Consider the following 56067-nt stretch of genomic DNA (forward strand, 5'->3'; position numbering starts at 1 on the left):
CGCGAGCGGGCCCGGCGCACCATCAGCTGGCTGTTCTGGCGCTTCGTGCAGTTCATGCGCGCCATGGGTGTGCTGACCTACGAAATTGACGGGGCCGAGCGCCTGGGCCGGCCGGGCCAGATGATCATCGCCAATCACCCGTCCCTGATCGATGTGGTGTTCCTGATCGGCCTGGTACGCCAAGCCAATTGCGTCGTGAAGCAGAGCCTGTTCGACAACCCGTTCACGCGCGGGCCGGTCAGCGAGGCGCAGTACATCGGCAACGATGGCAGCATGGACATGCTCGACACCGCCGTCGCCTCGCTGCAACAGGGCCAGACCCTGGTGATTTTCCCGGAAGGCACGCGTACCTCGCCCGGTCAGCCGCCGGCCTTTCACCGCGGCGCGGCTGCGATTGCCCTGCGCGGTGCAAGCGTCATCACCCCTGTCACCATCAAGGTCAGCCCGACCACGCTGACCAAGAACGAACCCTGGTACCGCATACCCGGCAGGCGGGTGCACTTCACCCTTTCGGTGGGCCCGGACGTGCATCCCGGCGCCTACACGGCCCTGGGCCCTGCGCCCAAAGCTTCCCGTCTGCTCAACGATTATCTGCACAACTACTACATCAAGGAGCTCGCCGCCGATGAGCGCGTCACAGCAAGACCTCAACCGTGATCTCAAGCAACTGATCATCGACGCCCTGGGCCTGGAGGACATCAGCGTCCAGGACATCGACGACGAACAGACCCTGTTCGGCGAAGGCCTGGGCCTGGATTCGGTTGATGCGCTTGAGCTCGGCCTGGCCATCCAGAAGCGCTATGGCATCAAGATCGACGCCGATGCCAAGGACACCCGCAACCATTTCAGCAGTGTCGCCGCCCTGGCGGCGTTCGTCACCGCCCGTCAGGCCGCCTGAGACCGCATCATGCAAACCCGTGAAGACATCTTCAACATTCTGCGCGACGCCCTGGTCGAATTATTCGAGCTCGAGCCTGAGCGCATTAGCCTGGACGCCAACCTCTACCAGGATCTGGAGATCGACAGCATTGACGCCGTCGACCTGATCGATCACATCAAGCGCCAGACAGGCAAGAAGATCGCCGCTGACGAGTTCAAGTCGGTGCGTACCGTCAACGACGTGGTCGAGGCTGTGTTCCGCCTGGTGAACCCGGCGGCATGAAGCGACTGATCGGCGCCGGCCTGCTGATCGCCGGGCTGCTGTATCCGTTCGCCGTGCATTTCGGCATGGCGCACTACGCCCCCTGGCAATTTGGCCTGCTGCTCGGCGGCCTCTGGCTGGCACGTGCGCTGAGCGCGCCTCGCCGGCCCGGCAGCCTGTGGATGGCAATCGCCGCCCTGGCGTTCTGTGGGCTGCTGGGGCTATCGGACAGCCAGGCACTGCTGCGTTGGTATCCGGTGCTCATCAGTACCTTCATGCTGGGGCTGTTCGGTAGCAGCCTGGTGCACGGCATGCCGGTGGCCGAACGCCTGGCACGCTTGAGCGACCCGGCGCTGCCGCCGCGCGCTGTGCGTTATACCCGGCAGGTCACCCAGGCCTGGTGCCTGTTCTTCCTGATCAACGGCCTGATCGCGGCCGCCCTTACGCTGTGGGCGCCGTTGGGCTGGTGGACGCTCTACAACGGCGTGATCGCCTATGCCGCGATGGGCGTGCTGTTCGCCCTCGAATGGCTGATTAGACAACGTGTGCGAGGACGCTCATGAACTGGATCAACCTCGAACACCTGCTGCTGCCGCTGGATGCGCCGCGCCAGGTGACCCAAGCCCCCGCCCTGGACCACGCCGAACTGAGCCAGCAGGCGCTGCGCCTGGCCGGTGGCCTGCATGCGCGGAGTGTTCGCCGACTGGCGGTGCACCTGGAGGACGCCGCGCAACTGGCCGCCGTCCTGCTCGGTGCATGGCGGGCCGAGGTCGAGGTCTTGCTGCCGGCCGACCTGCAACCGGCCACCCGCGAGCGCTGGAATGCCCACGTAGACCTGTGGCTCACGGATCTGGCTGAGGACACATCGCCCAACAGCTTGCTGGACACGCCCTTGCCACCTGCCATTCTGGACCTGGCCCGGTGCCGCATCAGCCTGTGTACCTCCGGGTCAAGCGGCGAGCCCAAGCGCATCGACAAGCAGGTCACGCAACTGGCCAGCGAGGTGAATGCGCTGGAGCACCTGTGGGGCAAGGCTCTAGGCCCTGCCTGGATCATCGGCAGCGTCGCTACCCAGCACATCTACGGCCTTCTGTTCCGCGTGCTGTGGCCCTTGTGCGCCGGGCGCGGGTTCGAGCGCCGCCAATTGCCGTTCCCCGAGGACCTGCAACGGGCCAGCCGCGCCCACCCGGCCTTTGCCTGGGTCGCCAGCCCGGCGCTGCTCAAGCGCATGGGCGAAAACCTCGACTGGCCAGCCCTGCAACCGGTGCGCAAGGTGTTCTCGTCGGGCGGTGAGTTGCCCGCCGATGCAGCCGAGCGCCTGCACCAGCGGCTGGGCCAATGGCCAGCAGAGATCCTCGGCAGCTCGGAGACCGGCGGGATCGCCTGGCGCCAGGGGCAGTCGTTGTGGCAGCCGTTTGCCGGTGTACAGCTTAGCCAAAATGACCAGGGGGCGCTGTGCATCGCCTCGCCCTACCTCCCAGCGGGGCATGTGGAACACAGCGCTGACGCCGTCGAATTCTCGTCCGACGGGCGCTTTCGCTTGCTGGGGCGACTGGATCGGATCGTCAAGCTCGAAGAAAAACGAATTTCGCTCCCCATGCTCGAACAGGCCTTGTGCACGCATCCATGGGTGTCTGAAGCACGTCTTGGCATGATCGAAAACGGCCGGGCCAGCCTAGGCGCCGTGCTGGTGCCGACCCCCGCAGGCCTGCACGCCCTGCGCAACCAGGGGCGGCGGGCCTTGGTCGAGGCCCTGCGCAGCCACCTGGCAGGCCACTGCGAGGCGCTGGCACTGCCACGCCGTTGGCGCTTGGTGCAGCACTTGCCGCTCAACAACCAGGGCAAGCTGACCCAGGCTGCGCTGCAGGCATTGCTGCTGGCGCCTCGCAGCATGGCCCCGCATGTGCTGGAGCAGCACCGCGAAGGTGACGAGCTCCAGCTCAAGCTCGGCGTGCCCCTGGACCTTGCCTGTTTCCCAGGGCATTTTCCCCGCACGCCGGTGTTGCCCGGTGTGGTCCAGATCGACTGGGCCGTCGCGCTGGCCGCTGAGCTGACCGAGTCGCCGCTGCGCTTTGCTGGCATGGAGGTGCTCAAGTTCCAGCAGTTGGTGCGGCCCGGCGATGAGCTGGCGCTGAGCCTTCGCCTGGACACGTCACGCGGCAAGCTTTACTTCGCCTTCACCTGTGCCGGTCAACCGTGTTCGAGCGGCCGGGTTCTGTTGGAGAACGCCTGTGCATAAGCCCTGCGCGGTGATCCCGGTCTACAACCACGAACAGGCCGTCCCGGCGGTCGTGGACGATTTGCTGCGCGCGGGCCTGCCCTGCGTGCTGGTCGACGATGCCAGCGATGCAGGCTGCGCGCAGGTACTCGCCCGGCTGGCCGAACAGAGGGATGTGTTCCTGGTCACCCTGCCTGTCAATCAGGGCAAGGGCGGTGCAGTCATGGCCGGCCTGCGCGAGGCGGCGCGACTGGGCTTCAGCCATGCGTTGCAGGTCGATGCCGATGGCCAGCACGACCTGGGCGATGTGCAGACGTTTCTGGAGCATTCCCGCCATGCCCCCCAGGCACTGGTGTGTGGGTATCCACAGTACGACGCCAGTGTGCCCAAAGGGCGGCTGTACGCGCGTTACCTGACCCACGTCTGGGTGTGGATCAACAGCCTGTCGCTGCAGATTCCCGATTCCATGTGCGGGTTTCGGGTCTATCCGCTGCCAGCCACGCTGGCCCTGATCGACAACGTGCGCCTTGGCAAGCGCATGGACTTCGACCCTGAAATCCTCGTGCGCCTGGCCTGGCGCAACCAACCGATGCGCTGGTTGCCGACGCGGGTACATTATCCACAGGATGGCCTGTCGCATTTTCGCCTGGTCCACGACAACGCACTGATCTCCAAGATGCACGCCAAGCTGTTCTTCGGCATGCTGGTGCGAGCACCTGCAATCCTCTGGCGTCGGTGGCAGTCATGAGCACACCGTCGCAGCACTGGGCCGACCACCAGGAGCGGGGTAGCTTCTGGCTGATGAAGTTGACTGCCACCCTGGTACGGTTGCTTGGCCGCCGTGTGCTCAGCCCATTGATCCACCTGATCGTTGCCTACTTCTTCCTGTTCGGTCGCCGCGCCCGCCGCAGCGCGTGGCAGTACCAGCAACGCTTGCACCAATGGAACGCCGGGCAGACGCCTGCCCCAAGCTCATGGCAGGTCTTTCGTCAGTTCATGGCCTTTGCCGAGGCCCTGCTGGACAAGCTTGACGTGTGGAACGGCAAGCTGCGCATCGAGGATATCGAAATCCACGACCCGGCCGGCTTGCGTCAGCAACTGCGCGGCGCTCGCGGGCAGATGCTGGTGGGTGCCCACCTGGGCAACCTGGAAGTCTGCCGGGCCCTGGCCGAAATCGGCGAGCAGGTGACCATGAACGTGCTGGTGCACACCCGCCATGCCGAGCGCTTCAACCGCCTGCTGGGCGAGGCGGGAGCCACCAATCTGCGACTGATCCAGGTCAGCGAGCTGGACCCTGCGGTGATGCTGCAACTGTCCGAACGCCTGGAGCGTGGTGAATGGCTGGCCATCGCTGGGGATCGCGTGCCGCTGCATGGCGGGCGCACTGTCGAGGTGGACTTTCTAGGCCATCGCGCCGCCTTCCCCCAGGGCCCATGGTTACTGGCGGGCATGCTCGAATGCCCGCTCAACCTGCTGTTCTGTCTCAAGCACGACGGCCGCTATCACGTCACCCTCGAACCTTTTGCCGAACGCCTGCAATGGCGACGTGGCCAGCGCGATCAAGTCATCGCCCAATGGGCCGCCCGCTACGCCGATCGCCTGGGCCATTACTGCACGCGCGCACCCCTGCAGTGGTTCAATTTCTACCCTTTCTGGAAGACCGATGACGATGCAAGCGCATGAACCTGTCACGTTCGGCGAATCGCCGCTGGCTATCGAAGACGTCGTGGCGCTGGCCGAGGGCCGTGCCATGGCACACCTGCAGGACGATGCTGCCTACCGCGAGCGCATTGCCCGCGGGGCGCGCTTTCTCGACACCCTGCTCGACAAGGAAGGGGTGATCTACGGCGTGACCACCGGCTACGGTGACTCCTGTGTCGTGGCCGTGCCGCTTGAACACGTCGAGGCGCTGCCACGCCACCTCTACACCTTCCACGGTTGCGGCCTCGGCAAGCTGCTGGACGCCTCGGCCACTCGCGCAGTGCTGGCTGCACGCCTGCGTTCACTCAGCCACGGCGTATCGGGTGTTCGCCTGGAACTGCTCGAGCGCCTGCGCGACTTCATTGCCCACGACATCCTGCCGCTGATCCCCGAAGAAGGTTCGGTAGGCGCCAGTGGCGACCTTACCCCGCTGTCCTACGTAGCCGCGACGCTCTCGGGCGAGCGCGAGGTGATGTTCCAGGGTCAACGCCGCCGCAGCGCCGACGTGCACCGCGAACTGGGCTGGCAGCCCTTGGTGCTCAGGCCCAAGGAAGCCCTGGCCCTGATGAACGGCACGGCAGTGATGACCGGCCTTGCGTGCCTGGCATTTGCCCGCGCCGATTATCTTCTGCACCTGGCAACCCGGATCACTGCATTGAACGTGGTTGCCTTGCAAGGCAACCCCGAGCACTTCGACGAGCGCCTGTTCGCCGCCAAGCCGCACCCTGGCCAGGCGCAGGTCGCCGCCTGGCTGCGCCAGGACCTGGCGATCGACGCCCCCCTGCCGCCCTTGCACCGTCTGCAGGATCGCTATTCGCTACGCTGCGCGCCCCATGTCCTGGGGGTGCTGGCCGACAGCCTGGGCTGGTTGCGCGGTTTCATCGAGACCGAGCTCAACAGCGCCAACGACAACCCGATCATCGACGGTGATGCCGAGCGCGTGCTGCACGGTGGGCATTTCTACGGCGGGCACATCGCCTTTGCCATGGACAGCCTGAAAACCCTCGTCGCCAACGTGGCCGACCTGCTCGACCGACAGCTCGCGCTGGCGGTGGATGTGCGTTACAACCACGGCCTGCCGAGCAACCTGTCGGGCGCACCGGCCGAGCGCGCCATGATCAACCATGGGTTCAAGGCTGTGCAGATCGGGGCCAGCGCGTGGACCGCCGAAGCGCTCAAGCAGACCATGCCCGCCAGCGTGTTTTCGCGCTCAACCGAATGCCACAACCAGGACAAGGTGAGCATGGGCACCATCGCCGCCCGCGATGCCCTGCGGGTCCTGGAGCTGACCGAGCAAGTCGCCGCCGCGGCACTGCTGGCCGCCAATCAGGGCGTCTGGTTGCGCAGCCAGCAGGCTCAGGCACACGCGTTGCCCCCTGCGCTGGCGCAGATGCATGAGGCGTTGCTGCAGGAGTTCGCGCCGGTCATCGAAGACCGCGCACTTGAAGGCGACCTGCGCCACTGCCTGGTGCGCATCGGTCAACGTCACTGGAGGCTGCATGCGTAACCCTGGCGTTTTCCACGTCGACACCGAGGTCATCGTGCCGTTTTTCGATGTCGACAGCATGCATGTGGTCTGGCATGGCCATTATGTGAAGTACCTGGAAGTGGCACGATGCGCCCTGCTCGACCGCCTGGCGCACAACTATGTGCAGATGCAGGCCAGCGGCTATGCATGGCCGGTGATCGACCTGCAGCTGCGCTACATGCGCGGCGCGACGTTCGGCCAGCGCCTGAATGTGAGGGCCAGCCTGGTGGAATGGGAAAACCGCCTGAAGCTGCATTACCTGATCAGCGATGCCGTGACCGGGGAGCGCATGACCCGTGCCAGTACGGTTCAGGTGGCCGTGCACATCGACAGTGGCGAGATGCAGCTGGCCTCGCCGCAGGCCATGCTCGATGCCGTGCAGCAGGTGTTGCCATGACCCCTGCGCTAAAACGGCTGGCCCGCGTGCTGGCAACGCTGGCGGTGCTGATCGTCAGCCCCTTGAGCGCAGCCTTCGACTTGGACGACCTGCAACGCCAGCTCAGCGCACCTGCGGTGGTCAAGGGCTTATTCATTCAGGAAAAACACCTGCGTGCCCTGCCCCAGCCCTTGCTGAGCGAGGGTGAGTTCGTGCTTGCCCGTGATCATGGCCTGCTCTGGATGCTGCATACCCCCCTGCGTCAGAACTACCGGATCGACGCCCAGGGCATTGCCCGGCGCGACCCGAGCGGCTGGCAAGTGCTGCCAAGCCGCAGCGCCGGTGCGCAGCAAAACCAGCTGTTCTTTGCCGTGCTGCAAGGTGACAGCACCGGGCTGCAGCGTGATTTCGAACTGGCGTTGAGCGGCGATGCAACCCAGTGGCAGCTGCGTCTGACCCCACGCTCGTTGCTGCTCAAGCAAATCTTCAGCCGCATCGACATCAGCGGTGGGCGTTTCGTGCAGCGCATCGAGCTGAGCGAGACCCAAGGCGACAGCACGGTATTGCGCCTGCCTGAAAGCACCGGCGCGGCCGAGCTGAGCGACATGGAGCGCAGTGACTTTGCCGACTGAACGCCAGTTGCCACGCCTGTTCGTCTTCGTGCTGCTGATCATGCTGGCCGTGGCCGGCTGGCAGTGGCACCGCGGCGCGCCCTTGTCTGCCGACTTGATGGCGCTGGTGCCCGGCGCGACCCAGGATCCTCTGGTGCAACAGGCCGAGCAGCGGATGCAGGAGCCACTGAACCGCGAGTTGCTGCTTCTGGTCGGCCACGCTCAGCGACCACAGGCAGTGGCGCTGGCACAACGGTTGGCGAATCAGTGGCAGGCCAGTGGCCTGTTCGAAAAGGTGCAGTGGAGCCTGGACACCGACCTGCAGGCGGTGCGAGACCAGTTGCTCAAAGGTCGCCTGGCCATGCTGCCGGCATCTGACCGGCAACAATTGCAGCAGCAGCCGGACGCCTTCGTGGCGCAGCGCGTCCAGAGCCTGGTCGACCCTTTTGCGGGGTTCAGCCTGGTGCCGGGCCAGGACGACTGGTTAGGGCTGACCGGGCGCATCCAGAATGCCCAGCCCAAGCCCGCGAACGTGGAACTGGACACCGCCAGCGGTGCCTTGATTGCCCAGGCCGAAGGGTATTACTGGGTGCTGGTGCGCGCGCGCACCCTGGGCAATGCCTTCGACATGCATCTGCCCCTACAGGTGGCGGATTTGCTGGCCCAGGGGCGTGTGCAGGCAAGCGCCGTCGATGCGCGGTTGCTGGCCGCCAGCGGCCTGCTGCACGCCGCCGCCGGCCAGCAGCAAGCCAGCCGGGAGATCACCTGGGTAGGCGGCGGGGCAACACTGGGTATCTTGCTGTTGCTATTGCTGGCCCTACGCAGCGTGCGCGCGCTGCTGGCGTTCGTGCCCGTGCTGGTCGGCATGCTGTTTGGCTCAGTGGTGTGCGTGGCAGTGTTCGGCCAGATGCATGTCATGACCCTGGTCCTGGGCTCCAGCCTGATCGGCGTCGCGATTGACTATCCGCTGCATTATCTGACCAAGAGCTGGAGCCTCAAGCCCTGGCAAAGCTGGACGGCCGTGCGCCTGACCCTGCCAGGCATGAGCCTGAGCCTGGCCACCAGTTGCATCGGCTATCTGGCATTGGCCTTCACCCCTTTCCCGGCGCTGACCCAGATTGCCGTTTTCTCCGCCGCTGGTCTGATGGGTGCCTACCTTAGTGCGGTGTGCCTGGTTCCGGCCCTACTGACCAAGGCTCAACTGCAACCCGCGGATTGGCCGATGCGTATCGCCCAGGCGCTCACCCGCTGGCGTAAGGCATTGCTGCGCAAAGTGCCGAGCGCAGCGTTGCTGGCCCTGCTACTGCTGTTCTGCGCCAGCGGCCTCTGGCACCTGCAGACCCACAACGATATCCGCCAATGGGTGGGCACGCCGCCGCAGCTGTTGCAGCAAGCCCAGGCAGTAGCACGCATCACCGGTTACCAGCCCACCAGCCAGTTCTACCTGGTGCGGGCTGCCGACCAGCAGCAATTGCTCGAACGCACCCAGCAGCTGGGGGCCAAGCTGGACGAGTTGGTGGCGCTGGACAAGCTCAAGGGCTACATGAGCCTCGGCCAACTGGTCGCTACCCCTGCCGAGCAAGCACAGGTGCGCGAGGCCTTGGCTGCGCTACCGGAGCATTGGCAGCCTCTGCTGGCGCTCGGCGTTCCCCAAGCGGCCCTTGACGCTGAAGTCGCGCAACTGCGCGCACTGCCACTGCAGCGCATCGACGACGTGCTGGCAGGCCCATTGGGCGAGGCATGGCGACCCTTGTGGCTGGGCAGCGCAGGTGACGGCGTTGCTGCCATCGTCAGCCTGCAAGGCTTGTCTGACGCCGCCCTGTTGCGGTTGCAGACGCAGGACCTGCCCGGTGTACAGCTGGTTGATCGTCTCGGCGAGCTGAACCAGTTGTTCGCCGCCACTCAGGTCAGCGCAGCGGAGCTCAAACTGCTTTCGTGCGCGTTGATTTTGATGCTGCTGGCCGTGCCTTTCGGGTTGCGGGGCTCTTTGCGCATCGTGGCCTTGCCGCTGCTGGCTGCACTGTGCAGCCTGGCGAGCCTCGGCTGGCTGGGCGAGCCGTTGACACTGTTCAGCCTGTTCGGGCTACTGCTGGTGACAGCCATCAGCGTCGACTACGCCATCCTCATGCATGAGCGCATCGGCGGCGCCGCGGTGAGCCTGCTCGGAACCCTGCTGGCTGCGTTGACCACATGGCTGTCGTTCGGCCTGCTGGCACTGTCCAGCACGCCGGCCGTCAGCAACTTTGGCGTGGCGGTGAGCCTGGGGCTGGTGTTCAGCTTCCTGCTGGCGCCTTGGGCAGCGCCCCGCGAGGGAGCGCACGACCGCTCATGATGATCGTTATCTTCTGGGCGCTGGCGCTGGCGCTCTTCACCCTGGCCAGCAGGCTGGGCAAGCGCCTCGGGTTGATCCCGATCGTCAGCCATCTGTTGCTGGCAACACTGGTGCTCCCTGCCTCGATGGGCCTGTGGGTGACGCCGCATTGGCGCTTGGAGGGCACTGCGCTGATCGCACCGGCATGGGTAAAAACGCTCTACGGCGGTAGTTTCGCCCTGTTGCTCGGCCACATTCTGATCGACGTGCTGGCGCTGCGCCCGGACCGCCAGGCGCTGAAACTTGCCGTGCCCAGTTTCCTGCTGCCGTTCGCCTGCGGTATCGCCTGTGCCTTCTGGGTGATAGGGCTGAGCGGTGTCGGTGCACTGGCACTGGGGCTGGTGTTCGCGATCACCGCCATACCGGTGCTCTACCTGTATCTCCAGGCAATCGGTTATCCCCCGGCGGCCAGCCGGCGGTTGTTGCAGGCTGCCATCCTGATCGACCTGGCATGCTGGCTGTTGCTAGGGGTAGGCCAGGGCAGCCTAGACCCCGGCACACTGGCCTTGCCGCTACTGGCGGCACTGCTGCCGTGGCCGTTGCACGCACTGGGTTTGCGTGCGCCTTCGCTGTATGGCGCGTTGTTCCTGGTGCTGTTGTTCATTGCCGAACACTACAAGCTCAACGCACTGGTGCTGGGGGTTGGCTATCTGGCGTGCCTGGCCTGGCTCAAGGTCGCGGCGGCATTGCCGCTGCCAGAGCGGTACAACCGCCGCGTGCAGCAGGGTTTGGCGGTACCCATGATCCTGACCTACGGCGTGGTGCAGATCGATGCCCATCAAGCCTTGGGGCAGTTGGACGCGTGGCAGCTAGTTGCCTTGCTGGTGCTTCCGATCGTCAGCAAGTTGCTGGGCAACTGGCTGGGCCTGTGCTGGGCTGCTCCGTCGCCCGGCGCTGCCGGCAAATGGCGCGAGAGCCTGCTGCTGAACATTCGCGGCCTCAGTGAAATCGTTTTCCTCAACCTGCTGCTTTCCCAGCAGTTGATCACCCCAGCGGTGTACTTCGCGCTCATGCTGATGAGCCTGGTCGCCACCCTGATGCCGGCGCTGGCTGGCCTTCATCGCCTTCCACTCAACACAGAACCCATGGCAAGGAGCCCGCATGCCAAACCTTGAAACCCAACAACGCGAGGTCCTGGTCATCGGTGCCGGGCCTTCCGGCGCCATCGCGGCGGCCTTGCTCAAGCGCAGCGGGCACGACGTACTGGTGATCGAGCGTCAGCGTTTCCCGCGTTTTTCCATCGGCGAAAGCCTGCTGACGCACTGTCTGGACTTCGTCGAAGAGGCGGGCATGCTGGACGCCGTGCAGGCGGCAGGTTTCCAGTACAAGAATGGCGCTGCATTCGCCTGGGGCGACGAATACACCGCCTTCGACTTCGGGCAGACCTTCACGCCAGGCAAGACCAGCACCTTCCAGGTGCAGCGTGCCCGCTTCGACCAGATACTGGCCGACCAGGCCCAGGCTCAGGGCGTGGAAATCCGCTACGAGCATGAAGTTGTCAGCGCCGACATGGGCGGGCCACAGCCGCAGGTGGTGGTGCGCCGGCCCGATGGCAGCGAGTACCTGCTCCGGGCCCAGTTCGTCCTGGATGCCAGCGGCTACGGCCGCGTGCTGCCGCGCCTGCTGGACCTTGAAGCCCCGTCCGCTTTCCCAGTGCGCAAAGCGGTCTTCACGCATATCGAAGACCGCATCGACCACCCCGGCTTCGATCGCGACAAGATCCTCATCACCACCCACCCCGAGCACCGTGACGTCTGGTTCTGGACCATTCCCTTCAGTGATGGCCGCACCTCGTTGGGGGTAGTGGCTGCCGCTGAGCGCTTTGCCGCTGCCCCTGACGACCTCGATGCGTGCCTGAAGCACTTCGTGGCGCAAGCGCCTGGCCTGGCCAAGGTGCTGGCCAATGCAGTCTGGGACACCCCGGCTCGCACCATCGGCGGCTATTCGGCCAACGTGAAGGCGCTGCATGGGCCGGGCTACGCCCTGCTGGGCAATGCAGCGGAATTCCTTGACCCGGTGTTCTCCTCCGGTGTCACCATCGCCATGCGCTCTGCCAGCATGGCTGCCGGCCTGCTGCACCGCCAGCTGCAAGGGGAGGCAGTGGACTGGCAGAGCGCGTTTGCCGAGCCGCTGCAGCGTGGCGTCGATACCTTCCGTGTGTACGTGGAAGGCTGGTACGACGGCAGTTTCCAGGATGTGATCTATCACCCCGGCAGCTCACCGGAGATTCGCGCCATGATCAGCTCCATACTGGCCGGGTATGCCTGGGATACACGTAACCCGTTCGTCGCCGAGCCGCGGCGCCGGCTGCGTACCCTGGCCGAACTGTGCGCAAGGGACACCCCATGACCCAGCGCCCGTTCCTGAGCGAGACTTACGTGAAAGAAACCCGCATCGGGTTTCGCTTCCTGAGCAGCCACACCTGGCAGCATCACGTGCTGCGGGTGGCAATCGATGACCTCGCCCGGCTCTTCGCAGGCGCCCTTCCCCAGGCGCCGGTTCTGCTCGATGCCGGCTGCGGGCAGGGCAAGTCATTCAAGCACCTGCAGCGGGTATTCGCTCCCTCCAGGCTGCTGGGCACCGACGCCGATCCGCACAGCCTCGACCTCAGCGCAGCCGAGGCCAAGCGCCTTGGCATCGAGGTGGAGTTGTCAGGCGGTGACTGCGCCAGCCTGCCCTACCCCGATGCCACCATCGATGTACTGTTCTGCCACCAGACCTTCCATCACCTGGTCGAGCAGGAAAAGGCCCTGGCCGAGTTCTACCGCGTACTTAAACCGGGCGGCTACCTGCTGTTCGCCGAGTCCACGCAAGCCTATATCGATACCTGGGTCATTCGCTGGTTCTTCCGTCACCCCATGCACGTGCAGAAAAGCGCCGAGGGCTATCTGCACATGCTGCGCGTGCAGGGGTTCGCGTTTGGGCCCGACAACGTGTCCTATCCCTACCTGTGGTGGAGCCGGGCCAAGGACTTCGGCCTGCTGGAGCGCCTGGGCCTGCGCAAGCCTCCACCGGTCGGCGAACGCGATGAAACGCTGGTCAATGTAGTGGCTCGCAAGCCCCTGGAGCACGCATGAAACCCTGGATGGCGCTTGCCCTTTGCCTGATGCTCGGTTCCTGTGCCGCCAGGGCACCACTGCCCGCATCCCTTCCGGCGCTTGCCCTGCCGCAGCAACTGCATGTTGAGCGCACCCAGGCCGGGCAGCGCCAGGACTGGCTACTGGTGATCCAGGACGAGGGCGGCCGTCTGCGCTGGTCGCTGCTCGACCTGCTGGGTATTCCCCAGGCGCGGCAAGTGCTGGACGGCCAGCAATGGCAGGCCGACGGCTTGCTGCCACCTAACCCGGCGGCCCGCGAGTTGTTCGCCGCCGTGCTGTTCGCCCTTACGCCACAGGACCAGCTGGCCCGGTTGTATCCCCAGGCCCGGGAGCAGCAGGGGCAGCGTTGGCTGGGCGCGCGCTGGCGGGTAACCTACCGCACGGCCCACGCGTTTGACTTGCACCTGGACCAAGGCCTGCGCTATGTAATCGACCCCCTGCCCCGTGAGCACACACCATGACCGCCTACCTCAATGCCCTGGGCCTGATCTGCACCCTGGGCCATGGCCAGGCCGACGTCGCCGCACGTCTGTTTGCCGGCGACTGTTCAGGGATGCGGCCCGCCCCAGGCTGGATTCCCGAGCGCCAGCCTCCGGTGGGCGCCGTGACGCAGCCGCTGCCAGCCGTCCCCTTGCCGGAGCAGCACAGCCGCAACAATCAGCTGTTGTACGCCGCCGCGCTGCAGATCGAGCCCGCCCTGCGCCAGGCGATCACGCAATACGGTGCCCACCGTGTCGGGGTGGTCCTGGGTACCAGCACCTCGGGCATCGCCGAAGGCAGTGCCGCCATTGGCCACTTCCTGGCGAGCGATCACTTCCCGGCCGATTATCACTATGCCCAGCAAGTGTTGAGCGCGCCGGCTGACTTTCTCGCCGACTGGCTGCAACTCGGCGGGCCGGCCTATGTGATTTCAACCGCGTGCACCTCCAGCGGCCGCGCGCTGCTGAGCGCTCGGCGTCTGCTGGACCTGGGCGTATGCGATGCGGTGTTGTGCGGTGGGGTGGACAGCCTCTGTCACCTCACGCTCAACGGGTTCAGCGCCCTGGAGGCGATCAGCGACCGCCGCTGCAATCCGTTCTCGGCCAACCGCGATGGCATCAATATCGGCGAGGCTGCCGCCTTGTTCTTGATGACCCGCGCGCCTGAAGCGCACGGCGAGCGCATCGCCCTGCTCGGCGCAGGCGCCAGTTCCGACGCCCACCACATCTCCGCGCCCGACCCAACTGGCGCCGGTGCCTTGCAGTGCATGGGCAAAGCGCTGGACAATGCCGGGCTTGAGCCCGCGCACATCCATTACCTGAACCTGCACGGCACCGCCACGCCCCATAACGACGCCATGGAAAGCCTGGCCGTCGATACCCTGTTCGGCGCCGGCCTACCGTGCTCATCCAGCAAGCCGATGACGGGCCATACCCTGGGCGCTGCCGGTGCGCTCGAGGCGGCGTTCTGCTGGCTGAGCCTGAGCAGGCACAACCCGTTGGGCTTGCTGCCGCCGCACCTGTGGGACGGCCAGCCCGACCCTGCCCTGCCTGAACTGACCCTGGTCGACGGCAGCCAGCGCCTGGCAGCCCATGGCCCACGCCGACTGATGAGCAACTCGTTCGCCTTCGGCGGCAACAACGTCAGCCTGATTCTTGGAGACATCGCATGATCACCTGGCCCCTGGCCGAGCTGCTGCCCCATGCTGGCGACATGATCCTGATCGATCACATCGAGCACTGTGACGAGGAGCAGATCAGCACCCGTACCACCGTACGGCCCGGCGCACTGTTCAATCGCGCCGATGGCAGCCTGCCGGCCTGGTTCGGCATCGAGCTGATGGCCCAGAGCGTCGCCGCCTACGCCGGTTGCCGGGCGCGACGCAATGGCCAGGCCGTCGAGCTGGGGTTTTTGCTCGGTGCCCGCAAGTACACGTGCGATGTCGAGTCTTTCCCGGCCGGCGCCCAATTGCATGTCCACGCCCAACGCTCGCTCGAAGACGAGAACGGCATGGGCGTTTTCGAATGTCACCTGCGCGGCCCCGGCATCCACGCCACCGCCCGCCTGAATGTGTACCGCCCGCCGCAAGCGGCCAGCTACCTGGCCGAAGCGGGCCCTGAGGAGCCCCTTTCATGACTGATACCATCCTGGTGACCGGTTCGAGCCGTGGAATCGGCCGTGCCATCGCCCTGCGCCTGGCACGTTCGGGTTACGACCTGGTACTGCATTGCCGCAGCGGCCGGTCCGAAGCCGACGTGGTGGCCGATCAAGTGCGTGCTCTGGGGCAGCAGGCGCGCGTATTGCAGTTCGACATCGGCGAACGCGCCGCCTGCCGCTTGGCGCTCGAAGCCGACGTGGAGGCGCACGGTGCTTACTACGGCGTGGTGTGCAATGCCGGCCTGACCCGCGATGGCGCTTTCCCCGCGCTGACCGACGAGGATTGGGACCAGGTGCTGCGGACCAACCTGGACGGTTTCTACAATGTGCTGCAGCCACTGACCATGCCCATGATCCGCCGCCGCGCGCCGGGCCGCATCGTCTGCATCACCTCGGTTTCAGGGCTCATCGGCAACCGCGGGCAGGTCAACTACAGCGCTTCGAAGGCGGGCCTGATCGGGGCGGCCAAGGCCTTGGCAATCGAACTGGGCAAGCGGCGCATCACCGTCAACTGCGTAGCGCCCGGGCTGATCGACACGGCCATGCTCGACGAACATGTGCCGGTGGACGAACTGATGAAGATGATCCCTGCCGGGCGCATGGGCACCGCTGAAGAGGTAGCAGGCGCCGTCAACTTCCTCATGTCGCCGGAGGCCAGCTACATCACCCGCCAAGTGCTGGCGGTCAACGGGGGGCTGTGCTGATGCGCCGCGTGGTCGTCACCGGCATGGCCGGCATCACCTCGCTGGGCAACGACTGGGCAACCATTGCCGGTCATTTCGCCAGCCAACGCAGTGGTATCCGCCGCATGGACGAGTGGGACCGCTTCGAGGAAATGAACACGCGCCTGGCCGGGCCCATCGATGATTTCAAGGTCCCGGCGCACTGGACGCGCAAGCAGCTTCGCAGCATGGGCCGGGTGTCGCGCCTGGCCGTTGGCGCTGCCGAACAGGCCCTCGCCGATGCAGGCTTGCTCGGCGACCCGAGCATTCGCGATGGCCGCATGGGCGTTGCCTGCGGCTCATCCACCGGCAGTACCGACGAGATCAAGGCGTTCGGCAACATGCTGCTCAACTCGGTGGCCGACGGGCTCAACGCCAATTCCTATGTGCGCATGATGCCGCACACGACCGCCGCCAACATCAGCATTTTCTTCGGCCTGACCGGGCGCCTGATCCCCACGTCCAGTGCCTGCACCAGCGGCAGCCAAGGCATTGGTTATGCCTATGAAGCCATCAAGTACGGGCGCTTGCCGATGATGCTGGCCGGCGGTGCCGAAGAACTGTGCCCCACCGAGGCCATGGTCTTCGACGCGCTCTATGCCACCAGCCTCAAGAACGACACGCCGCACCTCAGCCCGCGCCCCTACGACTGCGGCAGGGATGGCCTGGTGATCGGCGAAGGCGCCGGCATGCTGGTGCTCGAAGAGCTTGAGCATGCACGGGCGCGAGGCGCGAAGATTCATGCCGAAATCATCGGTTTCGGCAGCAACGCCGACGGCCAGCACACGACCCGACCCGAACAGTCGACCATGCGCCGGGCCATGGAACTGGCGCTCGAAGACGCAGGCCTGGCACCGGAGGCGATTGGCTATGTGAACGGCCATGGCACCGCGACCGAGCAAGGCGACATCGCCGAAACCCTGGCCACCAGCAGCCTGTTTGGCCCACGCATGCCCCTCAGTTCGCAGAAGAGCTTCCTGGGCCATACCCTGGGAGCGTGCGGTGCGCTGGAGTCCTGGTTCAGCATCGAAATGATGAACAGCGACCGCTATGTGCACACGCTGAACCTGGACGCGGTAGACCCTCGCTGCGGCGAACTGGACTACCTGCGTGGTGAGTTCCGCCACATGAGCCACGGGTTCGTGATGAACAACAATTTTGCCTTCGGCGGGGTCAACACGTCGCTGATCTTCCGCCGCTGGCCCTAACCCTCGATAGGAGCGCAAGGAATGTCCTCACTGCTACGCGCCGCTGCACTAGGGCTGGTACTGGCCGGCCTTGCCGGTTGTACCTCCAAGCCGGTGCTCAACCCCTCGGAACAACTGGCTGCTGCCACCCCTTACACCCAGCAGCAGGTCCAGCAGGCGATCCTCAAGGCCATCGTCGAGCGTGGCTGGACGGCCCGTTCGGTGGGCGCCTCGGTCATTCAGGCCGACATCACCGTGCGCAATACCTTCTACGCCGCCGTGGATATTCACTACAGCGCCAGCCAGTTCCGCATCGATTACCGCGATAGCCGCGAACTGGGCTATGACGACGGCAAGATCCACCGCAACTACAACCGCTGGGTCTACAACCTGGACCGCAGCATCGTGCGCCAGCTCAACGCACTGTCCGCCGATCAGCTTCTGCAACGCAGCAACGCCTCATCCAACCACTGACCAAGGAAGACCCCGATGCGCTTGAAAACCCTGACCGCCGCCACCGCCCTGCTGCTCGCTGCCCTACCCGGCATGAGCCAGGCTCGCGACACAGCGCTGTACCTGCCGTTCGAAAAGGTGGTGCAGCAGATGCTCGCCGAGAAGAAGCTCGATGGCTCGGTCAAATTCTACCTGGCCGGCGTAAAGCCGCGCGGCAAGGTCACCGTGATCAGCCCCAACTCGGTCACCAACAAGAAAACCAACGCCTTCAACAAGAGTGACGAGGCTGCCTGTGAGTGGGCCCTGCAATCCGCGTTGCTGACCTTGCAGGACGCTGCTCGCAAGGCAAACGCCAATGCCGTGACGAACATCGCCAGCTACTACAAGCGCAACGAGCGCAAGGACGCTTCCACCTACGAATGCCACGCCGGTGCAGTGATTGCCGGTGTTGCGCTCAAGGGTGACCTGGCCCGCGTCAACTGATGACTCTCCGCGCTCACCGGGCAGGTTTCATCCCTGAACCTGCCCGGTGAGCAGCTCGGCAAATGCCTCGGCCATCGCCGACCTGCGGCACTGGCGCTGTACCAGCCAGACCGCCGAGGTGGCCTGCTCGTCCAGCAAGGTGCGGTACACCACGCCCTCGATGCGCATGCGCTGATAGGACGCCGGCAGCACCGACACCCCAAGCCCCGCCGACACCAGGCCGATGATGGTCATGGCCTCCCCTGCTTCCTGCGCGAAATGGGGACTGAAACCCGCCTGGCGCGCCAGATCCAGTAACTGCGCGTACAAACCACTGCCGTAGCTGCGTGGAAAGAAAACGAAAGGCTCGTGGGCCAGCGCTGCTAGGTGCACACCCTGCTCGGCGCCGTTGGCCAGCGCATGGGAGGCGTTGATCACTGCCACCAAGGGCTCACGAAACAGCTCGGTCGCAACCAGGCCGTCGGCCAGCGGCATGGGTCGCATCAGCCCCACTTCGATGGACTCGTCGAACACGCCCTGCGCCACTTCGCGGCTGCTCATTTCCATGAGGTTCAGGTGCACGGCAGGGAAGCGCTGCCGGAACGCATGAATCGCCTTGGGAATTTTCGATGTGAACGGGGCCGAGGATGTGAAGCCGATCTTCATTTCACCCAGTTCGCCCAACTGTGCGCGGCGGGCGACATCGGCGGCCTTTTCGACCTGCGCCAACACCTGACGAGCCTCTTCCAGAAACAGTCGCCCGGCCTCGCTGAGCTCGACACGGCGGTTGGTCCGTTCGAACAGCCGCGCACCGAGTTCCTGCTCGAGCGCGAGGATCTGTTGGCTAAGTGGAGGCTGCGAGATGCCCAGTTGCTGGGCTGCCCGGCCGAAGTGCAACTCTTCGGCAACCGCGACGAAATAGCGTAAGTGGCGCAGCTCCATCACCCACCTCATAGGTCGTGAAACGTCTCAATTAGGTCGAACAATATATTGGACCTAATTATTAGCCAGCTATATGATTTTTTCACTGCCTCTGAGGTACTTGCCCGTGAAAACCGCTGTAGCCCTCGTATCGACCCAACCCGAACCCGAGCCTGTGACCTCGCACGACGCCTGGATCGAAAAGGGCACCCCGGCGTTCATGAGAACGGTCCTGGCGCTGTTCAGCGGCGGCTTCGCCACCTTTGCCCTGCTCTACTGTGTACAACCGATGATGCCCTTGCTGTCGAAGGAATTCGGCATCAACGCTGCACAGAGCAGCCTGGTGCTTTCGGTCTCGACTGGCATGCTGGCGCTTGGGCTGCTGGTCACGGGCCCGATCTCTGACCGCATCGGCCGCAAGCCAGTGATGGTGGCGGCCCTGGGCTGCGCGGCCTTGTCCACGATAGCCAGCGCGCTGATGCCGACCTGGGAACTGGTCCTGGCAACTCGGGCCTTGGTCGGGTTGTCGTTGAGCGGGCTGGCGGCCGTGGCCATGACCTACCTTAGTGAAGAGATCCACCCACAGCACATTGGCCTGGCCATGGGCCTGTACATCGGCGGCAATGCCATCGGCGGCATGTGCGGGCGCCTGATCACGGGCGTGCTGATCGATTTCGTCAGCTGGCACGCGGCATTGCTCACCTTGGGAAGCCTGGCACTGCTGGCGGCCATCGTGTTCTGGAAGGCATTGCCCGAGTCGCGCAACTTCCAGCCTCAGACCCTGAACCCACGCACGTTGGTCAACGGGTTCCTCATGCACTTCAAGGACGCCGGCCTGCCCTGGCTGTTTCTCGAAGCCTTCCTGCTCATGGGCGCCTTCGTCACGCTGTTCAACTACATCGGCTACCGCTTGCTGGCCGAGCCTTATCACATGAATCAAGCCCTGGTGGGTTTGCTGTCGGTCGTCTACCTGTCTGGCATCTACAGTTCGGCCCAGGTGGGCGCTCTGGCTGACAGGCTGGGACGGCGCAAGGTGTTCTGGGCCAGCATCGTGGTCATGGGCGGCGGCTTGCTCATGACCCTGACCCAGCCGCTGTCGCTGATCATCCTGGGCATGCTTGTCTTCACCTTCGGCTTCTTCGGGGCCCACTCGGTGGCCAGCAGCTGGATCGGGCGACGAGCGCTCACAGCCAAGGGGCAGGCCTCCTCGCTGTACCTGTTCTGTTACTACGCCGGTTCAAGCGTGGCGGGCACGGCTGGCGGGGTGTTCTGGCACCATTGGGGCTGGAACGGCATCGGCCTGTTCATTGGATGCTTGCTGGCGGTGGCCCTGATGGTGGCGTTGCGCCTGAGCACCTTGGCGCCGAAGGCCGCCTGAAGGCAGGGGAACGCGGCAACACAGGCAGGCTCGCAGTGGATCCGCCGCGAGCCTGCCTGCGACAGGATCACTGGATCAGTTGATGATCTCGACCCGGTCCACGTCCACCTCGCGGCTCATCAAGTGTTTTTCGACTTCACCGATGAGCTTGACCTTGGTCTTGTCATTGAAGGGTGTGGGCGGCAGGTCCTCGTCGTCGATCTCGACCGTAATGGTGCCGGTGCTGTCCTTGAATTCGTATTTATCATCGTTGTCGAGCTTGCGGGTCACGTAGCCCTGCAAGACCACCGGCGTATCGTCCGCGGCCTCGCTGGCAGCGGCCACGGTGGCAATCGACTGCGCACCAGGGCCGGTGTAGCCGCCTGACGCCAGTGCAGCGGTGCTGAACAAGGGGGCAAGGATCAGGGCAAGGTAGCGTGCTTTCATGGGAGCGGGTCCTATCTCTGTTGGAGTAGGACCAGCCTAGCGAGCACCGCTGAATTGAAACTTAATGCGACAATCTCGCTGCACTCAGCCCCGGCCGGGCTACGCAGCGTCATGCGCTGTCACAAGCGGCTCACAGGTGATACTGCGCCGACAGCTCGTGCACGGCGTTGATGAAAGCGCCCGCGTGTTCAGGATCGACCTCCGGCGTGATGCCGTGGCCCAAGTTGAACACATGGCCGCTGCCGTGGCCGTAGCTGGCCAGGATGCGTGCCACTTCCGCACGAATGGCCTGCGGCCGGGCATACAGGACGGTCGGGTCCATGTTGCCCTGCAAGGCGACCTTGTCACCCACCCGGCGACGGGCATCGCCGATGTCGCAGGTCCAGTCCAGCCCCAATGCATCGGCCCCGGCATCGGCAATGCTTTCCAGCCACAGGCCGCCGTTCTTGGTGAACAGGATCACCGGCACCTTGCGCCCGTCGTGTTCGCGAATCAGGCCGCTGACGATCTTGCGCATATAGGCCAGGGAGAACTCCTGATAGGCCGCCGACGACAGGTTACCGCCCCAGGTATCGAAGATCTGCACGGCCTGGGCACCGGCCAGGATCTGCCCATTGAGGTAGGTGGTCACCGACTGCGCCAGTTTGTCCAGCAACAGGTGCAGTGCCTGCGGATTGTCATAGGCCATGGCCTTGGTCTTGCGAAAATCCTTGGAGGAGCCGCCTTCGACCATGTAGGTGGCCAGGGTCCAGGGGCTGCCGGAGAAGCCGATCAGCGGCACGCGGCCGTTGAGTTCGCGGCGGATGGTACTGACCGCGTCCATCACATAGCCCAGGTCTTTCTGCGCGTCGGGAACAGGCAGCGCCTCGATGTCGGCCGGGGTGCTGACCACCTTCCTGAAACGCGGGCCTTCACCGGTTTCGAAATACAGGCCAAGGCCCATGGCGTCCGGGATGGTGAGGATGTCCGAGAACAGGATCGCCGCATCCAGCGGGTAACGGTCCAGCGGCTGCAGGGTCACTTCGCAGGCGAACTGCGGGTTCTTGCACAGGCTCATGAAGTCGCCGGCCTTGGCGCGGCTGGCGCGGTACTCCGGAAGGTAGCGGCCGGCCTGGCGCATCATCCAGACCGGGGTCACGTCAACGGGTTGCTTGAGCAGAGCACGCAGGAAACGGTCGTTCTTCAGGGCAGTCATGTCGGCATCCGGAAAAATAGTGGGGGCATTTTCTCAGACACCGACACAAAAGGCACGGTCGGGGCCATGCGTTTTGTTTTTTGCGTGCTTCAGGTCAAGCATTCCCGGGCAGGTCTGGGCGCTTGTCCCTGGCAAATGAGGCCGCCCAGCGACCCCACGTGACCTGCCAGGGCGCGCTTAGACTTCCAGGTAGTCCAGGATGCCTTCGGCTGCGGTGCGCCCTTCGAAGATCGCGGTCACGACCAGGTCCGACCCGCGCACCATGTCGCCACCGGCGAACACTTTCGGGTTGCTGGTCTGATGCTTGAACCTGCTCTTCTCCGGCGCCACCACACGGCCCTGGCTGTCGAGCTGGATATCGTGCTGCTCGAACCAGGAGGCAGGGCTGGGGCGGAAGCCGAACGCGATCACCACCGCATCGGCCGGCAGGATCTCTTCGGAGCCCGGGATCGGCTCCGGGCTGCGGCGCCCACGCGCATCAGGCTCGCCCAGACGCGTCTCGACCACCTTCACCCCCTCGACCTTGTCCTCACCGACAATGGCGATGGGCTGGCGGTTGTAGAGGAACTTGACCCCCTCTTCCTTGGCGTTCTTCACTTCCTTGCGCGAACCCGGCATGTTGGCTTCGTCGCGGCGGTAGGCACAGGTCACGGACTGGGCACCCTGGCGGATCGAGGTGCGGTTGCAGTCCATGGCCGTGTCACCACCACCCAGGACCACGACTTTCTTACCCTTCATGTCGACGAAATCTTCAGGCGACTTCTCGAAACCCAGGTTGCGGTTGACGTTGGCGATCAGGAAATCCAGAGCATCGTGCACCCCTGGCAGGTCCTCGCCAGGGAAGCCGCCTTTCATGTAGGTATAGGTGCCCATGCCCATGAAGACTGCGTCGTACTCAGCCAGCAACTGCTCCATGGTCACGTCCGTGCCCACGTTGGTGTTGAGGCGGAACTCGATACCCATGCCGGTGAAGACTTCGCGGCGATTGCTGAGCACGCTTTTCTCGAGCTTGAACTCAGGAATGCCGAAGGTCAGCAAGCCGCCGATTTCCGGGTTCTTGTCGAACACCACGGGCGTCACGCCGGCGCGCACCAGTACGTCTGCGCAGCCCAGGCCAGCCGGGCCGGCACCGATGATGGCCACGCGCTTGCCGGTTGGCTTGACCTTGGACATGTCCGGGCGCCAGCCCATGGCGAAGGCCGTGTCAGTGATGTACTTTTCCACCGAGCCGATGGTCACGGCGCCGAAACCGTCGTTCAGGGTGCAGGCACCTTCGCACAGACGGTCTTGTGGGCATACGCGCCCACAGACTTCGGGCAAGGTGTTGGTCTGGTGCGACAGCTCGGCGGCCGCCAGGATGTTGCCCTCGGACACCAGCTTCAACCAGTTGGGAATGAAGTTGTGCACGGGGCACTTCCACTCGCAATACGGGTTACCGCAGCCCAGGCAACGGTGCGCCTGTTCCACGGACTGCTGCGGCTTGAAGGGTTCGTAGATTTCCACGAACTCTTTCTTGCGCTGGCGCAGCAATTTTTTCTTCGGGTCCTTGCGGCCCACTTCGATGAACTGGAAGTCGTTGTTCAGACGTTCAGCCATTTTTCAAAACCTCTTAACAGCAGCCGCACGCTACACGCTGCAAGCCGCAAGACGATCACTTGAGCCGGGCAAACCCTGGGCTGCTCGGTTCGAGCGCCCAGGGTTGGTCACGTGCAGCTGTTTACTGCGGGTTGGCGCGGGTGCTGGACAGCAGTTGCTTGAGGTTGGCGGCCTTGGGCTTGACCAACCAGAAACGTCGTACGTAGTCGTCCAGGTTTTCGGAGAGCTCACGCCCCCACTCACTGCCGGTTTCATCCACATACTCGGCAAGAACCCGCGCCAGGTGACTGCGGTAAGCCTCCATCGCTTCACCACTGATGCGCTGGATTTCCACCAGTTCGTGGTTGAGCTTGTCGACGAAGCTGTTGTCCATGTCGAGCACGTAGGCGAAACCGCCCGTCATGCCAGAGCCGAAGTTGTAACCGGTCTTGCCCAGAACACAGACGAAGCCGCCGGTCATGTACTCACAGCAGTGATCACCAGTGCCCTCTACCACGGCGTGGGCACCAGAGTTGCGTACAGCGAAGCGCTCGCCCGCCGTACCGGCAGCGAACAACCTGCCACCGGTGGCGCCGTACAGGCAGGTGTTGCCGACGATTGCGCTGTGCTGGGTTTCGAACGGGCTGCCGGCCGGCGGCACGATGGTGACCTTGCCACCGGTCATGCCCTTGCCGACGTAGTCGTTGGCGTCACCCTCAAGGTACAGGTTCAGGCCGCCGGCGTTCCAGACGCCGAAGCTCTGGCCTGCAGTGCCTTTGAAACGGAACGTGATCGGCGCACCGGCCATGCCCTGGTTGCCGTACAACCGGGCGATCTCACCGGAGACACGCGCACCGATGGAGCGGTCGCAGTTGCAGATGTCGAGCGCGAACTCGCCACCGGCCTGGTCACGCACAGCCGGCATGGCCATTTCGACCATCTTCTCGGCAAGCTCGCCCTTGTCGAAGGGTGGGTTGCTGTCCACTTCACAGAACTGCGGCTTGTCGGCCGCAATGTGCGAGCTGCCCAACAGCGGGGTCAGGTCCAGGTGGTGCTGGCGCTCGGTGTCGCCCGGCAGCACCTCGAGCAGGTCGGTGCGCCCGATCAGCTCGCCAAGGCTGCGCACGCCAAGCCTTGCCAGCCACTCTCGGGTTTCCTCAGCCACGAAGGTAAAGAAGTTGACGACCATGTCGACCGTGCCGATGTAGTGATCCTTGCGCAGCTTGTCGTTCTGGGTCGCCACGCCGGTCGCGCAGTTGTTCAGGTGGCAGATACGCAGGTACTTGCAGCCCAGCGCGATCATTGGGGCGGTGCCGAAGCCGAAGCTCTCGGCACCCAGGATGGCAGCCTTGATGACGTCCAGGCCGGTCTTGAGGCCGCCGTCAGTCTGTACCCGGACCTTGCCGCGCAAATCGTTGCCGCGCAGGGTCTGGTGAGTCTCGGCCAGGCCCAGTTCCCACGGCGCGCCCGCATACTTGATCGAGGTCAGTGGCGATGCGCCCGTACCGCCGTCGTAGCCCGAGATGGTGATGAGGTCGGCATAGGCCTTGGCCACGCCAGCGGCGATGGTACCGACACCTGCCTCGGCCACCAGCTTGACCGAAACCAGCGCCTGCGGGTTGACCTGCTTGAGGTCATAGATCAGCTGCGCCAGGTCTTCGATCGAGTAGATGTCGTGGTGCGGTGGGGGCGAGATCAGCGTCACGCCCGGTACGGCATAGCGCAGCTTGGCGATCAGGCCGTTGACCTTGCCGCCGGGCAGCTGGCCGCCCTCGCCGGGCTTGGCGCCCTGGGCCACCTTGATCTGCAACACTTCGGCATTGACCAGGTATTCAGGGGTCACGCCAAAGCGGCCGGTCGCCACCTGCTTGATCTTGGAACTTTTGAGAGTGCCGTAGCGGGCTGGGTCTTCGCCGCCTTCGCCGGAGTTGGAGCGCGCGCCCAGGCGGTTCATCGCCTCGGCCAAGGCTTCGTGAGCCTCTGGAGACAGCGCACCCAGCGAGATACCGGCAGAATCGAAGCGCTTGAGGATGGCGTCGAGCGGCTCGACCTGCTCCAGCGGCAATGGCTGATCGGCCACCTTGACCTTCAACAGATCGCGAATCATCGACACCGGACGCTGGTCGACCAGCGTGGTGTACTCCTTGAACTTGGCGAAGTCGCCCTGCTGCACGGCGGCTTGCAGGGTGTTGACCACGTCGGGGTTATAGGCGTGGTATTCGCCACCGTGGACGAACTTCAGCAAGCCACCCTGCTGAATCGGCTTGCGCACGCTCCAGGCCTCGGCAGCCAACAGCTTCTGGTCACTTTCCAGATCGACGAAGCGCGCACCCTTGATACGGCTCGACACACCCTTGAAGCTCAGCCCGACCACTTCTTCGGCAAGGCCGATGGCTTCGAACAACTGGGCGCCCCGGTAGGAGGCGACTGTGGAGATGCCCATTTTCGACAGGATCTTGAGCAGGCCTTTGGAGATGCCCTTGCGGTAGTACTTGAAGACCTCGTCCAGATCGCCCAGCACTTCGCCCGTGCGGATCAGGTCGGCCAGCACTTCATAGGCCAGGTACGGGTACACAGCCGAGGCCCCGAAGCCCAGCAGCACGGCGAAGTGGTGCGGGTCGCGGGCGGTGGCGGTTTCCACCAGGATGTTGCTGTCGCAACGCAGGCCTTGCTCGGTCAAGCGGTGATGCACTGCACCTACGGCCAGCGAAGCATGCACCGGCAGCTTGCCGGGTGCGATGTGCCGGTCGCTGAGCACCAGTTGCGTCTTGCCCGCGCGCACGGCCTCTTCGGCCTGGTCGGCGATGTTGCGGATAGCCGCTTCCAGCCCGACGGCCTCTTCGTAGTTCAGATCGATCAACTGACGCTCGAAGCCGTCACGCTCCAGATTCATCAGCGAGCGCCACTTGGCCGGCGAAATGACGGGCGAGCTCAGGATGACGCGTGAGGCATGCTCCGGCGACTCCTGGAAAATGTTGCGCTCGGCGCCTAGGCAGATCTCCAGCGACATCACGATCGCTTCACGCAGTGGGTCGATCGGGGGGTTGGTGACCTGGGCGAACTGCTGGCGGAAGAAATCGTACGGCGAGCGCACGCGCTGCGACAGCACGGCCATCGGCGTGTCGTCACCCATCGAGCCGACCGCCTCCTGGCCCTGTTCACCCAAGGGGCGCAGCACCTGGTCACGTTCCTCGAAGGTAACCTGGAACATCTTCATGTACTGCTTGAGCTGGTCAGCGTCGTAGCTGGCCACACCCTGGTCGTCGGTCAGGGTCGCCTGGATCCGCGTGGCGTGCTGACGCAGCCAGCGCTTGTACGGGTGACGAGACTTGAGACGGTCATCGATGGCATCGGTGTCGAGGATCTGCCCGGTCTCGGTGTCCACTGCCAGGATCTGCCCAGGCCCGACGCGGCCCTTGGCCAGTACTTCATCAGGCTGATAGCCCCACACCCCGATTTCCGAGGCAATGGTGATGTAGCCGTTGGTGGTGGTGACCCAGCGCGCCGGGCGCAGCCCATTGCGATCGAGCAGGCATACCGCGTGGCGGCCTTCGGTCATCACGATGCCGGCCGGGCCGTCCCATGGCTCCATGTGCATGGAGTTGTATTCATAGAAGGCGCGCAGGTCGGCGTCCATGGTCTCGACGTTCTGCCAGGCTGGCGGCACCAGCATGCGCACGCCACGGAACAGGTCAATCCCGCCGGTCACCATCAGTTCGAGCATGTTGTCCATGCTCGAGGAGTCTGAGCCGACGCGATTGACCAGCGGGCCAAGCTCTTCAAGATCGGGGATCTGGTCATTGGCGAATTTGGTACGCCGAGCCATGGCCCAGTTGCGGTTACCCGTGATGGTATTGATCTCGCCGTTATGGGCGAGGAAGCGGAAGGGCTGCGCCAGTGGCCACTTCGGCAGGGTGTTGGTGGAGAAGCGCTGGTGGAACACGCAGATCGCGGTTTGCAGGCGCTCGTCGCTCAGGTCCGGGTAGAACGCAGCCAGGTCCCGCGGCATCATCAAGCCTTTGTAGATGATGGTCTTGTGCGAGAAGCTGCAAATGTAGTGGTCGGCGTCATGGGCATTGGCTACCGACGAACGGCGACGGGCGCTGAACAGCTTGATGGCCAGTTCCTGATCGCTCAGGCCGTCGCCACCGATGAACACCTGCTCGATCTGCGGCAAGCGCTCCAGGGCCAGGCGGCCCAGCACGCTGGTGTCGATCGGCACCTTGCGCCAGCCCACCAGCTGCAGGCCGGCCGCACGGATTTCACGGTCCATGTTGGCGCGAGCCGCTTCTGCCTTTATCGGGTCCTGGTTGAAGAACACCATGCCAACGGCGTACTGCCTGGGCAGTTCGACGGCAAAATGTTCCTGGGCCATGGCACGCAGGAACTGATCGGGCTTCTGCATCAACAGCCCGCAACCGTCGCCGGTCTTGCCGTCGGCGTTGATACCGCCGCGGTGCGTCATGCAGGTCAACGCCTGCATGGCGGTTTGCAGAAGGTGGTGGCTGGGCTCGCCCGTCATATGGGCGATCAGGCCGAAACCACAGTTGTCCTTGAATTCTTCGGGATGGTACAGACCTGTTTTCATAGACACATTCTCACCAGGTTCACCCCTCAACGGAGGCAAATCTCTTTTTTAACAACCACTTACCATCCACGCCGATCAAACGCCAGCTTTTTTGCGGTGGCCATGGAAAACCATTGTTGCACAGCGACAGCGACACTCACAAATTTTCATGTCTCACCATTGAAAATTTATGTCGCATTTTTGAATGTATTGATGCCGCCAACCAGGTGGCGACTTCACTGGACTCTGAAGCGATTCAGCCAGAGCTGCGTGGGTGGCTTGTGGCCGACAGCCCGGGACAGAAAAGCCTGCCGCGCTTGGGCGCAGCAGGCTAGACGAAAACCAGAATTCGCTTGGCTACAGGGCAGCGGGGTGATGCTGCCCGGAAGGTATCAGCGGGCCGAAGCCAGCTCTTGTTGGACGCTGGCGACAGTACGTGGCCAAGGTTTACCAGCCTGGACCTTCGCTGGCAAGTTCTTGATGGCGGCCACCGCTGCATCGCGGTTGGCGAAGTTGCCGTAGGTGACCACGTACAGCGGCTTGCCCTGCAGGGACTTGCGGAAGTAGCGATAGTCGCCACCTTGGGCTTTCACAAAGGCCTGGGCCGACGCTTCGGAGCTGGTCCCCAGAATTTGCACTACATAGTTGCCTGGCTTCTGGCCGGTGTACCAGGCGCTGTTGCCGCTGCCACCTGACGCTGATTTTTCAGCAGGTTTCTCGGCAGCCTTGGACGCGGACTTGGCCACCGCCACCTGGGTACGTGCAGGCTCAGGCTTGGCCGGCGAGGTCTGCTTGGGCTGTTGCGTGACCGCCGGCTTGGCCGTGGAGGTAACCGGCTGGGCAGGCGCCGGAGCTGGGCCAGCAGACACACCTTGTGGCGGTGCGATGGTGGTGACCGTGGGTGGCGGATTGCCCGGTTGCAGCGCTGTATCACCCGCCGGGCTGCCCTCTTCGCCCTCGCCCATGCCTGCTGCCTGGGCCAAGGGTTCACGCATCACCGGTTGCGACTGCCCGCCCAACGGCAGGGGCTTGGGCTGGGACGAGCCGGAGAACTCGATTGACGCGCTGGAATTGCCGTCGCCAAGGGGCAACTGGGCTTGGGCTGCGGGTGCATCTTCAGGGGCCTTGTCGCCCTTGCGGGGCATCAACACCGCCGCGGCCACGGCGACGACGACCACGGCGGATAGCGCGAGTACGTGTTTTTTAGGCATCTTGAACCCCATGGCTGGTCGCTTTGCCGTCGTGCGGCTGGCGATCATGGCTTCGATCAGAGTGTCACGGGCAACCTGGTTGATAGTGCCAGGCCACCCATCGGCATTTTCATGGATATCGGCGATCTGCTCCCGGCTGAACACCTCGATACCCCGGCCGGCACCCACCAGGCGCTGTTCGAGGTACTCGCGGGTTTCATCCTCGCTGTACGGCGCAAGTTCGATGATGTGGAAGCGTTCTTCCTCGATGTTCAACTCATCGAGCCCTGCGATCAGCGATGGCTCACCGAACAGGAAGACATGCGGACGCCCTTCGGGAACGCCTGCCGCCAGTTCCAGCAACGCTTGGAGTGCCGACTCGTCCAGTTGTTCCGCATCGTCCACCAGCAGATACACTTCCTGGCCAGTCAGGGCCAGTTGCACCATCTTGGACAGGATGCTCTGCACCTGCGGCTCGGCCACATCCAGGTATTGCGCGATCTGGCCGAGAATACTGGCAGCATCGCCGGCACTGCGGGCCGACACCACGACGCTCTGCACCGACTGCTTGTTGGTGCTGGCCGCCAGCGCCTGGCGCAGCAGGGTCTTGCCGCTGCCCAGAGGCCCGGTGACCACCAGCATCAGGTGGCTGTAGCGGGCCAGGTGGTGCAGCTGTGCCAGGACCGGCTTGCGCTGGGCGGGGAAGAACTTGAAGCCCGGTACGCGTGGTGCGAACGGGTCGTGGCTCAGTTGGTAATGGTCGAGAAAGGCCTCATCGGCGTGCAAACTGGTCATTGCGCTGTCACAACCTCAAAGCTGGGCCACGATCGCGCGGTAATCCGCCGACAGCGTGGCCTGAAGAATCTCATTGGGATAGTCGTCGGTGACCACGGCCTCGCCTAGCTGGCGCAGCAGCACCAAGCGCAGACGGCCGTCCAGCACCTTCTTGTCGACCGCCATGTGTTCCATGAAATGCGCCGGAGTCATTTCCTGTGGGGGCACCACCGGCAAGCCTGCTTCCAGCAGCAAGCCGATGCCGCGGTCACGTTCGGCCTGGGTGATCCAGCCCAGCCGCATGGACATCTCCAGCGCCATGGCCGTACCTGCTGCCACGGCTTCGCCATGCAGCCAGACGCCATAGCCCATATGGGTTTCGATGGCGTGGCCGAAGGTATGGCCAAGATTGAGCGTGGCCCGAACACCCGACTCGCGCTCGTCAGCCCCTACGACGGCTGCCTTGGCCGCGCACGAGCGACGGATGGCTTCGGTCAACGCTACTGGGTCAAGACTGCGCAGCGCCGGCATATTTTCTTCGAGCCAGGCCATGAAAGGCTTGTCACAGATCAAGCCGTATTTGATGACTTCGGCCAACCCGGCAGACAGCTCACGCGCTGGCAACGTCCCGAGCGTCGTGGTGTCGATCACCACGGCGTTTGGCTGGTAGAAGGCGCCGACCATGTTCTTGCCCAGCGGGTGATTGATGCCGGTCTTGCCGCCGACCGACGAATCCACCTGCGACAGCAGGGTGGTGGGCACCTGGATGAAATCCACACCGCGCTGGTAGCACGCTGCGGCAAAACCGGCCATGTCGCCGATCACGCCGCCACCGAGCGCCACGACAGTGGTGCGCCGATCGTGGCGGGCCGTCAGCAGGCCATCGAAGATCAGCTGCAACGTTTCCCAGTTCTTGTGGGCCTCACCGTCAGGCAGTACCACCGGCAGTACGCTGTAAGCCCCCAATGTCTTGCTCAGACGTTCCAGATAGAGCGGCGCCACAGTTTCATTGGAAACGATGGCAACCTGACGGCCCGCGATATGCGGCGTCAGCCACTCAGGCTGGTCAAGCAGGCCTTCGCCAATGTAGATCGGGTAGCTGCGCTCGCCCAGGTCGACCTTCAGTGTCTGCATGTATCCCCACAATGAGCTGGTGCACGGCGCCTTTGGCAGGCAAGCCACGCGGTATCGTTGAACCTCGCCTTGGCGCAGGAGGCCGAGAATAGTCCCGGGCTAACGGGGCGGCAACTGCTGCAGGCGCTCGAGAATGTCGATCACTACCATCCGCGGTGGCCGCTCGTCGGTTTGCACCACCAGATCGGCAATTTCACGGTAAAGCGGGTCTCGGGTTTCGAGCAAGGCGCGCAGGGTCGCCTCCGGGTTGGCGGTACGCAGCAATGGCCGGTTGCGATCCCGAGCGGTGCGGCCAACCTGCTGCTCGACCGAGGCATGCAGGTAGATCACCCGGCCGCCCTGGTGCAGCACGCGGCGATTGGCCTCGCGCATGACAGCCCCGCCGCCTGTGGCAACGACCACGCCATCGAGGCTGCATAACTCGGCGATCATGGCCTGCTCGCGGTCACGGAAACCCGGCTCGCCTTCCTTGTCGAAGATCCACGGGATGTTGGCACCGCACCTCAGTTCGATTTCCTTGTCGGAATCCCTGAATGGCAGGCGCAGCTCTTTGGCCAATAGGCGCCCGATGGTGCTTTTACCAGCACCCATGGGCCCCACAAGTATCAAATTTCGCACAGAATCAACGACTCACAGCAATCGTCTGGTCACTCATGATACGCGGAGTCAGGAAGACCAGCAGCTCGGATTTTTTCTCTTGTAGTACATCGCGTCGAAACAGCCGTCCAACATACGGCAGATCGCCAAGAAATGGCACCTTGTCCACCACATTGTTTTGCGTGGTCGAGTAGACGCCTCCGATCACGATCGTCTGTCCGTTCTCGACCCTGACCTTGGCATTGACCTCGTTCTTGCGAATGGGCGGGACGTCATTCAGGGCATTGACATAGTCAGGTTCGTCCTTGGTCACTCTCACGGTCATGACGACACTGTCATCGGGCGTGATCTGCGGCGTTACTTCCAGTGAAAGCGAAGCCTCGCGAAACGACACAGTCGTCGCGCCGTTCTTGTTGGACTGCTGGTAAGGCACCTCGGTACCTTTGAGTATCCGCGCCGTCTCCTTGTCAGCGGTCACTACCTTGGGCTGCGAGATGATCTCCCCCTCACCGCTCTTTTCCATGGCGCTGAGCTCAAGATCAAGGAGCACGTCGCCGCGCAACAGACCAACGCCAAGGCTGCTGCCGCCCCGCTCGACGCCCAGGTCTACAAACAGGTCCTTGCCCGGTCTTAGTTCGTTGCTGTACAGGTCGCCGCCCCATCGCACCCCCAGGCCTTTCTGGTAGTCGACATTGGCCTCCACGATACGGGCTTCGATCGCGACCTGACGCACGGGCACATCCAACTGGGCGATCAGTTGCCGAATCTCGGCAAGTCGATTCGCCGGCTGGTGGACAACCAGCGTGTTGGTACGCTCATCCACACCCAGGCTGCCCCTGCCGGCAAGGATGCCGTCCTCAGACAGGCTCGCCAACAACAGCTCGGACAAATCTGCGGCCTTGGCATAGTGGATACGCATCAGTTCTCGACGCATGGGCTGTTGTTGCACGTCGAGTGAATTTGCGGTGCCCTCGAACGACTGCGCGTTCAGGGTCGAAAGCGGTGCGATCAGCAGTACATTGCCTTCCTGGCGTCGACCCAGGCCCTTGCTGCGCAATACCAGGTCGATCGCTTGATCCCAGGGGACATCTTCCAGCCGCAAGGTGACGCTCCCTTGGACGTCGTCGCTGGCGACCAGGTTGATACCGGCATGGTCGGCAAGCACCTGCAGCACGGCGCGTACCTCGACATCCTGAAAATTCAGTGACAGCCGTTCACCCTGGTAGGGGGCGGCCATTGCCGTCAACGGCAACAGCAGGGTTGCGAGTAGCCATTTCCATGTCTTGCTCATCCAGGATCAGGGCCTCCTTGCCCGCAGGTGTTGCCATAGAGATAAACGCAACGCGCTCGTGCCATGCACCGTCCATGAACCAGTGTTCGCGAATTTCCACCTGACCCGGATCGATATGCGCAACGACCCCTTGATCGCGCCCGACCCGGTCACCCAGGCTTACCCGATGAACCCTACCGGCTGCCATCAACAGCGCTTCGTGAGCCTGCGCCCGCGACAGACTGCCAACCATGCGCACCTGCGACAGCGGCACGCTTGCCAGCCCGCGATCAGGCAGTTGGTCCTGCTGCGGCCTGAATGGGTCGACGTGCGGTGCCGCCACGGGCATGCGTGCCGGCAGCTGGGCCAATGCCTGTGCCGGCAGCGTTGGGACGGTTGCCTGGAAGGCATCGACCTGCAGCCGCAGTTGCACCATGCCAGGCTGCCCGGTGACAGGTTCCAGGCTCATGTCGCCAGTGCGCAGCAGCCGAGCCTGGCCAAGCCACTCGAACAACCATTGCCGCACGCCGGCATACTCGCCTTTGACCCGCAGTTCCAGCGGCACCTGTTGGTAATCACCGTGGGTTTGCGCCTCTTGCACCCGCAGCAGCTCGATGAGCAAGCCGTGGGCGCGGCCCAACGCCGCGATGTGATCCACCAGGTCGCTCATGTCCTGGCCGGCGGCCATGCTCCACAGGGCCACCTGCAGGCGTTGCTCGGCCTCAGCCACCGCGGCGCGCAGACTGTCGAGCCCCGCGCGCTCTGCATTCAAGGCCGATTGCCGCTCATCCAGCGCCTGGGCCCTGGCCTGCTCCCGGTCCATTTGCTGCAGTGCCGCGGGCAGGCGTATTGCGCAGCCCAAGATGAACAGGCAACAGGCAAGCAGCACCGGCGCCAGGCTCTTGGCCCGCGCGGACTGCCCGAACGCCGCCGCTCGCTCAAAGACCGTCTGCAGTTTCATGACCAGGACGCAGCGACGCGTGCCGTCAGCAGGAACTGATCGGCACGGGGCAGGCTTTTGATCTGCTTAAGTTGCAGGTCGATCAACATGCCCGAGCGATCCAGGTCCCGCATGAATTGGGCGATCACGGCGCCAGAGGGAGCCAGGCCCGTTATCTGCAAGTGTCTGTCTTCAAATTGCAGGCCCAACAACTGCACAGTGGTTGGCAGGGCGCGCTCAAGGTCCGTGAACAACCCCTCCAGAATGCGCTGCTCAGCGCGCAGCGTCTCAAACCGGGAAAGCTGGCTCGACGACGTGGCGTGCTGGTCCTGCAGCTGTGCCCTAGACGCTGCCGGCTCACCCAGGGCCGTCAATTCAGCCGCTCGCTGCTTGTTATCGGCCGCCTGCAAGTGGGCCCGTTGACGCGCCAACTGATCGACCGTCGTCACGGCGCACAGGGCCGCCAATGCGCTTGCCAATAGCTGGTTGCGAAAGCGCCGAATGGCCGCTTGCCGCTGCCGCTCGCGCCAAGGAAGCAGGTTGAACCGGATCATGCCCGCAACCCTCCTGCCGCCAGCGTGCTGGCAAGCAGCATGGGGCCGCCGAGACATTCGAGCCCGCCGGGTGCAGGTAACGGCCGGCAATGTACGTTGAGCCTTTCGCTCATCGCTTGCAGGTGCCGATGGGTCATGCAGTCGCCGCTTGACACCCACAGGTCGGCCGGCAGGCCCTGCGACACGAGCGCCGCAGCAACCTGCTCTGACAACTCACCCGACCGCATGGGTTCAGTCGCCGTCCACTCCCATCGCTGGCAGACGCCCTTGGGTTGCCAGCGATGCAGCACGATGTTTTGCCGATCAATCCGCAACAAGGCTGCCTGATCCGAAAATGCAGACGGTAACAGGCGGGTAAGGGCGACCGTGTCGACCTCCACGGCCTCGAGTTGTAGCCCCGCTTGCGTCACCATCGATTGCACCAGTGCCAGCGTGCTTTGCCGGCAAGCCGCCACCATCACGTCGATACTGTTGGGCTCATCAAGGCTGGGGCCCAGTACATGAAAATCCATGGCCAGGTCATCCAGTGCAAAAGGCAGTAGCCGCTCGGCTTCGGCGAGCAATTGCGCTTCGATCTGTTCCTCACAAGCCTGAAGCGGCAGGCAGGTCGGCTTGCAGATCACCTGGTCGGCTGGCAGCGCCATGGCCACTCGATGCTGGCGTAGACCGTGACGTTCGAAGGCGCGCCGCAGCGCAGCTGCGGCATGTGCTGGCTGGGCCATCCAGGTGGTGGCCGCTGGCTGTCGGTAGGATTCCTGTGTCTGGCACAGCACCTCAAAGCCCCGCTTGCGTTTGCGCAACTGAACCACCCGCACCGCATTCTCGACGATTTCAATCCCTGTAAATGAACCGGCATCCCTGCTAAAGCGTCCAAGCATCGCGGCCTCCCTGCGCTCGATACCCCCTGGGGCGTTCCCTGAATCCGGCCGCCGCCAGACGACGAGCAGCCCGGGCGGTAACCCCGGCGTGGCGAAAAATGCTTATAATGCCCGGCGTTTTCCGGCCCGCCGGGCCTGCGTGCAATCCATTCACAACCTGGACACCGAAAAGCCTTGATACGTCTGCTTAAGTTCTTCTGGTGGTCTTCCGTCGCAGCCATCTGCGCGCTCGTACTCGGTGTGAGCGGTGCGTTTCTGTATCTTAGCCCCAACCTGCCTTCGGTCGATTCGCTCAGAAGCATCCAGTTGCAGATCCCCCTCAAGGTGTTCAGCAGCGACGGTAAGCTGATCGCCGAATTTGGCGAAATGCGCCGCTCTCCGATCCGCTTCTCGGAGATTCCGCCACAGTTCATTCAGGCACTTCTGTCCGCCGAGGACGACAATTTCCTCAACCACTATGGCGTCGACCCCAGCAGCCTGATGCGCGCGGCCACACAGCTGGTCAAGACCGGCCATATCCAGACCGGTGGCAGCACTATCACCATGCAGGTGGCGAAGAACTTCTTCCTGACCAGCGAACGCAGTTTCTCGCGCAAGACCAACGAGATTCTGCTGGCACTGCAGATCGAGCGCGAGCTGACCAAGGACGAAATTCTCGAGCTGTACGTGAACAAGATCTACCTGGGCAACCGCGCGTACGGCATCGATGCCGCCGCCCAGGTTTACTACGGCAAGTCGATCCGTGACGTGAGCCTGGCGCAGATGGCGATGATCGCGGGCCTGCCCAAGGCGCCGTCACGCTTCAACCCGCTGGCCAACCCGGTCCGCGCCAAGGAGCGCCGTGACTGGATCCTGGGCCGCATGTACAAGCTCGGCAAGATCGACGAGGCAAGCTACCAGGCCGCCCTGGCCGAACCGCTGAACGCCCGCTATCACGTGCCCACGCCGGAGGTGAATGCGCCCTTCGTCGCCGAAATGGCCCGCGCCGAGATGGTCGGCCGCTACGGCAGCGACGCCTACACCGAAGGCTTGCGCGTGACCACCACTGTACCCAGCGACACCCAGGAAATCGCCAACAAGGCGGTGCTCAAGGGGTTGACCGACTACGATCAGCGCCATGGCTACCGCGGCCCCGAGGCCCGATTCCCTGGGCGCACCGTGGCGGCCTGGACCCACGAACTGGCCAGGCAGCGCACACTGGGTGGACTGGAACCGGCCATCGTTACCCGCGTCGAGAAGACCGGCCTTCAGGTGCTGACCCGCAACGGCAAGGAACAGACCGTGGCCTGGGACACCATGAAGTGGGCACGTCCGTTCATCAACACCAATGCCCAGGGCCGTGCGCCTCAGTCGCCGGCAGACGTTGCCCAAGTGGGCGACCTGGTGCGCCTGCAACGCCTGGATGACGGGTCATTGAAATTCAGCCAGGTGCCTAGTGCACAGAGCGCACTCGTCACCCTGGACCCGACCAGCGGCGCCATCCGTGCACTGGTCGGCGGCTTCTCGTTCGAGCAGAGCAACTATAACCGTGCCATGCAGGCCAAGCGCCAGCCTGGTTCGAGTTTCAAGCCCTTCATCTACAGCGCAGCGCTCGACAGCGGCTACACCGCTTCCAGCCTGGTCAACGACGCGCCGATCGTGTTCGTCGACGAGTCGGTGGACAAGGTCTGGCGCCCCAAGAACGACACCAATACGTTCCTCGGCCCGATTCGCATGCGCGAAGCCCTGTACAAGTCACGTAACCTGGTTTCGATCCGGCTGCTGCAGGCCATGGGCATCGACCGCACCATCGACTACATCGCCAAGTTCGGTTTCAACAAGCAGGACCTGCCCCGTAACCTATCGCTGGCACTGGGTACCGCCACCCTGACGCCGATGGAAATCGCCACTGGCTGGAGTACATTCGCCAATGGCGGCTACAAAATCTCGCCCTACCTCATCGACCGTATCGAGAGCCGCAATGGCGAGACGCTGTTCACGGCCAACCCGCCACGCGTTCCCCAGGGTTCGGAAGACAACGCCGGGCTGGCCGCTCCCGAGCAGCCCATCAGCACTGGGCAGGTTCCTGGTGAGCCCGCCGGCTCGTTCGATCAGACACCCGCACCCCAAGCCCCGGCAGTGGCCGAGCGCATTATCGACGGCCGTACCACCTACATCCTCACCAGCATGCTGCAGGACGTCATCAAACGCGGTACGGGCCGCCGAGCGCTGGCACTGGGACGCACCGACCTGGCAGGCAAAACCGGTACCACCAACGAATCCAAGGATGCCTGGTTCTCTGGCTACAACGCCGACTACGTGACCACGGTATGGGTTGGTTTCGATCAGCCCGAAACCCTGGGTCGTCGGGAATACGGTGGCACTGCCGCACTGCCGATCTGGATGGGCTTCATGGGCCCTGCCTTGCAAGGCCGGCCGGAGCACCCGCCTGCGCAGCCTGAAGGCATCCTGAGCCTGCGGGTCGATCCGGTCAGTGGCCGTGCTGCCTCGGCAAGTACGCCCAATGCCTATTTCGAGCTGTTCAAGGCGGAGGACTCTCCACCCTCGGTGGATGAACTGGGTAACGGGACTGCACCGGGTAGCCCGCTTCCAGCCGATGAAACAACGCCCATGGATCTCTTCTGATATCCAACCGGCACCCTGACAGGGCTGCAACGCGGCCCTGGCATTACGGCGCGATGCCGGCGATTTTCCGCGAACCCTTCGTTTGTCCAGCCATGAAAAAACCCGGCAGTCATGGCTTGATGCTGTCTTGATATCGTTGGGGCCGCTTCGCGGCCCTACGTAAACAGCATCAGGCCATGACAGCCGGGTTAGTCAGTGCAGAACAACGATCAGCCGTTGAACACGTCGTCAACGTTCTTGAGCGGGTAATGCTTCGGATACGGCAGCGTAGCGACGCCCGACTCGATGGCAGCCTTGGCCACGGCGTCGGAGACGACAGTGATCAGGCGTGCATCCAGCGGCTTGGGAATGATGTACTCACGGCCGAATTCCAGGCCTTCCACACCGTAGGCTTCGCACACTTCCTTGGGAACCGGCTGCTTGGCCAGGTCTTTCAGGGCGATGGCAGCGGCGATCTTCATTTCTTCGTTGATACGCTTGGCTCGAACGTCCAGCGCGCCGCGGAAGATGAACGGGAAGCCCAGTACGTTGTTGACCTGGTTCGGATAGTCGGAACGACCAGTGGCCATGATCACGTCGTCGCGCGTGGCATGGGCCAACTCAGGGGCGATCTCGGGATCGGGGTTCGAGCAGGCGAACACGATCGGGTTGGCGGCCATCGACTTCAGGCCTTCAGCGCTCAACAGGTTCGGACCGGACAGGCCCACGAACACGTCAGCACCCTCGAGGGCATCGGCCAGGGTACGTTTGTCGGTCGCGTGCGCGAACTGCGCCTTGTACTGGTTCAGGTCGTCACGGCCAGCGTGGATAACGCCGCTGCGGTCGATCATGAAGATGTTCTCGACCTTGGCACCCATGCTGACCAGCAGCTTCATGCAGGAAATGGCCGCTGCACCAGCGCCCAGGCAGACGATCTTGGCGTCTTCGAGGGTCTTGCCGGCGATTTCCAAGGCGTTGATCATGCCGGCGGCCGTAACGATGGCGGTGCCGTGCTGGTCATCGTGGAAGACCGGAATGTCGCACTGCTCGATCAGGGTGCGTTCGATCTCGAAGCACTCTGGCGCCTTGATGTCTTCAAGGTTGATGCCACCGAAGGTGATCGAAATGCGGCGTACGGTATCGATGAACGCCTGCGGGCTCTCGGACTCGACTTCGATGTCGAACACGTCGATACCGGCGAAACGCTTGAACAGAACACCCTTGCCTTCCATGACAGGCTTGGACGCCAGCGGACCCAGATCGCCAAGACCGAGAATGGCAGTACCATCGGAAATCACGGCAACCAGGTTGCCTTTGCCGGTGTACTTGTAGGCCAGCTCCGGATCACGACCGATCTCGCGCACAGGCTCTGCCACACCTGGGCTGTAAGCCAAGGCGAGGTCACGGGCGGTGGCGGTGGGCTTGGAGAGCTCGACGCTCAGTTTCCCTGGACGAGGGTGAGCGTGATATTCGAGAGCGGCGGTTTTCAGGTCTGACATGTTGGGCATTCCGCTATTGGCTGTTCTGACGGACCGCCGAGGATACGCAAAGAGTCCAGCCGTCACAAGACTGGCCGGTCACTCGTGTCAAGGCCTCTAGCCTAAGACTTTATGCTACAACCCACGGGGCATGCAGGCTTCAGTGTGTACAATCTGCTGTAGAAATGTCTACATTTTTTATCTCTGCACACGGTCGAGCATGCTGACGTCTGTGAGGGTCAGCTGCCAGCGTCGCTGACCCGACGTGTAGGAAGCCTTACGTGATGCACTGCGAATCCAACCCCTGGCCTCGACCTTTTGCCCCTTGAGGTTATCGAAGAAACCTGTGGGGAATGCACGGCGCAGACGAGCGGGTATATGAAGCGTCACGGCGCTGTCGAGGGTCACTCGAATGCCCGCGCGGCTCCGTTCGATGGCGGTGACGCGGCCTGACACCAGCGCAAAACCTGGCTTGCGCACTACATGGGCGGGCACCACCGGTGAGCGCTTCCACACACCGACAGCCGCCTGACGCGCAACTGACTCGGCACTTTGCTGGCAGCGGCTGAGCTCAGTATTGGGTGCGAAGGCGATACGGTATGCAAGGCCTTCGCTGAGCAGCTGCGCCTCAACGTTATGCCCCTCACGGCTGTACAGGTGGGCCAGCGTGCGACCGTACCGGTCTTTGGCTTCCTTACCGCGTACCAAGCCAACGCGCCCGTCACTGGCCTTGATCAATGCTTGCAAGCGTTTTCGGGCAGCCTGGGCGAAAGGTTCATCCGCTTGCCCCTTGCGGCCGATTTCGGGGGCATTGATCCCGATCAGACGCACACTGCGGCCATCGACCAAGCGCACGGTGTCGCCATCGACCACATGCCGTACGGCGACCCATTGCGCACGTGCCGGGGGCGGGCAGAAAGCCAGCGCCTGGGATGCCCAGCAAACGAGCATAAAAAAAGCGCCCACAAGGGGCGCTTTTCTCTGCAACGCTGCGAAACCCGAAGGGTTCGCCACGCACATCAGCCTTTCTTGGCACCGAACATGCCGAAGCGATCGGCGAACTTCTGTACGCGGCCGCCGGTGTCCAGGACTTTCTGCTTACCGGTGTAGAAAGGGTGGCACAGGTTGCATACGTCGATCGACAGGGTATCGCCCAGGGTCGAACGGGTTTCGAATTTGTTGCCGCAGCTGCAGGTGACAGCAACTGCTTCGTAGTTCGGATGGATATCAGCTTTCATGGTCACTTCCTCGAGCTGCGTGCCGCCACCCAACACCAATTGTTGAATACCGCACGTAATTAGGCGGCAAATAATACCAGAGCATGGCGCCAGCGCAAGTTGTCGCTTGTACCGACCGTCGTCTGCTAGGCTCGCCAGTTCTGAAACGCCCCCCGAGACCTTTAGCGTGCCCGACGTCATCCTGCGCCTTGCCCTGCCCTCCCCGCTGCGCCGCCTGTTCGACTACAAGGCGCCGGTCGGCATGGCGAACCAGACATGGATGCCTGGCATGCGCCTGCGCGTGCCGTTCGGGCGGCGCGAGATGATCGGCGTCCTGGTAGAAGTGTGTGCCGAAAGCGAGGTGCCGGCTGACAAGCTCAAGCCGGCCAGCGCCTTGCTCGACCTGGTATCGCCCATTCCAGCCTCGCTGTTCAAGCTGTGCCTGTGGACCGCCCAGTACTACCAGCACAGCCTGGGTGACACCTTGAGCTGGGCGCTTCCCACCCTGCTGCGTCAGGGTGAACCTGCCGAGATGCGCCAGGAACGTTTCTGGCACGCAGCGCCGGGCGCTCGCCTTGAAGACCCGCGCATCGCGCGTGCACCTCGCCAACGCGATGCGCTCAAGACCCTGGCTCAGCACCCGCATGGGGTGGCCCACAGCGTGCTGTCGAAGCTCAACCTCAACAAGGACAGCCTTGACCTGCTGTTGGCCAAAGAGCTGGTGTGCGTAGAAATACGCCGTCAGCGCCCGGCCGAACGGCGTGAGCATTGGCTGGCGCAGTCGGAATTGCCCCTGAACGAAGAACAGCGTGATGCCTTCGATGCCGTGCTCGGCGGTTTCGGGCAGTTCGGCGCTTTTCTGCTGGCGGGCGTCACAGGAAGCGGCAAGACCGAGGTTTACCTGCAACTGATTCGTGAAACGCTCGAAGCAGGCAAGCAAGCCCTGGTATTGATCCCGGAGATCAACCTGGGGCCGCAGACACTGGCGCGTTTCGAGCAGCGCTTCAACGCCCGCATTGCCCTCGTGCACTCGAACGTCAGCGACCGTGAGCGCCTCGATGCCTGGCTGGCGGCGCGTGACGGCGAGGCAGACATCATCATCGGCACACGCTCGGCCTTGTTCACGCCCATGAAGAACCCGGGCCTGATCATCATCGACGAGGAACACGACGGCTCTTATAAGCAGCAGGAGGGCCTGCGCTACCACGCCAGGGATCTGGCGCTGGTGCGCGCGCATCAGGAGAACGTGCCGATCGTGCTTGGCTCGGCCACGCCCTCCCTGGAAACCCTGCACAACGCCGTGAGCGGCCGCTACCGCCTGCTGCACATGACCCAGCGCGCAGGCGGTGCGCGTGCACCACGCATGTTGCGCCTGGACGTGAAAAGCCTGCCGCTGGACAGCGGCATCAGCGGCCCCCTGCAGCAGGCCATTGGCCAGACCCTGGAGGCGGGACAACAGGTACTGGTGTTCCTCAATCGCCGTGGCTTCGCGCCTACCCTGCTATGCCACGACTGCGGCTGGCTGTCCGAATGCCCGCGGTGCGATGCGCGCATGACGGTTCACCAGCGCTCCGGCGTGCTGCGCTGCCACCACTGCGGCTACGACGAGCGGCTGCCGCATCACTGCCCACAATGCAAGCACGTGGACCTGCGCCCTGTCGGGGCCGGCACCGAGCGCGCCGAAGAGCGCCTGAAGGTGTTGTTCCCGGATTATCCCGTGCTGCGCGTGGACCGCGACAGCACCTCGCGCAAGGACGCGATGCACCAACTGTTCACAACCATTCAACGCGGCCAGCCAAGCCTGTTGGTCGGCACGCAGATGCTCGCCAAAGGGCATCACTTCCCCCGGGTAACGCTGGTTGCCATTCTCGATGCCGATGGCGGTCTGTTTTCCGGGGACTTCCGCGCCAGTGAACGCATGGCCCAATTGATCGTACAGGTCGCTGGCCGTGCAGGACGGGCGGAAGAGCCCGGCAAGGTCATCATCCAGACGCACTTGGCTGACCACCCTTTACTGGTTCAACTGACCGAGCAGGGCTATTTTGCCTTCGCCAAACAGGCGCTCGACGAACGCCGCGCCGCCGGTTTGCCGCCCTTTTCGCACTTGGCCCTGTTGCGCGCCGAAGCGCACAAGCCGGGGCAGGCCGAGGCGTTTCTGGATGAAGCCTGCACAGCGGCCGAGCGCCTGATGGCGCAGCAGCGCCTGCCCGGCATCGAACTGCTTGGCCCGGTACCGGCGCCCATGGAGCGCCGAGCGGGGCGCTTTCGCGCACAACTGTTGCTGCAGGCCAGTACCCGTGCCCCTCTGCACCGCCTCATCAGCGCCTGGCTACTGGTGCTGGAGCAACTGCCAAGCGGGCGCCAGGTACGCTGGTCGATAGACGTCGACCCGGTGGATCTTTACTGAAGGCACGTTTGAAGCGCCACGCCGCGCGCGGCGAGGCTGCATCAGGACCCAGCGAAGGCTTTCAAGTTGCCCCGTGCCTGGCCACGTGCCTGCCAAAGGTTGGCAACGCGCGCCCAGCCACGGATAATGCCCAGTTTTTCCACCAGCGCATCCAGGCGCCCGCCGCGCTTGCGGTCGAAAAGAGATTCCTATGAAAGACACCATTCGCCAGCTGATCCAGCAAGCCCTCACCCAACTCGTCAACGACGGTGTGTTGCCTGACGGGCTGTCGCCGGCGATCCAGGTGGAAAACGCCAGGGACAAGACCCACGGCGATTTCGCCAGCAACATTGCCATGATGCTGGCCAAGCCGGCCGGCATGAAGCCGCGTGACCTGGCCGAAAAACTGATCCAGGCCCTGCCGGCCAGCGCCGACATCAGCAAGGTCGAGATCGCAGGTCCGGGCTTTCTGAACTTCTTCCAAAACACCGCTGCATTGGCCGCCCGCCTGGACGCAGCGCTTGACGATCCTCGGCTTGGCGCGCGCAAGGCTGGCCCTGCGCAGAAGGTGGTGGTCGACCTGTCGGCGCCGAACCTCGCCAAGGAAATGCACGTTGGTCACCTGCGCTCGACCATCATCGGCGACAGCGTGGCGCGGGTACTCGAGTTCCTGGGTGACCAGGTGATCCGCCAGAACCACGTAGGCGACTGGGGCACCCAGTTCGGCATGCTGCTGGCATACCTCGAAGAAAACCCCATCACCAGCGACGAACTCTCCGACCTGGAAAACTTCTACCGTGCGGCCAAGAAGCGCTTCGACGAATCCGAAGCCTTCGCCACGCGCGCGCGCGGGTTGGTGGTCAAGCTGCAGGCGGGTGACCCTGACTGCCTGGCCCTGTGGACACGGTTCAAGGACATCTCGCTGTCGCACTGCCAGAAGACCTACGAACTGCTCAACGTCAAGCTGACCATGGCCGACGTCATGGGCGAAAGCGCCTACAACGATGACCTGGCCAATGTCGTCGCCGAACTCAAGGCCAAGGGCCTGTTGGTCGAAGACCAGGGTGCCCAGTGCGTGTTCCTGGAGGAGTTCAAGAACAGCGAAGGCGAACCGCTGCCCGTGATCGTGCAGAAGGCCGATGGTGGCTACCTGTACGCGACCACGGACCTTGCCGCGGTGCGCTACCGCAGCAATGTGCTCAAGGCAGATCGCGCCCTCTATTTCGTCGACCAACGCCAGGCGCTGCACTTCAACCAGGTATTCGAAGTCGCTCGCCGCGCCGGCTTCCTCGGGCACCCGATGCAGATGGAGCACATGGGCTTTGGCACCATGAACGGCGCCGACGGCCGCCCGTTCAAGACCCGTGACGGCGGCACGGTCAAGTTGATCGACCTGCTCAACGAAGCCAAGGACCGTGCGTATGCGCTGGTGAAGGAAAAAAATCCAGGCCTGCCCGAAGACGACCTGCGTCGCATCGGTGAGGTGGTGGGTATCGGTGCGGTGAAATATGCCGACCTGTCCAAGCACCGTACCAGCGACTACAGCTTCAACTTCGAGTTGATGCTCAACTTCGAAGGCAATACGGCCCCCTACCTGCTGTACGCCTACACCCGTGTGGCCGGGGTGTTCCGCAAGCTGGGCAAGGGCTTTGACGAAGTCGAAGGCACTATCGTGCTGCAAGCGCCTCACGAGCAGGACCTGGCCGCGCGCCTGGCCCAGTTCGGGGAAATTCTCAACAACGTAGCCGACAAGGGCACGCCACACGTCTTGTGCAGCTACCTGTACGACCTGGCAGGCCTGTTCTCCAGCTTCTACGAAAATTGCCCGATCCTGGCTGCCGAGACGCCCGAGCAGCAACAAAGCCGCCTACGTCTGGCAGCGCTGACCGGGCGCACCCTCAAGCAAGGTCTGCAACTGCTCGGCCTGGAAACTCTGGAGCGCATGTAAGGTGGCTGCCAAGAAGAAACCTGCCCCCAAACGTGGCGCCAGTCGTCAGACGGCGCCCGCCAAGCAGCCCATGCCCGGCTGGGTATGGCTGGCAGTCGGCCTGACCATCGGTGCGTTCATCGTGTTTCTGATGAAGCTCGAACCCGGTGGCGGCGATATCAAACGCACCAAGCCCGAACAGCAGAAAACCGAAAAGACGGTCGAAGCCGGGAAGTCGACCCAGGCCACCCCGCAACAGCCGGTAAAGCCCAAGTACGACTTCTACACCTTGCTGCCGGAGTCGGAAGTCATCGTGCCGCCTGAGGCAGTGCCCGAGAAGACGCCACCTGTGCCAGCCCAGCCGGTCACCCCAGTGACCCCGGCAGAGGCCGCCAAGATCGACACCGCACGCGCCCAAGCTGCATTGCTGGGCCAGACACCACCGCCTGCCCCTCCGGTGATCAAGCCGGCGGCAACCACGCAGTTCTTCCTCCAGGCAGGCTCGTTCCGCAAGCAGGCCGATGCCGACAAGGTGCGCGCGCAGATCATCCTGCTGGGGCAGAGCGTGAAAGTGGAGTCCGGCACGGTGAAGGACGAAACCTGGTACCGGGTGCTGGTCGGGCCGTTCAGCAACCGCGAGCAGTTGACCGTCGCCCAGAAGCAATTGGCCGGCGCGGGCTTCAGTAACCTGCTGCTGCAACAGCGTCAGACCCGCCAATAGCAGTCAGTGCCCACAGGCTGGCGCGGCCTGGCCAGGCCGCGCCAGCGTTTCTAACGGTCAGCGCTGGCCGGCATTGCGCTCGGACACCTGCCCGTTCAACGTCCAGAAGTCATACAGAACGCCCACCAGGAACAACCCGCCCGTGCAGAAGTAGATGATGGCGGTGATCCACTTGCCTTGATAAAGGCGGTGCAGGCCGAAGATGCCCAGGAACGTCAGCAGTATCCAGGCGATGTTGTAGTCGATTCGGCCAGAGTGGAAACGCAGGTCGGCTTCGCGGTCCATGGCCGGGATCAGGAACAGGTCGATGAGCCAGCCAATGCCCAGCAGCCCGAAGGTGAAGAACCAGATCGTCCCGGTGATGGGCTTGCCGTAATAGAAACGGTGCGAGCCGGTAAAGCCGAAAATCCACAGCAAGTAGCCGATCACCTTGCTGTGGGTGTCGTGGAAGGGCGCGCCCTGTTGATAAGTGTTCATGCATGGCCCTCGTGGGTTGCTGATTAAATTTTCTATAAAAAGTTGTGACTTTTTCCGCCAAGGCCGACGGATGGTAAGCAAGAATCGACCAGCGGATCAAAATTTGATCAAAAAGCTGTTATAAAGTTGCGCGCCCAACACACAACTATTCATAAGAGCTTCATCTATGCCGCCTTTGATCAAGACATGGCTGACCCTCTGCCTACTATTGCCCCTGGCCGCCCACGCCACCAACCGTGAGCAACGTCTTCCCAACGGCTTTACCGGTTACACCACCAACGCCTCGGTAAAGCGCACGCCCATCAAGCAGACCACCCTGCACGCCCGCCCTGGCAACGCTGCCAGTAAGTCGCGTGGCAAGACGGTGGCGGCTGCTTCGAGCAAGCAAAGCAGCGCCGTGCTCGATCGTGCCGTGAACATGCTCGGCACCCCTTATGTTTGGGGCGGTACCAGCCCGAAAAAAGGGTTCGATTGCAGCGGCCTGGTTCGCTACGCCTTCAACGACGTGGCTGAGGTCAACCTGCCTCGCACTTCCAGCGCCATGGCCAGCGGTCACGGCATCAAGGTTGCCAAGGGCGATCTCAAGCCGGGCGACCTGATCTTCTTCAACATCAAGAGCCGCCGCGTCAACCATGTTGCCATCTACCTGGGCAATGACCGCTTCATTCATGCGCCGCGTCGCGGCAAGCGGGTGAGCATCGATAACTTGAGCAAGCCCTATTGGCAGAAACACTACGTGGTCGCCAAACGCGTACTGCCCAAGGAAAAGCAACAGCTTAGCCTGGCCAAGCGTTAACCCTGCCTCATGACAACCCCATGGAGGGCCGCTCCGCTGCCAACCCTAGGTGGTGGGTAGCGGCCCTGGTTGCATCACTCAGCGAGCAGCCCGCGCGCTCGAAGTTGCCTCATGGCCCCGTCCAAGGTTTGCATACCCTCTGCCGCGCCGGTCTGCATCACCGAATGGAGCTGGGCCATGCGCCCTTCGCGGATCAGATTGCGGACTGCATCCGTCACCACCAGCACTTCTCGCGCCGCGACCCTCCCACCGCCCCGGCGGCCAACCAGCACTTGCGCCACTACCACTCGCAGAGAGTCTGCCAGCATCGCGCGCACCCATGCCTTTCCCTGCGCAGGGAATACCTCTACTACCCGGTCGATGCTGTTCACCGCTGAGCGTGTATGAACGGTTGCCAGTACCAGATGACCTGTTTCGGCGGCACGCAGTGCAAGACGAATGGTTTCCAGGTCCCTCAACTCGCCCAGCACGATCACGTCGGGGTCCTGACGCAACGCACTGCGCAGGCCTTGGGCAAAGCTGCAGCAATCTCGGCCGACCTCACGCTGGTTGACCACACCCTGATGGCTGGCATGGACGACCTCGATCGGATCCTCGAGGGTGACGATGTGCAGCGCGCGCTCGCGGCTCATCTGATCGAGCAGGGCTGCCAACGTGCTCGTCTTGCCACTGCCCGTCGGCCCACCTATGAGCACCAGACCGTCACGGTATTGGCCAATGGTTTGGGCAATCTCGCCCAGGCCGAGCGCTTCGGCGCAGGCGAGCCGCGCGGGGATCAAGCGGAACGTGAGCGCAGGGCCGTTCATCTGCCTGAACAGGTTCACGCGAAACCGCCCAAGCGCGGGCAGCTCCAGTGCCAGGTCCAGGTCGTGACCGGCGACCCACTGCCGATACGGGTCGGCGTCGAGCAACGTTTCCATGCTTCGCATCAATCCATCCGGCGTTGCCATCGGCACGGGCAGGCGTTGCAGCACGCCATGCACGCGCACTGTCGGCGCCTGGCCTGCAGCCAGGTGCAGGTCGCTGGCACCTGCCTTCAAGGCAAGCGCCAGCAGGTCTGTCACATCCATGAGACTCCCCATCTGCCTTCAACCAGGTAAAATGCGGCGAAACTTCAGCTGCCGGCCTCGATCTATGTCCACCCTAGCAGACAACCTTTCCTCGATTCGCGACCGCATCAACCGGGGTGCCCAGGCTGCCGGGCGTAATCCCGCCGACGTCCGGTTGCTGGCCGTCAGCAAAACCAAGCCGGCCGCCGCCATACGCGAACTCCACGCCGCAGGCGTGCAGGATTTCGGGGAAAACTACCTACAAGAGGCGCTGACTAAACAACAGCAACTCATCGACCTGCCTTTGACCTGGCACTTCATTGGCCCCATTCAGTCGAACAAGACCAAGGCCATTGCCGAGCATTTCGACTGGGTGCATTCCGTGGATCGCCTGAAAATCGCCCAACGCCTTTCAGAACAGCGCCCAGTTGGCCTGGCGCCGCTCAACATCTGCCTTCAGGTGAACGTCAGCGGTGAGGCCAGCAAGGCCGGCTGCGCACCCGCGCAACTGCCCGCACTGGTGGAGGCCGTGGCTGCCCTACCCAACCTGCGTTTGCGTGGGCTGATGGCAATCCCCGAACCTACCGATGATCGTAACGCCCAGGAAGCAGCGTTCGCCCAGCTGCGCCAGTTACAGGACGCGCTCGGGCTGGGCCTGGACACCCTGTCCATGGGCATGAGCCATGACCTGGAAGCGGCAATTGCTCAAGGCGCGACCTGGGTCCGTATCGGCACCGCCTTGTTTGGTGCCCGCGACTACGGCAACGCTTGATGACATGCTTAACTCACTTTTCCTAACAAGGACCTGACATGAGCAAGACACGTATTGCCTTTATCGGCGCCGGCAACATGGCCGCAAGCCTGATCGGTGGTCTGCGTGCCCAGGGCGTGGAGGCGACGCACATTCGCGCCAGCGACCCCGGTGCCGAAACCCGTACTCGCCTCCAGGCCGAACAGGGCATCGAAACCTTCGAGCACAATGCACAGGCCATCGAAGGCGCCGATGTGATCGTGCTGGCGGTCAAGCCGCAGGTGATGAAGACCGTGTGCCAGGCCTTGCGCGATGACCTGAAGGAAGGCCAGCTGATCGTGTCCATCGCTGCGGGCATCACCTGCGCCAGCCTGCAGAGCTGGGTGGGCAGCCACCCGATAGTGCGCTGCATGCCCAACACGCCGTCGCTGCTGCGCCAGGGCGTCAGTGGCCTGTACGCCACAGCCGAAGTCACGGCCGAGCAACGCCAGCAGGCCGAGCAACTGTTGTCGGCGGTAGGGACGGCGCTCTGGCTCGAACAGGAGCAGCAACTGGATGCAGTGACCGCCGTCTCCGGTAGCGGCCCTGCGTATTTCTTCCTGCTGATCGAGGCCATGACTGCGGCGGGCGAGAAGCTCGGCCTGCCTCGGGAGACCGCCACCGAGCTGACCTTGCACACGGCGTTGGGCGCCGCCCGCATGGCGGTTGCCAGCGATGTGGACGCCGCCGAATTGCGCCGCCGCGTGACATCACCTGCCGGCACCACCGAAGCCGCTATCAAATCGTTCCAGGCCAGTGGTTTCGAGGCCATCGTGGAGCAGGCGCTGCACGCTGCAGCCACACGCTCTGCTGAGCTGGCCGAGCAACTGGGCAAATAAGGAGTTTCAAATGAATGCACTGTCCGGCGCCGCGATTTTCGTGGTGCAAACACTGGTCAGCCTGTACTTGGTGATCGTCCTGTTGCGCTTTGTGCTGCAACTGGTCAAGGCCAACTTCTACAACCCGCTCAGCCAGTTCACGGTGCGCGCGACCCAACCGCTGCTCAAGCCGATCCGCCGGATCGTACCCAGCATCGCCGGGCTGGATACCTCATCGCTGCTGCTGGCCGTGCTCATCCAGGCCCTGCTGATGGGGTTCGTGCTGATGGTGACCTACGGCACCTTCGGTGATGTGCTGCACCTGCTGTTGTGGGCCATTATCGGCATCACCTCGCTGTTCCTGAAAATCTTCTGGGTGGCAATGATCGTCATGGTGATCGTTTCCTGGGTAGCGCCGAACAGTCACAACCCGGCGGCCGAGCTTGCGTATCAGATCAGCGAGCCGGTGCTGGCGCCGTTCCGCCGTATCGTGCCAAACCTGGGGGGCATGGATATTTCGCCGATCTTCGCGTTCCTGGCCATTCAGGTCATCCAGTCGTTCGTCATGCCACCACTGGCTGCCTACGCTGGCATGCCGCAGGAGCTGTGGCGGATGATCTGACCCGGCAGCACCCTGGCGACAAGCCTGCGCTTGCCGCTGGGGGTGGTGCTCTTTAGACTTACGCCTCCGTCAAGCGTGAGCAGGGTCGATGTCCACTGTCTTTCCAGAAGATTCCGTCGGTCTGGTCGTACCCCAGACCGCCCGGTTCGACGAGCCGCTGGCTCTGGCCTGCGGCCGTTCGCTGAGCAGCTACGAGCTGGTCTACGAAACCTATGGCACGCTGAACGCCAGCGCGAGCAATGCAGTACTGATCTGCCATGCCCTGTCTGGGCACCACCATGCCGCGGGCTACCACGCTGCCACTGACCGCAAGCCGGGTTGGTGGGACAGCTGCATCGGCCCAGGCAAGCCCATCGACACCAACCGCTTCTTCGTGGTCAGCCTGAACAACCTGGGCGGCTGCAATGGCAGCACCGGGCCAAGCAGCATCAACCCGGCCACTGGCAAGGCCTATGGCGCCGACTTCCCAATCCTGACCGTCGAAGACTGGGTTCACAGCCAGGTCCGCCTGGCAGAGCGCCTGGGCATCGCGCAGTGGGCCGCCGTGGTGGGTGGCAGCCTGGGCGGCATGCAAGCGCTGCAATGGACCATCAGCTATCCCGAGCGCGTGCGCCACTGTATCGATATCGCCTCGGCGCCCAAGCTGTCCGCGCAGAACATCGCGTTCAACGAGGTGGCGCGCCAGGCCATTCTCACCGACCCCGAGTTCCATGGCGGCTCGTTCCAGGATCAGGGCGTGATTCCCAAGCGGGGCTTGATGCTGGCACGCATGGTCGGGCATATCACCTACCTGTCGGATGACTCGATGGGTGAGAAATTCGGTCGCGAGCTCAAGAGTGACAAGCTCAACTACGACTTCCACAGTGTGGAATTTCAGGTTGAAAGCTACCTGCGCTACCAGGGCGAAGAATTCTCCGGGCGCTTTGATGCCAACACGTACCTGCTGATGACCAAAGCACTGGACTACTTCGACCCGGCGGCGGCGCACAATGGCGATCTGGCCGCGACCCTGGCCCATGTCAAGGCCAACTACTGCATCATGTCGTTCACTACCGACTGGCGCTTCTCGCCGGCCCGCTCGCGGGAAATCGTCGATGCCCTGATGGCGGCGCGCAAGAACGTCTGCTACCTGGAAATCGACTCGCCCTACGGCCACGATGCCTTCCTGATTCCCACGCCTCGCTACATGCAGGGTTTCTCGAACTACATGAACCGCATTACCCTCTGAGGACAGCATGAGAGCCGATCTGGAAATCATCCACGACTGGATTCCCGCCGGCAGCCGGGTACTGGACCTGGGCTGTGGTACCGGCGAGCTGCTGGCTTCGCTGCGCGACCGCAAGCAGGTCACCGGCTACGGCCTCGAAATCGACGGGGACAATATCGCCGCCTGCGTGGCCAAGGGCGTGAACGTCATCGAGCAGGACCTGGACAAAGGCCTGGGCAATTTCGCCAGCGACAGTTTCGATGTGGTGATCATGACCCAGGCCTTGCAGGCGGTGGAGTACCCCGACCGCATCCTGGACGAAATGCTGCGCGTCGGTCGCCAGTGCATCATCACCTTCCCCAACTTCGGTCACTGGCGCTGCCGGTGGTACCTGGCGACCAAAGGCCGCATGCCCGTCTCGGACTTCATGCCGTACACCTGGTACAACACCCCTAACATCCACTTCTGCACCTTCGCCGACTTCGAAGAGCTGGTCCACGAGCGCAAGGCCAAGGTGCTGGACCGGCTGGCGGTGGATCATATGCACCGCAACGGTCTGGGCGGCCGGCTGTGGCCTAACCTTCTGGGCGAAATCGGTATCTACCGCGTCAGCAGCCCCGGCCCGCAGGCACATCAACTCGCGGTCTGACCCAGGAGAATCTGCACCATGCGTCGCCTTGCCCTGCTTTTGATCAGCCTGTGTCTGGCAATGCCAGCACTGGCAGCCGATACTGCACGCGCTGCTCGCAAAGAGGTATTTGGCGATATCACGGTGCACTACGGCGCGTTTACCTCAAGCATGCTCACCCCGCAGGTCGCAGCGGCCACAGGCCTGGTCCGCAGCCGTCACCAGGGCGTGCTCAGCCTCACCGTACTCAGAGCCGGCAAACCCATCACGGCCGTGGTCAGCGGCGCGGTCAAGGACCTGACCGGTCGCAAGGAGCCCCTGGCCTTCAAGCAGGTCACCGACCACGGCACCGCGTCTTACGTCGCCCAATTCAAGATCGAACACCCTGAGACCGTCGTCTTCGAGCTAGGTGTCCAAGCCGGTGGTGTCAGTCACTCCTTCAGCTTCAACCAGGACGTTTTCCCAGGCGAATGATGAATTTCCAGCAACTCGTATTGGCCAGCCATAACGCCGGCAAACTCAAGGAACTGCAGGCGATGCTCGGTCAATCCGTGCAATTGCGATCGATTGGCGAATTCAGCCAGGTCGAGCCGGAAGAAACCGGCCTCTCGTTCGTTGAGAACGCCATCTTGAAAGCCCGCAATGCCGCGCGCATTTCCGGGCTGCCCGCCTTGGCGGACGATTCCGGTCTGGCCGTGGATTACCTGGGAGGTGCACCTGGCATCTACTCAGCGCGTTATGCCGACGGCCAAGGCGATGCCGCCAACAACGCCAAGTTGCTCGACGCACTGAAGCACGTACCCGAGGCCGAGCGCGGTGCGCAGTTCGTCTGTGTATTGGCGCTGGTACGGCACGCCGATGATCCGTTGCCAATCCTGTGCGAAGGCCTGTGGCATGGTCGCATCCTGCTCAAGGCAAGCGGCGAACACGGGTTTGGCTACGACCCACTGTTCTGGGTGCCAGAACGTGATTGCTCAAGCGCCGACCTGACCCCGGCTGACAAGAATCAGATCAGCCACCGTGCCCGCGCCATGGCACTGCTGCGTCAACGTCTGGGCCTGGCATGACCCTGACGTCGTCGCTCATCCAGGCACCGGGCATCAGCCAGCTGCCGCCGTTGGCGTTGTACATCCACATCCCGTGGTGCGTGCGCAAATGCCCCTACTGCGACTTCAACTCCCATGCCGCGGGGCCTGAGCTGCCCGAAGCGGCCTACGTTGCGGCGCTGCTGACCGACCTGGACCAGGAACTGGCCGCAGTCCAGGGCCGCGTCATCACCTCGATCTTCTTCGGTGGTGGCACACCAAGCCTGTTCAGTGCCGATGCCCTGGGCCGGTTGCTGCGCGGCGTCGAGCAACGCATCCCATTCGCTTCGGACATTGAGATCACCCTGGAAGCCAACCCGGGAACGTTCGAACAGGACAAGTTCAAGGCCTATCGCCAGACCGGCATCAACCGCCTGTCCATTGGCGTGCAGAGTTTCCAACCCGCCAAGCTGCAAGCGCTGGGCCGCATCCACAACGGCGAGGAGGCGATCCGCGCTGCTGGCATGGCAAGGGCCGCAGGCTTCGACAACTTCAACATGGACCTGATGCATGGCTTGCCCGACCAATCGATGGACGACGCCCTGGGCGATCTGCGTCAGGCAATCGAGCTCGGGCCCACGCACCTGTCCTGGTATCAACTGACGGTAGAGCCCAACACCGTATTCTGGAACCAGCCGCCCGAGCTGCCCGAGGACGATATCCTCTGGGACATCCAGGAAGCCGGCCAGGGCCTGATGGCGGCCAATGGGTTCGGCCAGTACGAGGTGTCTGCCTACGCTCAGCCCGAGCGCGCTGCCCGCCACAACCTCAACTACTGGCGCTTCGGAGACTTCATCGGCATTGGTGCCGGGGCCCATGGCAAGCTCACCTATGCGGACGGCCGTATCGTACGCACCTGGAAAACCCGGCTGCCCAAGGACTACCTGAACCTGGCCAAACCGTTCAAGGCCGGCGAAAAACAGCTGCCCGAGGACGAGCTGCCCTTCGAGTTCCTGATGAACGCGCTGCGCCTGACCCAGGGTGTGGAAGCGCAGCTGTTCACCGACCGCACCGGGTTGCCGCTCGCACGGCTCGCCCAAGCCCGTCGCCTGGCAGAACAAAGGGGGCTTTTGCAGGTCGAACCGGATCGACTGGTGGCAACGCCCAGGGGCCAACTGTTCCTCAATGACTTGCTGCAGTATTTCTTGACCTAAGGATGACCCATGGATCTGGTACTCGACCTGCTCGCGACGATTTCCCGCTGGAGCCGCAGCAACTTGTCGGAGATTTCTCTGGCGTTGGTAGGCTGTCTGCTGGTGCTGTTCGGGACGGACATCAAGGCCTGGGCCGAGCAGCGCCTGGGCGGGCTGACAGGGGCCCTGCGGGTGCCGCTGATGGCATTGCTGGTGATGATCGGCAGCGGCGCGGCCTTGATCTACGCCACACCCTGGGTTTTGAAGGGGCTGAGCCAGTTCAACAACTACGCGTTGGCGCCTGTGCTGCTGGTGGTCCTGGCGCTGATCGGCGTGGTGGCGGACCGTCGCGGCTGAAGCTGTAGCAGTCCGGCCGCCTTTTACGTAACGCCCTGGCGTTAGCCCCCGTGGTTGTCGGCACTCAAAAACCGACCTTGCAGAATGATGCTGTTCATCAAGATCGCTGGGGCCGCGCCGTGGCCCCAAATACTAGCGCTTGCAAGGCAGCTTTTTGTCCATCCGCACAGCGTCAGGCTTAGCGGGTCACGCGGTCTTTTCGAATTTCAGGTCCCAGACACCATGGCCCAAGCGCTCGCCGCGGCGTTCGAACTTGGTGATCGGCCGCTCGGTCGGGCGCGGCACGTAGGTACCGTCCGCTGCTTGATTGCGATAGCCAGGGGCTGCATTCATCACTTCCAGCATGTACTCGGCATAGGGTTCCCAATCCGTGGCCATGTGAAACACGCCGCCGGGCTTGAGCTTGCGCCGTACCAACTCGGCGAACGCCAGCTGGACGATGCGGCGCTTGTGGTGGCGCGCCTTGTGCCAAGGGTCAGGGAAGAACAGCATCAGGCGGTCAAGGCTGTCGTCGGCCACGCAACGGTTCAATACCTCGATGGCATCGCAATCGTATACCCGCAGGTTGGTCAGCCCTTGGGTGAGCACGCCATTGAGCAGCGCCCCTACGCCTGGGCGATGGACCTCGACACCGATGAAGTCCTGCTCAGGCGCAGCGGCGGCCATTTCCAGCAGGGAATGACCCATGCCGAAGCCGATTTCCAGCGTGCGCGGTGCCGAGCGGCCGAAGACCTGGTCGTAGTCGACCGGGCTGTCCGCCAGCGGCAGGATGTACAGCGGCCCACCCTGGTCCAGGCCGCGCTGCTGGCCTTCGGTCATGCGCCCGGCACGCATCACGAAGCTCTTGATGCGGCGGTGTGGGCGGGCGTCGCCGTCGGCGGCGTTCGGCAGATCTTGCGAATCAGTCATCAGGGGCTCTTACTTGATCAGACCATCCAGCGGCGAAGAGGCGCTGGCATAGAGTTTCTTGGGCATGCGACCGGCCAGGTACGCCATGCGACCCGCCACGATGGCGTGCTTCATGGCCTCGGCCATCAATACCGGTTGCTGGGCATGGGCGATGGCCGAGTTCATCAGCACCGCCTCGCATCCCATTTCCATGGCGATGGTGGCGTCGGAGGCAGTGCCTACGCCAGCATCCACCAGCACCGGTACTTTGGATTCTTCGAGGATGATCTGCAGATTGTAGGGGTTGCAGATGCCAAGCCCTGTACCGATCAGGCCAGCCAGGGGCATGACGGCGATACAGCCGGCTTCGGCCAGTTGGCGGGCGATGATCGGGTCGTCGCTGGTGTAGACCATCACGTCGAAGCCATCCTTGACGAGCACCTCGGCGGCCTTGAGGGTTTCGATTACGTTGGGGAACAGG

General features: G+C 63.5%; 54 protein-coding genes and 1 pseudogene (2 of these 55 only partly in view). 36 read left to right on the top strand and 19 right to left on the bottom strand.

Going from position 1 to position 56067, the window contains the following annotated elements:
* The 21 genes in view from ACF8E5_RS07430 to ACF8E5_RS07530 are tightly spaced (at most 21 nt apart) and all read left to right on the top strand, a layout consistent with a single transcriptional unit that may run on beyond the window.
* Positions 1 to 657, top strand: partial view of a 1-acyl-sn-glycerol-3-phosphate acyltransferase gene (locus ACF8E5_RS07430; RefSeq protein WP_196185545.1) — the 3' portion only. 162 nt of this gene lie to the left of the window's left edge; 657 of the gene's 819 nt are visible here — the last part of the coding sequence; the start codon falls outside the window, past its left edge; the stop codon is at positions 655 to 657.
* A complete protein-coding gene (locus ACF8E5_RS07435) occupies positions 626 to 898 on the top strand; it encodes a phosphopantetheine-binding protein (RefSeq protein ID WP_196185544.1) in 273 nt (90 codons plus the stop codon). The genes ACF8E5_RS07430 and ACF8E5_RS07435 overlap by 32 nt, the downstream gene beginning before the upstream one ends.
* Before the next feature lie 9 nt (positions 899 to 907).
* Positions 908 to 1162, top strand: a complete 255-nt coding sequence (locus ACF8E5_RS07440; protein WP_023532695.1) for an acyl carrier protein — start codon at positions 908 to 910, stop codon at positions 1160 to 1162.
* Positions 1159 to 1704 (top strand): hypothetical protein, encoded by a 546-nt coding sequence (locus tag ACF8E5_RS07445; protein WP_196185543.1) that lies wholly within the window; start codon positions 1159 to 1161, stop codon positions 1702 to 1704. Before ACF8E5_RS07440 ends, ACF8E5_RS07445 begins: the two co-directional genes overlap by 4 nt.
* Entirely contained in the window at positions 1701 to 3380 is a 1680-nt protein-coding gene (locus ACF8E5_RS07450) for an AMP-binding protein (RefSeq protein WP_326383310.1), read from the top strand. The genes ACF8E5_RS07445 and ACF8E5_RS07450 overlap by 4 nt, the downstream gene beginning before the upstream one ends.
* A complete protein-coding gene (locus ACF8E5_RS07455; RefSeq protein ID WP_196185541.1) occupies positions 3373 to 4107 on the top strand; it encodes a glycosyltransferase family 2 protein in 735 nt (244 codons plus the stop codon). Before ACF8E5_RS07450 ends, ACF8E5_RS07455 begins: the two co-directional genes overlap by 8 nt.
* On the top strand, positions 4104 to 5042 hold the full coding sequence (locus ACF8E5_RS07460; protein WP_100852412.1) for a glycosyl transferase: 939 nt from the start codon (positions 4104 to 4106) through the stop codon (positions 5040 to 5042). Before ACF8E5_RS07455 ends, ACF8E5_RS07460 begins: the two co-directional genes overlap by 4 nt.
* Positions 5023 to 6567, top strand: coding sequence for a histidine ammonia-lyase (hutH, locus tag ACF8E5_RS07465; RefSeq protein ID WP_392475086.1), 1545 nt, complete (start codon positions 5023 to 5025; stop codon positions 6565 to 6567). Before ACF8E5_RS07460 ends, hutH begins: the two co-directional genes overlap by 20 nt.
* Positions 6560 to 6985 carry an acyl-CoA thioesterase gene (locus tag ACF8E5_RS07470; protein ID WP_326383311.1) on the top strand — a complete coding sequence of 142 codons (426 nt, stop codon included), beginning with the start codon at positions 6560 to 6562 and terminating at the stop codon, positions 6983 to 6985. The genes hutH and ACF8E5_RS07470 overlap by 8 nt, the downstream gene beginning before the upstream one ends.
* The gene (locus ACF8E5_RS07475; RefSeq protein WP_392475087.1) at positions 6982 to 7596 is read left to right on the top strand and encodes an outer membrane lipoprotein carrier protein LolA; all 615 of its coding nucleotides are present in this window, start codon (positions 6982 to 6984) and stop codon (positions 7594 to 7596) included. The genes ACF8E5_RS07470 and ACF8E5_RS07475 overlap by 4 nt, the downstream gene beginning before the upstream one ends.
* Complete coding sequence (locus ACF8E5_RS07480; RefSeq protein WP_196185554.1) at positions 7586 to 9907, top strand: MMPL family transporter; 2322 nt, start codon at positions 7586 to 7588, stop codon at positions 9905 to 9907. Before ACF8E5_RS07475 ends, ACF8E5_RS07480 begins: the two co-directional genes overlap by 11 nt.
* Positions 9904 to 11061, top strand: coding sequence for a sodium:proton antiporter (locus ACF8E5_RS07485; RefSeq protein ID WP_392475088.1), 1158 nt, complete (start codon positions 9904 to 9906; stop codon positions 11059 to 11061). Before ACF8E5_RS07480 ends, ACF8E5_RS07485 begins: the two co-directional genes overlap by 4 nt.
* Positions 11048 to 12295, top strand: a complete 1248-nt coding sequence (locus ACF8E5_RS07490; RefSeq protein ID WP_197844104.1) for an NAD(P)/FAD-dependent oxidoreductase — start codon at positions 11048 to 11050, stop codon at positions 12293 to 12295. The genes ACF8E5_RS07485 and ACF8E5_RS07490 overlap by 14 nt, the downstream gene beginning before the upstream one ends.
* Positions 12292 to 13023 carry a class I SAM-dependent methyltransferase gene (locus tag ACF8E5_RS07495; protein WP_196185535.1) on the top strand — a complete coding sequence of 244 codons (732 nt, stop codon included), beginning with the start codon at positions 12292 to 12294 and terminating at the stop codon, positions 13021 to 13023. The genes ACF8E5_RS07490 and ACF8E5_RS07495 overlap by 4 nt, the downstream gene beginning before the upstream one ends.
* Positions 13020 to 13505, top strand: a complete 486-nt coding sequence (locus ACF8E5_RS07500) for a hypothetical protein (protein WP_196185534.1) — start codon at positions 13020 to 13022, stop codon at positions 13503 to 13505. Before ACF8E5_RS07495 ends, ACF8E5_RS07500 begins: the two co-directional genes overlap by 4 nt.
* A complete protein-coding gene (locus tag ACF8E5_RS07505; protein ID WP_196185533.1) occupies positions 13502 to 14695 on the top strand; it encodes a beta-ketoacyl-[acyl-carrier-protein] synthase family protein in 1194 nt (397 codons plus the stop codon). The genes ACF8E5_RS07500 and ACF8E5_RS07505 overlap by 4 nt, the downstream gene beginning before the upstream one ends.
* Positions 14692 to 15159 carry a hotdog family protein gene (locus ACF8E5_RS07510; protein WP_023532704.1) on the top strand — a complete coding sequence of 156 codons (468 nt, stop codon included), beginning with the start codon at positions 14692 to 14694 and terminating at the stop codon, positions 15157 to 15159. The genes ACF8E5_RS07505 and ACF8E5_RS07510 overlap by 4 nt, the downstream gene beginning before the upstream one ends.
* A complete protein-coding gene (fabG, locus tag ACF8E5_RS07515; protein WP_058602930.1) occupies positions 15156 to 15884 on the top strand; it encodes a 3-oxoacyl-ACP reductase FabG in 729 nt (242 codons plus the stop codon). The genes ACF8E5_RS07510 and fabG overlap by 4 nt, the downstream gene beginning before the upstream one ends.
* Positions 15884 to 17110 carry a beta-ketoacyl-ACP synthase gene (locus tag ACF8E5_RS07520; protein ID WP_058638110.1) on the top strand — a complete coding sequence of 409 codons (1227 nt, stop codon included), beginning with the start codon at positions 15884 to 15886 and terminating at the stop codon, positions 17108 to 17110. Before fabG ends, ACF8E5_RS07520 begins: the two co-directional genes overlap by 1 nt.
* Positions 17111 to 17131: 21 nt before the next feature.
* Positions 17132 to 17563 (top strand): hypothetical protein, encoded by a 432-nt coding sequence (locus tag ACF8E5_RS07525; RefSeq protein WP_058638111.1) that lies wholly within the window; start codon positions 17132 to 17134, stop codon positions 17561 to 17563.
* Between the two features lie 15 nt (positions 17564 to 17578).
* Complete coding sequence (locus ACF8E5_RS07530; RefSeq protein WP_196185531.1) at positions 17579 to 18025, top strand: excinuclease; 447 nt, start codon at positions 17579 to 17581, stop codon at positions 18023 to 18025.
* A gap of 27 nt (positions 18026 to 18052) precedes the next feature.
* On the opposite strand, the gene ACF8E5_RS07535 is transcribed toward ACF8E5_RS07530, so the two are convergent.
* On the bottom strand, positions 18053 to 18946 hold the full coding sequence (locus ACF8E5_RS07535; RefSeq protein WP_058602927.1) for a LysR family transcriptional regulator: 894 nt from the start codon (positions 18944 to 18946) through the stop codon (positions 18053 to 18055).
* 199 nt (positions 18947 to 19145) lie between these two features.
* Between ACF8E5_RS07535 and ACF8E5_RS07540 the strand changes: the two genes are divergently transcribed.
* Complete coding sequence (locus ACF8E5_RS07540; protein WP_196121378.1) at positions 19146 to 20303, top strand: MFS transporter; 1158 nt, start codon at positions 19146 to 19148, stop codon at positions 20301 to 20303.
* Between the two features lie 75 nt (positions 20304 to 20378).
* Here ACF8E5_RS07540 and ACF8E5_RS07545 read toward each other — a convergent pair whose 3' ends face one another.
* The 11 genes from ACF8E5_RS07545 to pilM all read right to left on the bottom strand — a co-directional run bounded on the left by ACF8E5_RS07545 (position 20379) and on the right by pilM (position 35403).
* On the bottom strand, positions 20379 to 20729 hold the full coding sequence (locus ACF8E5_RS07545; protein ID WP_058602925.1) for a YgiW/YdeI family stress tolerance OB fold protein: 351 nt from the start codon (positions 20727 to 20729) through the stop codon (positions 20379 to 20381).
* 130 nt (positions 20730 to 20859) lie between these two features.
* Entirely contained in the window at positions 20860 to 21924 is a 1065-nt protein-coding gene (hemE, locus tag ACF8E5_RS07550) for a uroporphyrinogen decarboxylase (protein WP_058638113.1), read from the bottom strand.
* Positions 21925 to 22101: 177 nt separating this feature from the next.
* The gene (locus tag ACF8E5_RS07555; protein WP_058602923.1) at positions 22102 to 23520 is read right to left on the bottom strand and encodes an FAD-dependent oxidoreductase; all 1419 of its coding nucleotides are present in this window, start codon (positions 23518 to 23520) and stop codon (positions 22102 to 22104) included.
* A 121-nt stretch (positions 23521 to 23641) separates the two neighbouring features.
* Positions 23642 to 28087: a glutamate synthase large subunit gene (gene gltB, locus ACF8E5_RS07560; RefSeq protein ID WP_392475089.1), complete on the bottom strand. Its 4446-nt coding sequence runs from the start codon at positions 28085 to 28087 to the stop codon at positions 23642 to 23644.
* Between the two features lie 371 nt (positions 28088 to 28458).
* Complete coding sequence (locus ACF8E5_RS07565) at positions 28459 to 30051, bottom strand: AAA family ATPase (protein WP_326383314.1); 1593 nt, start codon at positions 30049 to 30051, stop codon at positions 28459 to 28461.
* Positions 30052 to 30066: 15 nt separating this feature from the next.
* Positions 30067 to 31164, bottom strand: coding sequence for a 3-dehydroquinate synthase (gene aroB, locus ACF8E5_RS07570; protein ID WP_058602920.1), 1098 nt, complete (start codon positions 31162 to 31164; stop codon positions 30067 to 30069).
* 99 nt (positions 31165 to 31263) lie between these two features.
* Positions 31264 to 31782 (bottom strand): shikimate kinase AroK, encoded by a 519-nt coding sequence (aroK, locus tag ACF8E5_RS07575; protein ID WP_058638116.1) that lies wholly within the window; start codon positions 31780 to 31782, stop codon positions 31264 to 31266.
* 4 nt (positions 31783 to 31786) lie between these two features.
* A complete protein-coding gene (locus ACF8E5_RS07580; protein WP_058638117.1) occupies positions 31787 to 33052 on the bottom strand; it encodes a type IV pilus secretin PilQ in 1266 nt (421 codons plus the stop codon).
* The gene (locus ACF8E5_RS07585) at positions 32976 to 33992 is read right to left on the bottom strand and encodes a pilus assembly protein PilP (RefSeq protein WP_145254050.1); all 1017 of its coding nucleotides are present in this window, start codon (positions 33990 to 33992) and stop codon (positions 32976 to 32978) included. Before ACF8E5_RS07585 ends, ACF8E5_RS07580 begins: the two co-directional genes overlap by 77 nt.
* A complete protein-coding gene (locus ACF8E5_RS07590) occupies positions 33989 to 34525 on the bottom strand; it encodes a PilN domain-containing protein (protein ID WP_078479273.1) in 537 nt (178 codons plus the stop codon). Before ACF8E5_RS07590 ends, ACF8E5_RS07585 begins: the two co-directional genes overlap by 4 nt.
* Positions 34522 to 35403 carry a type IV pilus biogenesis protein PilM gene (gene pilM, locus ACF8E5_RS07595; RefSeq protein WP_078479274.1) on the bottom strand — a complete coding sequence of 294 codons (882 nt, stop codon included), beginning with the start codon at positions 35401 to 35403 and terminating at the stop codon, positions 34522 to 34524. Before pilM ends, ACF8E5_RS07590 begins: the two co-directional genes overlap by 4 nt.
* 174 nt (positions 35404 to 35577) lie before the next feature.
* Between pilM and ACF8E5_RS07600 the strand changes: the two genes are divergently transcribed.
* Complete coding sequence (locus tag ACF8E5_RS07600) at positions 35578 to 38028, top strand: penicillin-binding protein 1A (protein ID WP_078479275.1); 2451 nt, start codon at positions 35578 to 35580, stop codon at positions 38026 to 38028.
* Positions 38029 to 38237: 209 nt separating this feature from the next.
* Here ACF8E5_RS07600 and ACF8E5_RS07605 read toward each other — a convergent pair whose 3' ends face one another.
* From ACF8E5_RS07605 to rpmE, 3 genes are all read right to left on the bottom strand, one after another.
* The gene (locus tag ACF8E5_RS07605) at positions 38238 to 39506 is read right to left on the bottom strand and encodes a malic enzyme-like NAD(P)-binding protein (protein ID WP_058638201.1); all 1269 of its coding nucleotides are present in this window, start codon (positions 39504 to 39506) and stop codon (positions 38238 to 38240) included.
* 177 nt (positions 39507 to 39683) lie between these two features.
* Positions 39684 to 40505 (bottom strand): thermonuclease family protein, encoded by an 822-nt coding sequence (locus tag ACF8E5_RS07610; protein ID WP_392475090.1) that lies wholly within the window; start codon positions 40503 to 40505, stop codon positions 39684 to 39686.
* Entirely contained in the window at positions 40505 to 40723 is a 219-nt protein-coding gene (gene rpmE / locus ACF8E5_RS07615) for a 50S ribosomal protein L31 (RefSeq protein WP_023532368.1), read from the bottom strand. The genes ACF8E5_RS07610 and rpmE overlap by 1 nt, the downstream gene beginning before the upstream one ends.
* A gap of 166 nt (positions 40724 to 40889) precedes the next feature.
* On the opposite strand from rpmE, the gene ACF8E5_RS07620 reads away from it, so the two are divergent.
* From ACF8E5_RS07620 to ACF8E5_RS07630, 3 genes are all read left to right on the top strand, one after another.
* Positions 40890 to 43109: a primosomal protein N' gene (locus ACF8E5_RS07620; RefSeq protein ID WP_196126253.1), complete on the top strand. Its 2220-nt coding sequence runs from the start codon at positions 40890 to 40892 to the stop codon at positions 43107 to 43109.
* 190 nt (positions 43110 to 43299) lie between these two features.
* Entirely contained in the window at positions 43300 to 45036 is a 1737-nt protein-coding gene (gene argS / locus ACF8E5_RS07625; RefSeq protein ID WP_058602910.1) for an arginine--tRNA ligase, read from the top strand.
* Between the two features lies 1 nt (position 45037).
* Complete coding sequence (locus ACF8E5_RS07630; RefSeq protein WP_023532748.1) at positions 45038 to 45736, top strand: SPOR domain-containing protein; 699 nt, start codon at positions 45038 to 45040, stop codon at positions 45734 to 45736.
* Between the two features lie 57 nt (positions 45737 to 45793).
* Here the strand turns inward: ACF8E5_RS07630 and ACF8E5_RS07635 are convergent, their stop codons facing one another.
* Complete coding sequence (locus ACF8E5_RS07635; RefSeq protein WP_023532338.1) at positions 45794 to 46213, bottom strand: TM2 domain-containing protein; 420 nt, start codon at positions 46211 to 46213, stop codon at positions 45794 to 45796.
* Between the two features lie 166 nt (positions 46214 to 46379).
* Between ACF8E5_RS07635 and ACF8E5_RS07640 the strand changes: the two genes are divergently transcribed.
* Positions 46380 to 47009 carry a C40 family peptidase gene (locus ACF8E5_RS07640; RefSeq protein WP_145254059.1) on the top strand — a complete coding sequence of 210 codons (630 nt, stop codon included), beginning with the start codon at positions 46380 to 46382 and terminating at the stop codon, positions 47007 to 47009.
* 74 nt (positions 47010 to 47083) lie between these two features.
* Here ACF8E5_RS07640 and ACF8E5_RS07645 read toward each other — a convergent pair whose 3' ends face one another.
* Positions 47084 to 48079: a type IV pilus twitching motility protein PilT gene (locus tag ACF8E5_RS07645; RefSeq protein WP_196124611.1), complete on the bottom strand. Its 996-nt coding sequence runs from the start codon at positions 48077 to 48079 to the stop codon at positions 47084 to 47086.
* Positions 48080 to 48143: 64 nt separating this feature from the next.
* Here ACF8E5_RS07645 and ACF8E5_RS07650 point away from each other — a divergent pair, with 64 nt between their 5' ends.
* The 9 genes and pseudogenes from ACF8E5_RS07650 (at position 48144) to ACF8E5_RS07690 (ending at position 54698) form a co-directional block, all read left to right on the top strand.
* Complete coding sequence (locus ACF8E5_RS07650) at positions 48144 to 48830, top strand: YggS family pyridoxal phosphate-dependent enzyme (RefSeq protein WP_182138586.1); 687 nt, start codon at positions 48144 to 48146, stop codon at positions 48828 to 48830.
* A 38-nt stretch (positions 48831 to 48868) separates the two neighbouring features.
* Positions 48869 to 49687: a pyrroline-5-carboxylate reductase gene (gene proC, locus ACF8E5_RS07655; protein WP_058638127.1), complete on the top strand. Its 819-nt coding sequence runs from the start codon at positions 48869 to 48871 to the stop codon at positions 49685 to 49687.
* A gap of 10 nt (positions 49688 to 49697) precedes the next feature.
* Positions 49698 to 50288, top strand: a complete 591-nt coding sequence (locus ACF8E5_RS07660; RefSeq protein ID WP_058602904.1) for a YggT family protein — start codon at positions 49698 to 49700, stop codon at positions 50286 to 50288.
* A gap of 88 nt (positions 50289 to 50376) precedes the next feature.
* Positions 50377 to 51516: a homoserine O-acetyltransferase gene (locus ACF8E5_RS07665; protein WP_058602903.1), complete on the top strand. Its 1140-nt coding sequence runs from the start codon at positions 50377 to 50379 to the stop codon at positions 51514 to 51516.
* A 7-nt stretch (positions 51517 to 51523) separates the two neighbouring features.
* Entirely contained in the window at positions 51524 to 52144 is a 621-nt protein-coding gene (gene metW / locus ACF8E5_RS07670) for a methionine biosynthesis protein MetW (RefSeq protein ID WP_058638129.1), read from the top strand.
* A gap of 18 nt (positions 52145 to 52162) precedes the next feature.
* The gene (locus tag ACF8E5_RS07675; RefSeq protein ID WP_058638130.1) at positions 52163 to 52597 is read left to right on the top strand and encodes a DUF4426 domain-containing protein; all 435 of its coding nucleotides are present in this window, start codon (positions 52163 to 52165) and stop codon (positions 52595 to 52597) included.
* Positions 52594 to 53190 (top strand): RdgB/HAM1 family non-canonical purine NTP pyrophosphatase, encoded by a 597-nt coding sequence (rdgB, locus tag ACF8E5_RS07680; RefSeq protein WP_058602900.1) that lies wholly within the window; start codon positions 52594 to 52596, stop codon positions 53188 to 53190. The genes ACF8E5_RS07675 and rdgB overlap by 4 nt, the downstream gene beginning before the upstream one ends.
* 35 nt (positions 53191 to 53225) lie before the next feature.
* Positions 53226 to 54362, top strand: a pseudogene (hemW, locus tag ACF8E5_RS07685) (radical SAM family heme chaperone HemW); the annotation flags it as partial.
* Positions 54363 to 54371: 9 nt separating this feature from the next.
* Positions 54372 to 54698 (top strand): DUF3392 domain-containing protein, encoded by a 327-nt coding sequence (locus ACF8E5_RS07690; RefSeq protein ID WP_023532330.1) that lies wholly within the window; start codon positions 54372 to 54374, stop codon positions 54696 to 54698.
* Positions 54699 to 54884: 186 nt separating this feature from the next.
* Here the strand turns inward: ACF8E5_RS07690 and trmB are convergent, their stop codons facing one another.
* The gene (trmB, locus tag ACF8E5_RS07695) at positions 54885 to 55607 is read right to left on the bottom strand and encodes a tRNA (guanosine(46)-N7)-methyltransferase TrmB (RefSeq protein ID WP_058602898.1); all 723 of its coding nucleotides are present in this window, start codon (positions 55605 to 55607) and stop codon (positions 54885 to 54887) included.
* 9 nt (positions 55608 to 55616) lie between these two features.
* Positions 55617 to 56067: the 3' portion of a thiazole synthase gene (locus tag ACF8E5_RS07700; protein ID WP_023532295.1), read on the bottom strand. Its footprint extends 344 nt past the window's final position; 451 of the gene's 795 nt are visible here — the last part of the coding sequence; its start codon lies off the right edge, out of view — the gene reads right to left on this strand; the stop codon is at positions 55617 to 55619.

The organism is Pseudomonas sp. WSY_20 (assembly GCF_043104335.1).
Taxonomy (GTDB): domain Bacteria; phylum Pseudomonadota; class Gammaproteobacteria; order Pseudomonadales; family Pseudomonadaceae; genus Aquipseudomonas; species Aquipseudomonas parafulva_B.

Bases quoted from the DNA above. Each gene is read 5' to 3' on its own strand.
- ACF8E5_RS07435 (WP_196185544.1), top strand. From the start codon at position 626: ATGAGCGCGTCACAGCAAGACCTCAACCGTGATCTCAAGCAACTGATC.
- ACF8E5_RS07440 (WP_023532695.1), top strand. From the start codon at position 908: ATGCAAACCCGTGAAGACATCTTCAACATTCTGCGCGACGCCCTGGTC.
- ACF8E5_RS07445 (WP_196185543.1), top strand. From the start codon at position 1,159: ATGAAGCGACTGATCGGCGCCGGCCTGCTGATCGCCGGGCTGCTGTAT.
- ACF8E5_RS07450 (WP_326383310.1), top strand. From the start codon at position 1,701: ATGAACTGGATCAACCTCGAACACCTGCTGCTGCCGCTGGATGCGCCG.
- ACF8E5_RS07460 (WP_100852412.1), top strand. From the start codon at position 4,104: ATGAGCACACCGTCGCAGCACTGGGCCGACCACCAGGAGCGGGGTAGC.
- hutH (WP_392475086.1), top strand. From the start codon at position 5,023: ATGACGATGCAAGCGCATGAACCTGTCACGTTCGGCGAATCGCCGCTG.
- ACF8E5_RS07470 (WP_326383311.1), top strand. From the start codon at position 6,560: ATGCGTAACCCTGGCGTTTTCCACGTCGACACCGAGGTCATCGTGCCG.
- ACF8E5_RS07475 (WP_392475087.1), top strand. From the start codon at position 6,982: ATGACCCCTGCGCTAAAACGGCTGGCCCGCGTGCTGGCAACGCTGGCG.
- ACF8E5_RS07485 (WP_392475088.1), top strand. From the start codon at position 9,904: ATGATGATCGTTATCTTCTGGGCGCTGGCGCTGGCGCTCTTCACCCTG.
- ACF8E5_RS07490 (WP_197844104.1), top strand. From the start codon at position 11,048: ATGCCAAACCTTGAAACCCAACAACGCGAGGTCCTGGTCATCGGTGCC.
- ACF8E5_RS07495 (WP_196185535.1), top strand. From the start codon at position 12,292: ATGACCCAGCGCCCGTTCCTGAGCGAGACTTACGTGAAAGAAACCCGC.
- ACF8E5_RS07500 (WP_196185534.1), top strand. From the start codon at position 13,020: ATGAAACCCTGGATGGCGCTTGCCCTTTGCCTGATGCTCGGTTCCTGT.
- ACF8E5_RS07505 (WP_196185533.1), top strand. From the start codon at position 13,502: ATGACCGCCTACCTCAATGCCCTGGGCCTGATCTGCACCCTGGGCCAT.
- ACF8E5_RS07510 (WP_023532704.1), top strand. From the start codon at position 14,692: ATGATCACCTGGCCCCTGGCCGAGCTGCTGCCCCATGCTGGCGACATG.
- fabG (WP_058602930.1), top strand. From the start codon at position 15,156: ATGACTGATACCATCCTGGTGACCGGTTCGAGCCGTGGAATCGGCCGT.
- ACF8E5_RS07520 (WP_058638110.1), top strand. From the start codon at position 15,884: ATGCGCCGCGTGGTCGTCACCGGCATGGCCGGCATCACCTCGCTGGGC.
- ACF8E5_RS07525 (WP_058638111.1), top strand. From the start codon at position 17,132: ATGTCCTCACTGCTACGCGCCGCTGCACTAGGGCTGGTACTGGCCGGC.
- ACF8E5_RS07530 (WP_196185531.1), top strand. From the start codon at position 17,579: ATGCGCTTGAAAACCCTGACCGCCGCCACCGCCCTGCTGCTCGCTGCC.
- ACF8E5_RS07535 (WP_058602927.1), bottom strand. From the start codon at position 18,946: ATGGAGCTGCGCCACTTACGCTATTTCGTCGCGGTTGCCGAAGAGTTG.
- ACF8E5_RS07540 (WP_196121378.1), top strand. From the start codon at position 19,146: ATGAGAACGGTCCTGGCGCTGTTCAGCGGCGGCTTCGCCACCTTTGCC.
- ACF8E5_RS07545 (WP_058602925.1), bottom strand. From the start codon at position 20,729: ATGAAAGCACGCTACCTTGCCCTGATCCTTGCCCCCTTGTTCAGCACC.
- hemE (WP_058638113.1), bottom strand. From the start codon at position 21,924: ATGACTGCCCTGAAGAACGACCGTTTCCTGCGTGCTCTGCTCAAGCAA.
- ACF8E5_RS07555 (WP_058602923.1), bottom strand. From the start codon at position 23,520: ATGGCTGAACGTCTGAACAACGACTTCCAGTTCATCGAAGTGGGCCGC.
- gltB (WP_392475089.1), bottom strand. From the start codon at position 28,087: ATGAAAACAGGTCTGTACCATCCCGAAGAATTCAAGGACAACTGTGGT.
- ACF8E5_RS07565 (WP_326383314.1), bottom strand. From the start codon at position 30,051: ATGACCAGTTTGCACGCCGATGAGGCCTTTCTCGACCATTACCAACTG.
- aroB (WP_058602920.1), bottom strand. From the start codon at position 31,164: ATGCAGACACTGAAGGTCGACCTGGGCGAGCGCAGCTACCCGATCTAC.
- ACF8E5_RS07580 (WP_058638117.1), bottom strand. From the start codon at position 33,052: ATGAGCAAGACATGGAAATGGCTACTCGCAACCCTGCTGTTGCCGTTG.
- ACF8E5_RS07585 (WP_145254050.1), bottom strand. From the start codon at position 33,992: ATGAAACTGCAGACGGTCTTTGAGCGAGCGGCGGCGTTCGGGCAGTCC.
- ACF8E5_RS07590 (WP_078479273.1), bottom strand. From the start codon at position 34,525: ATGATCCGGTTCAACCTGCTTCCTTGGCGCGAGCGGCAGCGGCAAGCG.
- pilM (WP_078479274.1), bottom strand. From the start codon at position 35,403: ATGCTTGGACGCTTTAGCAGGGATGCCGGTTCATTTACAGGGATTGAA.
- ACF8E5_RS07605 (WP_058638201.1), bottom strand. From the start codon at position 39,506: ATGTCAGACCTGAAAACCGCCGCTCTCGAATATCACGCTCACCCTCGT.
- ACF8E5_RS07610 (WP_392475090.1), bottom strand. From the start codon at position 40,505: ATGTGCGTGGCGAACCCTTCGGGTTTCGCAGCGTTGCAGAGAAAAGCG.
- rpmE (WP_023532368.1), bottom strand. From the start codon at position 40,723: ATGAAAGCTGATATCCATCCGAACTACGAAGCAGTTGCTGTCACCTGC.
- argS (WP_058602910.1), top strand. From the start codon at position 43,300: ATGAAAGACACCATTCGCCAGCTGATCCAGCAAGCCCTCACCCAACTC.
- ACF8E5_RS07635 (WP_023532338.1), bottom strand. From the start codon at position 46,213: ATGAACACTTATCAACAGGGCGCGCCCTTCCACGACACCCACAGCAAG.
- ACF8E5_RS07640 (WP_145254059.1), top strand. From the start codon at position 46,380: ATGCCGCCTTTGATCAAGACATGGCTGACCCTCTGCCTACTATTGCCC.
- ACF8E5_RS07645 (WP_196124611.1), bottom strand. From the start codon at position 48,079: ATGGATGTGACAGACCTGCTGGCGCTTGCCTTGAAGGCAGGTGCCAGC.
- ACF8E5_RS07650 (WP_182138586.1), top strand. From the start codon at position 48,144: ATGTCCACCCTAGCAGACAACCTTTCCTCGATTCGCGACCGCATCAAC.
- proC (WP_058638127.1), top strand. From the start codon at position 48,869: ATGAGCAAGACACGTATTGCCTTTATCGGCGCCGGCAACATGGCCGCA.
- ACF8E5_RS07660 (WP_058602904.1), top strand. From the start codon at position 49,698: ATGAATGCACTGTCCGGCGCCGCGATTTTCGTGGTGCAAACACTGGTC.
- ACF8E5_RS07665 (WP_058602903.1), top strand. From the start codon at position 50,377: ATGTCCACTGTCTTTCCAGAAGATTCCGTCGGTCTGGTCGTACCCCAG.
- metW (WP_058638129.1), top strand. From the start codon at position 51,524: ATGAGAGCCGATCTGGAAATCATCCACGACTGGATTCCCGCCGGCAGC.
- ACF8E5_RS07675 (WP_058638130.1), top strand. From the start codon at position 52,163: ATGCGTCGCCTTGCCCTGCTTTTGATCAGCCTGTGTCTGGCAATGCCA.
- rdgB (WP_058602900.1), top strand. From the start codon at position 52,594: ATGATGAATTTCCAGCAACTCGTATTGGCCAGCCATAACGCCGGCAAA.
- ACF8E5_RS07690 (WP_023532330.1), top strand. From the start codon at position 54,372: ATGGATCTGGTACTCGACCTGCTCGCGACGATTTCCCGCTGGAGCCGC.
- trmB (WP_058602898.1), bottom strand. From the start codon at position 55,607: ATGACTGATTCGCAAGATCTGCCGAACGCCGCCGACGGCGACGCCCGC.